Annotated in this window: 52 protein-coding genes (1 of these 52 only partly in view); 26 read left to right on the top strand and 26 right to left on the bottom strand. The window is 51.8% G+C overall.

The genetic code is table 11. The annotated features are described in order from the left end of the window. Positions 1-81 precede the first annotated feature (81 nt). From JNC80_RS07960 to aac(6')-Ian, 4 genes are all read left to right on the top strand, one after another. The gene (locus tag JNC80_RS07960; RefSeq protein ID WP_213597712.1) at positions 82-828 is read left to right on the top strand and encodes a cytochrome c biogenesis CcdA family protein; all 747 of its coding nucleotides are present in this window, start codon (positions 82-84) and stop codon (positions 826-828) included. A 206-nt stretch (positions 829-1,034) separates the two neighbouring features. After that, the gene (gene glmU / locus JNC80_RS07955; protein WP_376710003.1) at positions 1,035-2,396 is read left to right on the top strand and encodes a bifunctional UDP-N-acetylglucosamine diphosphorylase/glucosamine-1-phosphate N-acetyltransferase GlmU; all 1,362 of its coding nucleotides are present in this window, start codon (positions 1,035-1,037) and stop codon (positions 2,394-2,396) included. A gap of 107 nt (positions 2,397-2,503) precedes the next feature. After that, positions 2,504-4,327, top strand: a complete 1,824-nt coding sequence (gene glmS, locus JNC80_RS07950; RefSeq protein WP_376710002.1) for a glutamine--fructose-6-phosphate transaminase (isomerizing) — start codon at positions 2,504-2,506, stop codon at positions 4,325-4,327. Between the two features lie 86 nt (positions 4,328-4,413). Next, a complete protein-coding gene (aac(6')-Ian, locus tag JNC80_RS07945; RefSeq protein WP_376710001.1) occupies positions 4,414-4,986 on the top strand; it encodes an aminoglycoside N-acetyltransferase AAC(6')-Ian in 573 nt (190 codons plus the stop codon). Here the strand turns inward: aac(6')-Ian and recG are convergent. After that, positions 4,938-7,070 (bottom strand): ATP-dependent DNA helicase RecG, encoded by a 2,133-nt coding sequence (gene recG / locus JNC80_RS07940; RefSeq protein WP_376710000.1) that lies wholly within the window; start codon positions 7,068-7,070, stop codon positions 4,938-4,940. The genes aac(6')-Ian and recG overlap by 49 nt on opposite strands. A gap of 110 nt (positions 7,071-7,180) precedes the next feature. Between recG and JNC80_RS07935 the strand changes: the two genes are divergently transcribed. The 3 genes from JNC80_RS07935 to JNC80_RS07925 are packed head-to-tail and all read left to right on the top strand — an operon-like array spanning position 7,181 to position 11,858. Then, a complete protein-coding gene (locus JNC80_RS07935; RefSeq protein ID WP_116088034.1) occupies positions 7,181-7,483 on the top strand; it encodes an FAD assembly factor SdhE in 303 nt (100 codons plus the stop codon). 41 nt (positions 7,484-7,524) lie between these two features. Then, positions 7,525-11,022, top strand: coding sequence for a transcription-repair coupling factor (gene mfd, locus JNC80_RS07930; protein WP_376709999.1), 3,498 nt, complete (start codon positions 7,525-7,527; stop codon positions 11,020-11,022). A 23-nt stretch (positions 11,023-11,045) separates the two neighbouring features. After that, on the top strand, positions 11,046-11,858 hold the full coding sequence (locus tag JNC80_RS07925; RefSeq protein WP_376709998.1) for an alpha/beta fold hydrolase: 813 nt from the start codon (positions 11,046-11,048) through the stop codon (positions 11,856-11,858). Here JNC80_RS07925 and JNC80_RS07920 read toward each other — a convergent pair. The 3 genes from JNC80_RS07920 to JNC80_RS07910 form a co-directional block, all read right to left on the bottom strand. Then, positions 11,855-12,670, bottom strand: a complete 816-nt coding sequence (locus JNC80_RS07920; RefSeq protein ID WP_376709997.1) for a class I SAM-dependent methyltransferase — start codon at positions 12,668-12,670, stop codon at positions 11,855-11,857. The two genes, JNC80_RS07925 and JNC80_RS07920, sit on opposite strands and share 4 nt — an antisense overlap. A gap of 91 nt (positions 12,671-12,761) precedes the next feature. Next, positions 12,762-13,436 (bottom strand): DsbA family oxidoreductase, encoded by a 675-nt coding sequence (locus JNC80_RS07915; RefSeq protein ID WP_022712334.1) that lies wholly within the window; start codon positions 13,434-13,436, stop codon positions 12,762-12,764. A 31-nt stretch (positions 13,437-13,467) separates the two neighbouring features. Next, the gene (locus tag JNC80_RS07910; protein WP_376710132.1) at positions 13,468-15,204 is read right to left on the bottom strand and encodes an extracellular solute-binding protein; all 1,737 of its coding nucleotides are present in this window, start codon (positions 15,202-15,204) and stop codon (positions 13,468-13,470) included. 701 nt (positions 15,205-15,905) lie between these two features. Here JNC80_RS07910 and JNC80_RS07905 point away from each other — a divergent pair. The 5 genes from JNC80_RS07905 to JNC80_RS07885 all read left to right on the top strand — a co-directional run bounded on the left by JNC80_RS07905 (position 15,906) and on the right by JNC80_RS07885 (position 19,361). Beyond that, entirely contained in the window at positions 15,906-16,523 is a 618-nt protein-coding gene (locus JNC80_RS07905; protein WP_075655347.1) for an invasion associated locus B family protein, read from the top strand. A 63-nt stretch (positions 16,524-16,586) separates the two neighbouring features. Next, a complete protein-coding gene (locus JNC80_RS07900; RefSeq protein WP_376709996.1) occupies positions 16,587-17,087 on the top strand; it encodes a GNAT family N-acetyltransferase in 501 nt (166 codons plus the stop codon). A gap of 95 nt (positions 17,088-17,182) precedes the next feature. Next, complete coding sequence (locus JNC80_RS07895; protein ID WP_376709995.1) at positions 17,183-17,680, top strand: GNAT family N-acetyltransferase; 498 nt, start codon at positions 17,183-17,185, stop codon at positions 17,678-17,680. A gap of 112 nt (positions 17,681-17,792) precedes the next feature. Then, positions 17,793-18,347, top strand: a complete 555-nt coding sequence (locus JNC80_RS07890) for an isochorismatase family protein (RefSeq protein ID WP_376709994.1) — start codon at positions 17,793-17,795, stop codon at positions 18,345-18,347. A gap of 12 nt (positions 18,348-18,359) precedes the next feature. Then, positions 18,360-19,361 (top strand): GlxA family transcriptional regulator, encoded by a 1,002-nt coding sequence (locus tag JNC80_RS07885; RefSeq protein WP_376709993.1) that lies wholly within the window; start codon positions 18,360-18,362, stop codon positions 19,359-19,361. On the opposite strand, the gene JNC80_RS07880 is transcribed toward JNC80_RS07885, so the two are convergent. Continuing rightward, positions 19,345-20,544, bottom strand: a complete 1,200-nt coding sequence (locus JNC80_RS07880; protein ID WP_376709992.1) for a YbfB/YjiJ family MFS transporter — start codon at positions 20,542-20,544, stop codon at positions 19,345-19,347. The two genes, JNC80_RS07885 and JNC80_RS07880, sit on opposite strands and share 17 nt — an antisense overlap. 145 nt (positions 20,545-20,689) lie before the next feature. Continuing rightward, positions 20,690-21,904 (bottom strand): NADP-dependent isocitrate dehydrogenase, encoded by a 1,215-nt coding sequence (locus JNC80_RS07875; protein WP_075655334.1) that lies wholly within the window; start codon positions 21,902-21,904, stop codon positions 20,690-20,692. Positions 21,905-22,244: 340 nt separating this feature from the next. Here JNC80_RS07875 and JNC80_RS07870 point away from each other — a divergent pair, with 340 nt between their 5' ends. The 4 genes from JNC80_RS07870 to JNC80_RS07855 all read left to right on the top strand — a co-directional run bounded on the left by JNC80_RS07870 (position 22,245) and on the right by JNC80_RS07855 (position 26,066). After that, positions 22,245-23,102 (top strand): RNA methyltransferase, encoded by an 858-nt coding sequence (locus tag JNC80_RS07870; protein ID WP_121992610.1) that lies wholly within the window; start codon positions 22,245-22,247, stop codon positions 23,100-23,102. A 12-nt stretch (positions 23,103-23,114) separates the two neighbouring features. After that, positions 23,115-23,942: a glutamate racemase gene (gene murI, locus JNC80_RS07865; RefSeq protein WP_075655330.1), complete on the top strand. Its 828-nt coding sequence runs from the start codon at positions 23,115-23,117 to the stop codon at positions 23,940-23,942. A 145-nt stretch (positions 23,943-24,087) separates the two neighbouring features. Next, positions 24,088-24,897: a MerR family transcriptional regulator gene (locus tag JNC80_RS07860; protein ID WP_213597742.1), complete on the top strand. Its 810-nt coding sequence runs from the start codon at positions 24,088-24,090 to the stop codon at positions 24,895-24,897. A 113-nt stretch (positions 24,898-25,010) separates the two neighbouring features. Then, positions 25,011-26,066, top strand: coding sequence for an alpha/beta hydrolase family protein (locus JNC80_RS07855; protein WP_376709991.1), 1,056 nt, complete (start codon positions 25,011-25,013; stop codon positions 26,064-26,066). 201 nt (positions 26,067-26,267) lie between these two features. Here the strand turns inward: JNC80_RS07855 and JNC80_RS07850 are convergent, their stop codons facing one another. From JNC80_RS07850 to JNC80_RS07835, 4 genes are all read right to left on the bottom strand, one after another. Further along, positions 26,268-28,484 (bottom strand): esterase-like activity of phytase family protein, encoded by a 2,217-nt coding sequence (locus tag JNC80_RS07850; RefSeq protein ID WP_376709990.1) that lies wholly within the window; start codon positions 28,482-28,484, stop codon positions 26,268-26,270. Positions 28,485-28,779: 295 nt separating this feature from the next. Next, positions 28,780-29,241 (bottom strand): GNAT family N-acetyltransferase, encoded by a 462-nt coding sequence (locus JNC80_RS07845; RefSeq protein ID WP_376709989.1) that lies wholly within the window; start codon positions 29,239-29,241, stop codon positions 28,780-28,782. A 29-nt stretch (positions 29,242-29,270) separates the two neighbouring features. Then, positions 29,271-30,617, bottom strand: coding sequence for a DNA polymerase IV (locus tag JNC80_RS07840; RefSeq protein ID WP_376710131.1), 1,347 nt, complete (start codon positions 30,615-30,617; stop codon positions 29,271-29,273). 115 nt (positions 30,618-30,732) lie between these two features. Next, positions 30,733-31,032, bottom strand: a complete 300-nt coding sequence (locus tag JNC80_RS07835) for a DUF3572 domain-containing protein (protein ID WP_075655324.1) — start codon at positions 31,030-31,032, stop codon at positions 30,733-30,735. 235 nt (positions 31,033-31,267) lie between these two features. Here JNC80_RS07835 and JNC80_RS07830 point away from each other — a divergent pair, with 235 nt between their 5' ends. Both JNC80_RS07830 and JNC80_RS07825 read left to right on the top strand, forming a co-directional pair. Then, positions 31,268-31,639 carry a response regulator gene (locus JNC80_RS07830; protein WP_022712318.1) on the top strand — a complete coding sequence of 124 codons (372 nt, stop codon included), beginning with the start codon at positions 31,268-31,270 and terminating at the stop codon, positions 31,637-31,639. 27 nt (positions 31,640-31,666) lie between these two features. Further along, positions 31,667-32,062: a VOC family protein gene (locus JNC80_RS07825; protein WP_116088023.1), complete on the top strand. Its 396-nt coding sequence runs from the start codon at positions 31,667-31,669 to the stop codon at positions 32,060-32,062. Between the two features lie 103 nt (positions 32,063-32,165). Here JNC80_RS07825 and rpmG read toward each other — a convergent pair whose 3' ends face one another. The 6 genes from rpmG to topA all read right to left on the bottom strand — a co-directional run bounded on the left by rpmG (position 32,166) and on the right by topA (position 40,162). Next, a complete protein-coding gene (rpmG, locus tag JNC80_RS07820) occupies positions 32,166-32,333 on the bottom strand; it encodes a 50S ribosomal protein L33 (RefSeq protein WP_022712316.1) in 168 nt (55 codons plus the stop codon). Between the two features lie 101 nt (positions 32,334-32,434). Next, a complete protein-coding gene (locus tag JNC80_RS07815) occupies positions 32,435-33,628 on the bottom strand; it encodes an MFS transporter (protein WP_376709988.1) in 1,194 nt (397 codons plus the stop codon). A 5-nt stretch (positions 33,629-33,633) separates the two neighbouring features. After that, positions 33,634-34,407: an NUDIX hydrolase gene (locus tag JNC80_RS07810; RefSeq protein ID WP_376710130.1), complete on the bottom strand. Its 774-nt coding sequence runs from the start codon at positions 34,405-34,407 to the stop codon at positions 33,634-33,636. A 41-nt stretch (positions 34,408-34,448) separates the two neighbouring features. After that, complete coding sequence (locus JNC80_RS07805) at positions 34,449-34,901, bottom strand: DUF983 domain-containing protein (protein ID WP_221719540.1); 453 nt, start codon at positions 34,899-34,901, stop codon at positions 34,449-34,451. A 27-nt stretch (positions 34,902-34,928) separates the two neighbouring features. Next, entirely contained in the window at positions 34,929-37,214 is a 2,286-nt protein-coding gene (gene rnr / locus JNC80_RS07800) for a ribonuclease R (RefSeq protein ID WP_376710129.1), read from the bottom strand. A 260-nt stretch (positions 37,215-37,474) separates the two neighbouring features. Further along, a complete protein-coding gene (gene topA, locus JNC80_RS07795) occupies positions 37,475-40,162 on the bottom strand; it encodes a type I DNA topoisomerase (protein WP_376709986.1) in 2,688 nt (895 codons plus the stop codon). Positions 40,163-40,447: 285 nt separating this feature from the next. Between topA and JNC80_RS07790 the strand changes: the two genes are divergently transcribed. After that, positions 40,448-40,627, top strand: coding sequence for a hypothetical protein (locus JNC80_RS07790; RefSeq protein WP_022712310.1), 180 nt, complete (start codon positions 40,448-40,450; stop codon positions 40,625-40,627). Positions 40,628-40,630: 3 nt separating this feature from the next. On the opposite strand, the gene dprA is transcribed toward JNC80_RS07790, so the two are convergent. From dprA to JNC80_RS07770, 4 genes are all read right to left on the bottom strand, one after another. Continuing rightward, positions 40,631-41,818 carry a DNA-processing protein DprA gene (dprA, locus tag JNC80_RS07785; RefSeq protein WP_376710128.1) on the bottom strand — a complete coding sequence of 396 codons (1,188 nt, stop codon included), beginning with the start codon at positions 41,816-41,818 and terminating at the stop codon, positions 40,631-40,633. A gap of 3 nt (positions 41,819-41,821) precedes the next feature. Then, complete coding sequence (gene plsY / locus JNC80_RS07780) at positions 41,822-42,433, bottom strand: glycerol-3-phosphate 1-O-acyltransferase PlsY (RefSeq protein ID WP_116088018.1); 612 nt, start codon at positions 42,431-42,433, stop codon at positions 41,822-41,824. Between the two features lie 75 nt (positions 42,434-42,508). Beyond that, positions 42,509-43,795: a dihydroorotase gene (locus JNC80_RS07775; protein WP_376709985.1), complete on the bottom strand. Its 1,287-nt coding sequence runs from the start codon at positions 43,793-43,795 to the stop codon at positions 42,509-42,511. Continuing rightward, on the bottom strand, positions 43,795-44,769 hold the full coding sequence (locus tag JNC80_RS07770; protein ID WP_028233959.1) for an aspartate carbamoyltransferase catalytic subunit: 975 nt from the start codon (positions 44,767-44,769) through the stop codon (positions 43,795-43,797). Before JNC80_RS07770 ends, JNC80_RS07775 begins: the two co-directional genes overlap by 1 nt. Positions 44,770-44,987: 218 nt before the next feature. Between JNC80_RS07770 and JNC80_RS07765 the strand changes: the two genes are divergently transcribed. Beyond that, complete coding sequence (locus JNC80_RS07765) at positions 44,988-46,730, top strand: acyl-CoA dehydrogenase family protein (protein ID WP_376709984.1); 1,743 nt, start codon at positions 44,988-44,990, stop codon at positions 46,728-46,730. 30 nt (positions 46,731-46,760) lie between these two features. On the opposite strand, the gene ruvX is transcribed toward JNC80_RS07765, so the two are convergent. After that, a complete protein-coding gene (gene ruvX, locus JNC80_RS07760; protein WP_225687854.1) occupies positions 46,761-47,246 on the bottom strand; it encodes a Holliday junction resolvase RuvX in 486 nt (161 codons plus the stop codon). A 99-nt stretch (positions 47,247-47,345) separates the two neighbouring features. Here ruvX and JNC80_RS07755 point away from each other — a divergent pair, with 99 nt between their 5' ends. After that, positions 47,346-48,059, top strand: a complete 714-nt coding sequence (locus JNC80_RS07755; protein WP_376709982.1) for a metal-dependent hydrolase — start codon at positions 47,346-47,348, stop codon at positions 48,057-48,059. 50 nt (positions 48,060-48,109) lie between these two features. Here the strand turns inward: JNC80_RS07755 and JNC80_RS07750 are convergent, their stop codons facing one another. From JNC80_RS07750 to JNC80_RS07740, 3 genes are all read right to left on the bottom strand, one after another. Next, complete coding sequence (locus JNC80_RS07750; protein ID WP_075655308.1) at positions 48,110-48,589, bottom strand: hypothetical protein; 480 nt, start codon at positions 48,587-48,589, stop codon at positions 48,110-48,112. Positions 48,590-48,664: 75 nt separating this feature from the next. Next, complete coding sequence (locus JNC80_RS07745) at positions 48,665-49,150, bottom strand: hypothetical protein (protein ID WP_376709981.1); 486 nt, start codon at positions 49,148-49,150, stop codon at positions 48,665-48,667. Positions 49,151-49,162: 12 nt separating this feature from the next. Next, a complete protein-coding gene (locus JNC80_RS07740) occupies positions 49,163-49,627 on the bottom strand; it encodes a hypothetical protein (protein ID WP_376709980.1) in 465 nt (154 codons plus the stop codon). Between the two features lie 278 nt (positions 49,628-49,905). Between JNC80_RS07740 and gatC the strand changes: the two genes are divergently transcribed. The 4 genes from gatC to JNC80_RS07720 all read left to right on the top strand — a co-directional run bounded on the left by gatC (position 49,906) and on the right by JNC80_RS07720 (position 53,605). Further along, a complete protein-coding gene (gene gatC / locus JNC80_RS07735; protein ID WP_022712301.1) occupies positions 49,906-50,193 on the top strand; it encodes an Asp-tRNA(Asn)/Glu-tRNA(Gln) amidotransferase subunit GatC in 288 nt (95 codons plus the stop codon). 126 nt (positions 50,194-50,319) lie between these two features. After that, positions 50,320-51,801, top strand: coding sequence for an Asp-tRNA(Asn)/Glu-tRNA(Gln) amidotransferase subunit GatA (gene gatA / locus JNC80_RS07730; protein WP_376709979.1), 1,482 nt, complete (start codon positions 50,320-50,322; stop codon positions 51,799-51,801). 6 nt (positions 51,802-51,807) lie between these two features. After that, positions 51,808-52,281 carry a GNAT family N-acetyltransferase gene (locus JNC80_RS07725; protein WP_376709978.1) on the top strand — a complete coding sequence of 158 codons (474 nt, stop codon included), beginning with the start codon at positions 51,808-51,810 and terminating at the stop codon, positions 52,279-52,281. A 64-nt stretch (positions 52,282-52,345) separates the two neighbouring features. Then, a complete protein-coding gene (locus JNC80_RS07720; protein ID WP_376709977.1) occupies positions 52,346-53,605 on the top strand; it encodes a Y-family DNA polymerase in 1,260 nt (419 codons plus the stop codon). 344 nt (positions 53,606-53,949) lie between these two features. Here JNC80_RS07720 and JNC80_RS07715 read toward each other — a convergent pair whose 3' ends face one another. Further along, positions 53,950-54,246: a hypothetical protein gene (locus JNC80_RS07715; RefSeq protein WP_376709976.1), complete on the bottom strand. Its 297-nt coding sequence runs from the start codon at positions 54,244-54,246 to the stop codon at positions 53,950-53,952. A gap of 309 nt (positions 54,247-54,555) precedes the next feature. After that, entirely contained in the window at positions 54,556-56,787 is a 2,232-nt protein-coding gene (gene parE / locus JNC80_RS07710; RefSeq protein WP_376709975.1) for a DNA topoisomerase IV subunit B, read from the bottom strand. A gap of 445 nt (positions 56,788-57,232) precedes the next feature. On the opposite strand from parE, the gene JNC80_RS07705 reads away from it, so the two are divergent. After that, positions 57,233-57,671, top strand: the 5' end (the start) of a protein-coding gene (locus tag JNC80_RS07705; protein ID WP_075655794.1) for a DMT family transporter. Its footprint extends 494 nt past the window's final position; 439 of the gene's 933 nt are visible here — the first part of the coding sequence; its start codon is at positions 57,233-57,235; the stop codon falls past the right edge of the window.

Here is a 57,671-nt window from a genome sequence, read left to right as displayed (position 1 = left end):
CCGTGAGCTCGCACTGAATCGGCGGAGCAAGGCTGGTGGTTGCTGAAAGTCACGGATTTCGTAATTTGACAGGGAAATAATATGGCAATCGACATTTCTTATCTGACAGCTGTTGGTGCCGGTGCCTTATCTTTCCTCTCTCCCTGTGTTCTGCCGCTCGTGCCGCCTTATCTCTGCTATATGGCCGGTGTGAGTGTGGATGATTTCCGCAATGGCGGAGAGGCCTCGCAGGCCACACGCAACCGCATCCGGTTGCTGGTGACGTCATTTGCATTTGTTCTCGGCTTTACCACCGTATTTGTGGCGCTTGGTGCCGGTGCATCGTCAATCGGTCACTTTCTGCGTCAATGGCAGCAGGAAATGGCGATTGCCGCCGGTCTTGTTATTATTGTGATGGGGTTGAATTTTCTCGGACTGATCCGCATTCCGATGCTGTCACGGGAAGCACGTTTTCAGGCAAATTCCGCACCGGCCACACCTTTGGGTGCCTATATTATGGGGCTGGCCTTCGCATTCGGCTGGACACCATGTATCGGGCCGGTCTTGGGGCCGATCCTGACACTTGCAGGTTCCAAAGCTTCTGTGCTGGATGGTGCATCACTATTGGCTGTTTATTCGCTGGGGCTGGGCATTCCGTTTATGCTGGCGGCGTTGTTTTCCGGACGTTTCATGCGGTTCCTGTCACGTTTCCGCGTGCATATGGGCAAGGTCGAAAAAGTAATGGGTATTTTGCTGGTGCTTGCCGGTATCCTGTTCCTCACCGGCGGTATGGAAGCTTTTGCTTTCTGGCTGCTTGAGACATTCCCTGTATTGGGCAAGCTCGGCTAATCACAATACGTACCGGCTGTTTCTGAAAAGTGACCGGCACAACCATAAATCCTGAACAGGAAACTGTTTAAAAACAGAATAATACCGCGATTCATGCAAAATCATCGGCACCTTGCTTGTTTTGTGTAAATGAATCTATACGTTTTGCCTTTAAAGTGGTTCTGATAATTCAGACCTCTTTGCCAGTTATGAAACACGGAATTAATATGGCTTCCAGATCCTGCCTGACTATCATCCTCGCTGCCGGTGAGGGTACCCGCATGAAGTCTTCCATGTCCAAAGTACTGCATGAGATTGCCGGCCTGCCGCTGGTGGGGCATGTGGTTAAGGCCGTGCAGGGCGTGGATGATGGGGCTGACCTGGCCGTTGTTGTCGGTCGCGGCGCGGCTGATGTGCAGAAGGCTGTTGGCAAAATCAGCGATAAAGCGCGTTTCTACGAGCAGACCGAGCGTCTTGGTACTGCCCATGCGGTTCTGGCTGCGCGTGAAGCTCTGGCGGAATCGCATGATGATGTGTTGGTCGTGTTTGGTGACACACCGCTGATCGAAGAGACCTCTTTGCGCGCTGCCCGTAACAAGCTGGCGGAAGGCGCGGATATTGTGGTGATGGGCTTCCGTCCGGAAAACCCGACCGGCTATGGCCGTCTGGTTGAAGAAAATGGCAAGCTGATTGCCATCGTTGAAGAAAAAGACGCGACGGACGAGCAACGTAAAATCACATTCTGCAACGGCGGATTGATGGCGCTGAATGGCAAGCATGCGTTGCAGTTAATCTCTGCCGTGAAGAACGATAATTCCAAAGGCGAATATTACCTCACCGATGTGGTGAAGCTGGCGCATACACAAGGGCTGAATGTTATTGCCATTGATGTACCGGTTGAGAATGTCATCGGCATTAATAATCGTGCAGAGCTCGCCGAAGCCGAAGCACTGTGGCAGGCACGCAAGCGCCGTGATGTAATGCTATCCGGCGTGACGCTGATTGCACCTGAAACGGTTTTCTTTGCGCATGATACGCTGATTGAGGCCGATGTGCTGATTGAGCCGAATGTGTTCTTTGGTTCAAAGGTAACCGTTGAGAGCGGGGCCGTTATCCATGCATTCTCGCATATTGAAGGCGCACATATTGGTGCCAATACCAGTGTGGGGCCGTTCGCACGCCTGCGTCCGGGTGCAAAACTGGCCGAGAAAGCCAAGGTCGGCAATTTCTGCGAAGTGAAAAATGCGGATATCGGCGCCGGTGCCAAGGTCAATCATCTGTCCTATATCGGCGATGCAACTGTAGGTGCGGAAACCAATATCGGAGCGGGTGTTATTACCTGCAATTATGACGGCTATAACAAGTTCAAAACCACAATCGGCAGCAATGCTTTTGTCGGTTCCAACTCTGCTCTGGTTGCGCCGCTGACAATTGGTAACGGTGTTTATGTGGCTTCCGGCAGCGTGATTACCGATGAAGTGCCTGAAAATGCATTGGCTCTCGGCCGCGCCCGTCAGGTTAATAAAGAAGGCCGTGCAGAGGTTTTGCGCGAAAAATATAAAGCCATTAAGGCAAGAAAAAACAAATAATTATCATAAAATCATCATTTTTAAATTTAAAGTGATGATAGGAATTGTGTGGTCTTAAGGCCTATAGGCCAGACCTTAAAACAAAGACGCAACAGGAACAGACACTCATGTGCGGAATTATTGGTATTGTCGGTAAAAAGCCGGTCGCAATGCGGCTTGTGGATGCGCTGAAGCGTCTTGAATATCGCGGTTATGATTCAGCCGGTATTGCCACTCTGGTGGATAATCAGATTGCCCGCAGCCGTGCGGAAGGTAAGCTGGTTAATCTGGAAAACCGTTTGGCGGCAGAACCGCTGAGCGGCACAATCGGTATCGGTCACACACGCTGGGCAACCCATGGTGCGCCGACAGAACGCAATGCGCACCCGCATGCTACCGAACAGGTTGCGATTGTCCATAACGGTATTATCGAAAATTTTGCTGAACTACGTACAGAGCTGGAAGCTGAAGGCGTTAAGTTCCAGAGCGATACGGATACTGAAACCGTAGCGCAGCTGGTCGCCCGCAATATCCGCTCCGGCGATGCGCCTGTTGATGCGGTGCGCAATGTGCTTGGCCGTTTGCGCGGTGCTTTTGCACTGGCTTTCCTGTTCACCGGCGAAAATGAAATGCTGGTTGCAGCGCGTCGCGGTTCACCACTGGCAATCGGCTATGGTGAAGGGGAAATGTTCCTTGGCTCCGATGCGATCGCGCTGGCACCGTTCACCGATAAAGTGACCTATCTCGAAGATGGTGATTGGGCAGTTCTGACCCGTGACAGCGTGGCCATCTATGATGAAGGCAATAATGCGGTCAGCCGCGTTGTGCAGCAATCGGCCAGTGGCGCTTATGTTGTCAATAAAGGCAATTATAAGCACTTCATGGAAAAGGAAATCTACGAGCAGCCGGAAGTGATTTCCCGCACATTGGCGCATTATCTGGATTTCGCATCCTCGTCGATCCGCACCGATGTCAATGATATCGACTGGTCGAAGATCAACCGTATGGCTGTTTCCGCCTGCGGTACTGCTTATTACGCAGCAACAATCGGCAAATACTGGCTGGAACGCTATGCGCGTCTGCCGGTAGAGATCGATATTGCATCGGAATTCCGCTACCGCGAAATGCCGCTCTCAACCGATACGCTGGCACTGTTTGTGTCGCAGTCCGGTGAAACTGCCGATACGCTGGCCTCGCTGCGTTATTGCCGCTCGCAGGGGCTGCCGATTGCCGCTGTGGTCAATGTGCGTGAATCCACCATTGCCCGCGAGTCCGATATTGTTCTGCCGACACTGGCAGGGCCGGAAATCGGCGTGGCATCGACCAAGGCTTTCACTTGTCAGCTTTCGGTTCTGGCCTCGCTGGCACTATCTGCTGCCAAGGCACGCGGCACGATTACACCGGAAGAAGAGAAGCAGCTGGTCAGCGAGCTTGGCAATCTCTCCGGTGTATTGCATGAAGCGCTGAAACTGGCACCAAAGGTCGAAGCAATCTGCCGCGATCTGATGAATGTCAAAGATGTGCTTTATCTCGGTCGCGGTACTTCCTATCCGCTGGCTCTTGAAGGTGCGCTGAAGCTCAAGGAAATCTCCTATCTTCACGCAGAAGGCTATGCAGCCGGTGAGTTGAAGCACGGCCCGATTGCGCTGATTGATGAAACCATGCCGGTGATTGTGATTGCACCATTTGACCGTCTTTATGAAAAGACCGTGTCGAATATGCAGGAAGTGGCAGCCCGTGGTGGCCGTATCATCCTGATCACGGACAAGGAAGGTGCAAAACACGCTAATGTGGATGCGCATTCCGTGCTGATCATGCCGGATGTGCCGGAATTCATTGCACCTCTGGTTTATGCTCTGCCGATCCAGATGCTGGCTTATTATACTGCTGTGTTTATGGGTACAGACGTCGATCAGCCGCGCAATCTGGCGAAATCCGTGACTGTTGAATAAGCCAAAGCAGTCTGTTTTTTCAAAGCCCGCTTGTCTCAGATAAGCGGGCTTTTTATTTATAGATCATAAGCAGCGGGAGGATGGTTATGCTGGTGCAGCAAGGCGGATTGGCGATACGTGATTTGCAGAAAAGCGATGCGCCGGTGATGCTGCGCTGGCTGCAGGATGAGCGGGTGCTGGAATTTTATGAAGGACGCGACAAGCACTTCGATCTGCAATCTATTATCGAAGTTTTTATCGAAGATCAGGGGGAAACCACACCGTGTCTGGTGTTGCTGGATAATAAGCCGCTGGGCTATGTGCAGTTCTACCCGCTGGATAGCGAAGATAAACAGACACTGGAACTACCGGTTGAGGACGTGATCTACGGGCTGGATCAGTTTATCGGCGAACCGGATTTCTGGGGGCTGGGACTTGGCACACAGCTTGTCTCACTGATGCGCGATTATCTCATAGCAGATAAGGCAGCACAGCGCCTTGTACTTGACCCGCAAAGCCGTAACTTACGTGCTATTGCCTGTTATGAAAAATGCGGCTTTGAAAAACTCCGCCTTTTGCCTGTCCATGAAATGCATGAGGGGCAGATGCAGGATTGCTGGCTCATGCAGTATTATCCCGCGCGCAGCAGCCTGATTGCCTCGTCACGTCCGAAAATATAGAGCAGCAGGCGCAGCGCCTGACCACGCTCAGATTGCAAATCAATATCGCGCTCCAGCATCAGACGGGCATCTTTACGGGCGATTTCCAAAAGATCAGTATGCGCTTCCATCGAGGCGAGCTTAAAGCCCGGCGTGCCGGACTGACGGGTGCCGAGCAATTCGCCTTCACCACGCAGTTTTAGGTCTTCTTCGGCAATACGGAAACCGTCTTCCGTCTCGCGCATCACCTGCAAACGCGCTTTGGCAATCTCACCCAGCGGGCCTTTATAGAGCAGCAGACAAGTGGACGGCTTATCACCACGCCCGACACGGCCACGTAGCTGATGCAATTGCGACAGGCCGAAGCGCTCGGCATGCTCAATCACAATCACTGTGGCATCCGGCACGTCCACACCAACCTCAATCACCGTTGTGGCAATCAGCAGGCTTGTATCACCGCGCTTGAAAGCCAGCATGGCATCATCTTTTTCCTGTCCGGTCATGCGGCCATGAATGAGGCCAAGCTTGTCACCAAACACCGGTAGAAATGACTGAAAGCGTTCTTCGGCAGAGGTCAGCTCAACATGTTCTGATTCTTCCACCAGCGGGCAGATCCAGTAGATTTTCTGCCCCTCGGAAATTGCCTTGCGCATCCGGTCAACAATTTCACTCAACCGCTCACTTGGCACAATCGCTGTGGTGATCGGCTGGCGGCCTGCCGGTTTCTCGGTGAGTTTGGAAACATCCATATCGCCGAAAGCGGTCAGAACCAGCGTGCGCGGTATCGGTGTGGCGGTCATCACCAGCATATCCGGCGCAGTACCCTTGGCGGTGAGCTGCAGACGCTGATGCACGCCAAAACGGTGCTGCTCATCAATAATCACAAATACCAGATCATGATATTCGACCTTATCCTGAAACAGCGCATGAGTGCCGATAATGATATGAATTGTACCATCAGCCAGTTCGTCGAGAATACGCTGGCGTTCTTTGCCTTTTTCGCGGCCTGTCAGCAAAGCAGCTTTCAATCCGGCTTTTTCTGCCAGCGGCGCAATGGTTGCAAAATGCTGACGTGCCAGCACTTCAGTCGGTGCCATCAGAGCCGATTGCCCGCCGGATTCTGCCGCATGTGCCATGGACAATAGACCGACCACGGTTTTACCCGCGCCGACATCACCTTGCAGCAGACGCAACATCCGCTCCGGCTGTTTGAGATCGCCGATAATATCTTTAATCGCCTGTTCCTGACCTTTCGTCAGGCTATAGGGCAGATTGGCCAATATTTGTGCGGTGATTTTGCCCGTACCATTGAGCGGACGACCAGACAGTCGTTTGGTCTTGGCGCGCACCAGTGCCAGTGCCATTTGTCCGGCAAGAAATTCATCATAGGCGAGGCGGCGGCGTGAAGGACTGTCCTGCGCAATATCTTCGGGTTCTTCCGGTAGATGCAGATGATGCAGCGCTTGCGAGAAAGACGGAAAGCCCTCCCGCTGCATCAGCGTTTTATCCTGCCATTCCGGCAGATCAGGAATGCGTGTCAGCGCATCGCGCATCGCGCGTGCCAGTGTTTTGGGTGAAAGACCGGCGGTCAGCGGATAGACCGGCTCGATCAGCGGCAGATCATCGCTGCCGTCCATCGGCGCAATATGATCGGGATGCACCATTGAAGCGCGGCCGTTGAACCATTCCACCTTGCCGGAGACGATGACTTTCTCTCCGAGCGGCAGGCTCTTTTCCAGCCACGGGCGTTGAGCGCGGAAGAAAACCAGTGTTACTTCGCCCGTATCATCATGGGCATAAATGCGATGGGGCACGGAGCCACGCATAAAGGCACCGGATTTGGCCGTAGAGGGTGAGAACTGATATTCATCAACTGTCACTTCCAACGTGACCACGGCCCCTTCCTGCGCAAAAGCCACACCCGGACGGTTGCGCCGGTCGATCACACTGTTTGGTGGTAAGAACAGCAATTGTCCCACACGCGGCTCAAGCATCGTCGCGCTTTCCGCGCCGAGCAGTTTCAGCAGCAGAGCAGAGACTTTAGGTCCGATGCCGGTAAGGGTGCGGACGGATGCAAACAGGGGATCAAGCAGACTTGGACGCATGAAAGCAAACTTACTTAGATCTTATTAACTTGCAAGCTGACATCGCGCTCATCCCGCGTTATATGGCTGGTAACATTATTGAATGCACAGACGTTAATCCGGAGAGTGATATGAGCACAGGCAGTAAATTATCGGGCACCGAGGCAGGCGCACAGCTGGATCCGCGTCGTCGCAAGCTGCTGTTCCGCTCATGGCACCGCGGTATGAAGGAAATGGATCTGATCTTCGGTCAATATGCTGACATGCATATTGCAACCATGGATGAAGATACTTTGAATGAGTTTGAGCGCCTGCTCGAAGTGCTCGATCGCGACCTGTTCAAATGGATTACCGGCGAAGACAAAACACCGGAAGCTTTTGACACGGTTTTGTTCCGTGATCTTATTTTGTTCCGCGATAAAATCGACTATTGATCTTATAAATCAGAAGTTCGTACACATAGCAGAGTCATCCTATGCCCGTATTTTCCAAACTTGGTCTGAAACCGGTACTCGTCAATCATGTGCTGATTGACGGTGTGGCCGATGGTTATGAAGCCTTTGTGCTGACCAAAATTCTGGAAGAGGCGGGTGATAAAGGGCCGATACTGTTCATCGCACGTGACGGGCAGCGCGTGGCGGATATTGAGCAGGTTATCGGCTTTATCATGCCGGAACTGCCAGTATTGCATATTCCTGCATGGGACTGTCTGCCTTATGACCGCGTTTCCCCCGGTGCAACAGTCTCGGCGAGACGTCTGAACGCGCTGAGCCAGTTGAGCGCCTTACGCGAGCAAAAACATCCGGCGCTGATTATTGCCACAGCCAATGCGGTGTTGCAGAAGCTGCCGCCGCGCGCTGTGCTAGCTGAACAGAGTTTCTCTGCGCGCCCGGGCAACCGTGTGAATATGGATGAACTGACCCAGCGCCTTGAACGCAACGGCTTTGAACGCGTGCCGACAGTGCGCGATGTCGGTGAGTTTGCTGTACGCGGTGGTATTCTCGATCTGTTTGTACCGGGTGCGGAAGAGCCGCTGCGTCTGGATTTCTTCGGTGATACGCTGGAGAGCATCCGCGCCTTTGATCCGGCTTCGCAGCGCACTACCGAGACACGCAAGGAGTTCACTCTCCAGCCGATGAGCGAGATTACGCTCTCGCCGGATATGATCAGCCGTTTTCGTAAGAATTATATTGCTGCCTTTGGTGCGCCGTCGCGTGATGACGCACTTTATGCCGCGATTTCGGAAGGCCGCCGCTTTGCCGGTATGGAGCACTGGCTGCCATTGTTCTATGACGAAATGGAAACCCTGTTCGATCACACAGGCGCAATGCCTGTTGTATTCGATCATCTGGTGCCGGAAGCTATTGCCGAGCGTCACAAGCTGGTGCTTGACCATTATGATGCCCGTCAGAAACAGGCAGAGGGCAAAGAAGCCGCTGATGCTATTCCCTATAAGCCGGTAGCACCAAGCCAGCTCTATATGTCGCTGCGTAAGGTGGAAGAGGCGGCAGAGGCCAATGGCAAGCGCTATGATCTCACGCCTTTTGAAGCGCCGGAAGCCAGTGGCCGGCATATTATCCATGCGGATGCCCATAAAGGCCGCAGCTTTGCCGAGGAACGCGCCGCTAAAGACGTCAATCTGTTCGAGGCCGTAACCAAATATATCGCTGAACTGCGCGCAAGCGGCAAAAAGATCATGATCGCCGCATGGACGGAAGGCTCACTTGATCGTCTGCTACAGGTACTGGATGAACATGGTCTGGAAAAGATCGAGACAGTCAAAGACCTGCGCACTGTCAAAGCCCTGTCGCGCGATAAGATCACCGCAACTGTGCTGGCCGTGGAAAGCGGCTTTGATGCCGGTGATCTGGTTGTGGTGGCCGAGCAGGATATTCTCGGTGATCGCCTGATCCGCCGCACCAAGAAACGCAAACGCGATGCAGATTTTATCTCTGAGGCCGGTAGCCTGACCGCAGGCGATATCGTTGTGCATGTCGATCACGGTATCGGTAAGTTTGTCGGCTTGCGCACAATCACTGCTGCCGGTGCGCCGCATGATTGCCTTGAGCTACATTATGCCGGTGACGACCGTCTGTTCCTGCCGGTTGAAAATATCGAACTGTTGTCGCGCTATGGCTCGGAAGGCTCAAGCGCTGTGCTCGATAAGCTCGGCGGCGGTGCATGGCAGGCGCGTAAAGCCAAGCTCAAGAAGCAGCTGCTGGAAATGGCCGGACAATTGATCCGTATTGCTGCGGAACGCGCAATGCGTGGTGCGCCGGTGCTAAATCCGCCCGATGGTCTCTATGGCGAATTTGCTGCCCGTTTCCCTTATGATGAGACAGAAGACCAGCAGCGCGCCATTGATGCGATCTTTGATGACTTAAGCGATGGCAAACCAATGGATCGTCTGGTTTGCGGTGATGTTGGCTTCGGTAAAACCGAAGTTGCGCTGCGTGCGGCCTTTGTAGCGGCTTTGAACGGCTATCAGGTGGCTGTTGTTGTGCCGACCACGCTGCTGTCTCGCCAGCATTTCAAAACCTTCTCCACACGCTTTAATGGTCTGCCGATCAATGTTGCCCATGCCTCGCGTCTTGTCGGCAGCAAAGAACTGGCACTGACCAAGAAGGGCGTTGAAGAAGGCACGGTGGATATTGTTGTCGGCACCCATGCGCTGCTTGGCAATTCGATCAAGTTCAAAAATCTCGGCCTGCTGATTATCGACGAAGAACAGCATTTCGGCGTGAAACATAAAGAACGCCTGAAAGACCTGAAATCCGATATTCACGTGCTGACACTCACAGCAACGCCGATCCCGCGCACCTTGCAGCTGGCGCTCACCGGTGTGCGTGAATTGTCGCTGATTACCACGCCGCCGGTTGACCGTATGGCCGTGCGTACCTTCATTTCACCTTTTGATGCGCTGGTCATCCGCGAAACCCTGATGCGCGAACGTTATCGCGGCGGTCAGAGCTTCTATGTCTGCCCGCGTATTTCCGATCTTGCCGAGATCAAAGAATTCCTCGACCAGCATGTACCGGAGCTGAAAGTTGCCGTGGCTTATGGGCAGATGGCGGCCGGTGAGCTGGAAGACATTATGAATGCCTTCTATGACGGGCAATATGATGTGCTGCTTTCCACCACTATCGTGGAATCCGGCCTGGATATCCCGACAGCCAATACCATGATCGTGCATCGCGCGGATATGTTCGGTCTTGCGCAGCTTTATCAGTTGCGTGGTCGTGTTGGCCGTTCCAAGCAGCGTGCATTTGCGCTGTTTACACTGCCTGCGGGCAAAACGCTGACGCAGACCGCTGAGCGCCGTCTCAAAGTGCTGCAATCGCTGGATACTTTGGGCGCTGGTTTCCAGCTTGCGAGCCACGATATGGATATTCGCGGCGCGGGGAACTTGCTGGGTGATGAGCAGTCCGGTCATATCAAGGAAGTCGGTTTCGAGCTGTATCAGCAGATGCTGGAAGAGGCGGTTGCCGAGTTGAAATCCGAAGGTCCTGTGATTGACAGCCATTGGTCGCCACAAATTGCGGTTGGCACAGCGGTGATGATACCGGAAACTTATGTGCCGGATCTGCAATTGCGTCTTGGTCTCTATCGCCGTTTGGCCGATCTGGAAACAACGCAGGAAATCGACGGTTTTGGTGCCGAGCTGATCGACCGTTTTGGCCCGCTGCCGGAAGAAGTACAGCACCTGCTCAAGATCGTGTTTATCAAGGCGCTGTGCCGTAAGGCTAATGTTGAGAAACTGGATGCAGGGCCGAAGGGCATTGTTATTCAGTTCCGTGAGAAGACCTTCCCGAATCCGGCAGGTCTGGTGCAGATGATTGCAGCACAGGGCTCGCTGGCGAAGATCCGGCCGGATCAGAGCATTGTGTTTATCCGCGATTATCCGACCGCTGAAAAACGCCTGACCGGTTCAGCCGTAATCATGACTCAACTGGCAAAAATCGCCGGAGAATAAGCAAAAAACAGGGGGGGAATAGAATGCAAAAACAGCTGGTTGAAACCAGACATGGCCGTCTTGAGGTCATGACAAGCGCAGGCAAGGGCGCTCCGGTTTTGTTTATTCACGGCAATTCTGCGTGCAAAGAAGTGTTTCACAAGCAGTTTGAATCCTCTCTGGCGCATGATTTCCGGCTGATCGCTTTTGATTTGCCGGGACATGGCGCTTCGAATGATGCTGCTGATCCGCAAAAGTCCTATACATTGCATGGCTATGCGCAGGCCGCAGCCGATGTGCTGAAGGCACTGGATGTATCATCGGCAGCCGTGTTCGGCTGGTCGCTCGGCGGGCATATCGGTCTGGAAATGATTGCGCAGCAGGCTCCGGTCAACCGGTTGATGATTACCGGCACGCCGCCTTTTACTAAAGATGCGGATGCGGTCGGTCAGGCTTTTGTACCGAGTGAAGCGTTGAAATATGGTGGCCAGCGTGATTTGGACGATGGAGAGGCACAATCCTATGCGCGCCATGTGGTGCATCCGGATAAACCGACACCGGCTTTTATGGTGGATGCCGTGCGCAGAACTGACGGGCTCACACGCCAGACAATGTTCGAAAATATTCTGGCGGAGAATATCGCCGACCAGCAGCATATGGCTGAGAATTGCCCCGTGCCGCTGGCTATCCTCAATGGTGCTGAGGATCATTTCATCAATAATGCGCATATCGCATCGCTGAATTATAAAAACCTCTGGGAAGAGACGATTTTCCTGCTGCCACAGGTCGGCCATGCGGCTTTTCTGGAAAAGCCGCAGCTGTTTAACCGCATATTGGAACGCTTCCTGCGCGGCTAATTTTGTGGTTTGCGCAGGCGCACAATCCATGCAATCGGCGTAACGCGCGTATCGGCTACAACGTCTTCTCTTGCGGCCAGTTCTTCCGAGGCCATTGGTTCAACACTGGCCTCGAGAACAAAACCCGCAGCGTTGATCATGCCGATCCATTCGCTTAAAGTGCGGTGGAAGCGCGGAATATTGAACGGTTTATGCTGCTCGCGCTCAGTTTGCGGAACGCTTGAAAACAGCCATGTCTCAAGACTGCCGTCAATATTCTCAAAATAATCTGCAACCAAAACCGCGGTTACTTTACCATTCTCATCACGAATATTCTTACGAAACGGCGGCACAAAACACGGATGCAGAATGGTGAACTGGAAGAAACCCTGCGGTTTAAGAATGCGGAATACTTCTTTCAGCACATCGCCTTGTTGCGGCATATCCATCATCGACATGAAGGCGCTGGCGAAGTCAAATTGTGCATCATCGAATGACAGGTGCAGGGCATCCGCCGTCAGATAACGGATACCAAGCGGCTCTTTTTCTTCATATTCGGAAGCATGGTGCACAAAGGTCGGCGCAATATCAATGCCGGTCATTTTCGCACCGGCGCGTGCCAGAGCGCGCGTATTGGCACCTTCACCGCAGCCGACATCTAATCCGTTCAAGCCTTTGATATCCGGCAGCATTTCCAGAAAAGCCGGTGTGTGCAGCGCATCGCGGTAAATATCATAACCGGCGCGGACAAGCTTCGTCCATGTCGCAGCATTGGCCTCCCAATTTTCTGATACTGAGCGTTTCAATGCATTATTTGTGGGCTGATCTGCCATAGAGCACCTTTATAATGGAAGGAAAAACGAAAAAGGCTCCTTGGCGAGCACCAAAGAGCCTTAGAATAATATTGTTGCAGTGGTTTAAAGATCAGCGATCTTCGCTCAGACCCGGCTCATAACCTTCCGCAATCTGACGGATAGCATCAGCCATGGCTTCGGCGCTCTGTGCACCCATGACCGCATATTTCTGATCGAGAATGAAGCATGGCACACCGGTCACGCCCATCTGTCCGGCAACGGCGATTTCCGCACGAACATTGTCGCTGTCCGTGTCACCTTCAAGCAGGGTTTCGATAATGGTATATTCCATACCGGCATCTTCTGCGGCTTCGATCAGGATTTCATGGCTGCCGATATTTTCGCCCTGTTCAAAATAGAGTGAGAACAATTCGCCGACAACGCGATCCTGTACTTCCGCGCTGACTTCACCCGCCCAGCGGATCAGGCGATGGGCATCCAGCGTATTTGGTGCCACTTCAATCGCATCAAAGTCGAACTCGATGCCTTCTTCTTTGCCGATGGCGATCAGCTGGTCATGCACTTCATTTACGCGGCTCTGGGAGCCGAGCTTTTCAACCAGATAGCGTTTGCGCTCTTTGCCTTCAGCAGGAAGTGTCGGGTCGAGCTGAAACGGACGCCAGCGCACTTCAACATTCAGTTCCGGCAACATTTCAAGGGCGGCTTTCAGACGCTGACGGCCGAGAAAGCACCACGGACAGACGACATCGGAAATAACATCGATTGTGATTTGTTTATTAGTCATGAAATTACCTGTCATCATTTGCCAGTTATTATTAGTTCACAGAGGTGGTTTCAGTCCACCATGTAGGGAATTGATAGCCGTAAAGCGAGGTTTTTTGTGGAATTTTTATCCGTTCCCACCGTGCAACCTGCTGTTTCGGCAAATAATAGAGTGGCAGATAATAGCTGCCGGAAATCAGTAACCGGTCAAAGGCGCGCACTGCATCGGTAAAAGCAGGGCGGTCTTTTGCGGCAAGCATAGCTTCAATCATCGCATCAATAGCCGGATCCTGCGCACCCGGATAGTTGAAACTGCCGGATGCATCACGGGAGCCGGAACCCCAGCGCATCCATTGTTCATTGCCGGGTGAGAGCGAGGCTGTCAGCGCACCGATAATCATATCATAATCGAAATTCTGCAAGCGCTGCTGATATTGTGCATCATCAGCACTGCGGATTTCCGCAACAATACCAAGCCGTGCCAGATTGCGCTTATAGGCCAATGCCAGCTTTTCCTCATCGACCGAGCGGGTCATGATTTCGAAACTCAGACGCGTGCCTTCCGGTGTGTGCGCTACGCCGTTTTCAAAGGTAAAGCCTGCCTGCTCCAGAAGGTCATAGGCTTTTTTGGCAGGCGCACGGTCATGGCCGCTGCCATTGGTTGTGGTCGGGCGCCATGTGCCGTCCATTGTTTCCGGCAGAATTTTATCCTGATAGGGCGCGAGTAACTGCTTTTCACCTTCACTCGCCGGACGACCGACGGATGACAATTCCGAACCCTGCCAGAAACTCGCCATACGGTCATATTGACCGGAGAACAGCGAGCGGTTTGCCCATTCAAAATCAAAGAGCTCGGAGAGCGCACGTCGGACTTTGACGTCGGCAAATTTCTCGCGCCGCGTATTGAAGACAAAGCCGAGCATATTGGCCGGTGTGCCTTTGACAAACGTGTCCTTAATGACTTTCCCTTGTTTTACCGCAGGGAAATCATAGGCTTTGCTCCAGTGGTTAGGTGAACCGTCAACATAAACATCAACGATTCCCTTCTTGAAAGCCTCGAAATAGGAGGTTTCATTGCGGAAATATTCGATGGTGATGGTGTCGAAATTGCTGAAACCGCTGCGGCTCGGCAGGTCTTTTGCCCAGTAATCAGGATTGCGCTGATAGGTGATGCGCTCACCAGGTTTAACTGTCTTAACAATATAAGGGCCGCTGGCGATCGGTGGCTTCAGAGAAGCCTTGCCGAAAGTTTCCGGATCAACCGCATGTTTCGGCAGCACTGGCATAGTGCTGGCCAGCAGTAACGGGAATTCCCTGTCAGCCTTGTCATTAAAGGTAAAACGGATGCCGCGTTCACCGGTTTTCTCGATTTTGGCAATGCGGTTCATACGAGCATTATAGGGCGGGCGGCCTTTTTCCGTCAGAATTTCATAGGTGAATATCACATCTTCCGGTGTCACCGGCTTGCCGTCCGACCATTTTGCCTGTTCGTTCAGTGTGAATTCAATAAAACTGCGCGCATCATCCGTTTCAACACGTTCTGCCAGCAGGCCGTAAAGCGTGAAAGGCTCATTGGCAGAACGCTGCATCAGTGTTTCAAACATCAGATTGCCGAAATCCGCATCATTGAACATGCCGCGCGCTGTGGTGCGCATGCTTTGCAGAACAAACGGATTGAGGCTGTCAAAGGTACCGACCACACCATAGGTGATATTTCCGCCTTTAGGTGCTGCCGGATTGGTATAAGGGAAATGTTTGAAATCGACTGGCAGCGCAATGTCGCCATGCATGGACAATGCGTAGGATGGCACGCTGTCTTGTGCGGTAGCTACAGTCTGCGCCTGTGCTGTATCATGAGTAAAGGGCAGGCCGGTTGTGCCAAATGCAGTTGCCAGAACGGAGGTTCCCAGCATGGCAAGCAGATGACGCCTGTTGATGATGCGCGGGAAGGGCTGGAACGGCTGTGTCATTGGTCAATCACTATCCGGTAAAATTATAAGAATGCTCTGATTTGTCAGAATTTTGCGTGTTTTTGATTAATTTTGAGAATGTTTGAGGATTATACCGTTCCGGTACCATATTTGATTCGTATCGGATGCACTGTATAAACCGCTTTTTTAGCGGGAATATGCAGCAAGCCACAGAATTATAATATGAAATATTGACCGGCCGGTTTTCGTTTTCTGATAAGTCAGGCGGGAAATGCGTTGTTTTTATAGCGCAAATCGACGTTAAAAAACTATGGTTAATAAAACGGCACTGGATAATGCGTTACAGTCAGTGTAACACCGCAAATAACGCAGGGTCACGCTGTTGCCGTATTTTATCCGCAGTCATGGTTGCGAAAATTCGGTTCACTTGCTGATCCGCAAGGGGAAAATGTTGTCTTGCCAGTCTCGATGATAATTCCCGTAAAAAATACAGGCTGTTTATTTCTCTGAAACAGCATAGCCAGAATTCAGATCAGAGTGTTGAAAGGAACCTGTTGATCATGACCAGCACGAAGACATTCGCTGCCGCATCCGCAATTGCCGGCGCCGTTGCCCTGCTTGCAACCGCGACCCTTCCGGCCACAGCTCAACAGCTGCCGCCGCAGGGATGGTTCAAGGTCTGCTCGAAGCAGGAAGATAATGATATTTGCAATACACAGAATATCGTGACTGCAGATTCTGGTCAGCTGCTGACCGCGATCAACCTGATCGAAATCAAAGGCAAGATTAATCGTAAGATTTTTCAGGTTTCCGTTCCGACCGGTCGTCTGATCCCTGCCGGTATCGGCATGCAGATTGATGCGAACAAAACCACCAAGGTTGAATACGGTATCTGCTTCCCGGATCGCTGCATTGCAGAAGCTCCGCTGACAGATGAAATGGTCAATGCGCTGAAAAAAGGCGGCAAACTGACCCTTACATCCGTAAACTTCCAGAATAAGCCAAATCCGATCACTGTTCAGCTCACCGGTTTCTCCGATGCTCTGAATGGCAAAGGTCTGCAGCAGAACGAACTTGAACAGCGCCAGAAAGAACTTCAGGACGCAGTTCAGAAGCGCCAGAAAGAATTTGAAGCCAAGATGAAAGCAGAACAGGAAAAGGCGAAAGCCGGTAACTGATCTGGAACATCCGGAAACAGATTTTAAAGGGCGCCTCAGGCGCCCTTTTTTATTGGAGGAAAAATGATGAGACCTGAACTGACAACGCAGCGTCTGAAACTGCGGATATATACACCGCAGGATGCTGCGGAAATGTACAGCCACATTACCCCAACGCTGACCCGTTTTATGGCGTGGGAGCCGCCTGCATCCTATGAAGAGTTTCTGGAGAACAAACCTCTGTGGGAGGAGCGTTTTCTGAAGGGGACAGATTACCACTTTGTTGCCAGAGATATCCGAAGCGGTCGCTATATCGGTATTGTCGGTGTGCATCGGGCAACAACGACCACACCCGAGTTTGGCGTTTGGATGTGTGAGGACGTACACGGGCAGGGCTTCGGAAAAGAGGCGGTCACTGCTGTGTTCGACTGGGCAAAGGAAGCGTTACAGGTAGACTATTTCGTCTATCCGGTAGCCGAAGAAAATCGGGCTAGCCGCAAGATTGCCGAAACTCTGGGCGGCAAGCTTGTCTCCTCTGAGCAAAAGCCGAAATATATGGCTGTGACTTATCACATTCCGGCTTAAAACATACGCGGAGTATAGGCGTTAACGTGTAATTTCTTGTAATTGCCACGTAATGCTGAAGTCATATCATCGGGTTTTCTTTATAAGGAAACTCAATGATACCAGAAATTGAAACAACGCGTATGATCTTGCGTCCATTCAGGGTAGAAGATGCGGATGAAATCTGGCCGTGTATGACAGCGAATTTAGCACGTTATATGCGCTGGGAGCCGCCTGAGCGGGCTGAAGATTTTGAAAAAATTTGGCGTAAATGGCCGATGCAATTTGCTGAAGAAAGCAATTGCATTTTCATCGCGCGGAAAAAAGTGGATCATTCTTTTATTGGTCTATTCGGTATGCATAGTTTTAAAACACCAACGCCACGTTTAGGTCTTTGGGTGCGTGAGGAACTGCACAGGCAAGGGTTCGGGCCTGAAGGCATAGTTTCTGTCATGAATTGGGCGCGGGGGGATTATTCACCAGACTATTTTATTTATCCGGTAGCAGAAGAAAATATACCGAGCCGCAAGCTTGTAGAAAGCCTTGGCGGGAAAGCTGTGACAACGGAACAAGATCCCAAGTTCACGTTGATTATTTATCATATTCCGGCTTAAAATTTCATGATAATAATGGCCGGATATGTCCGGTCATTGTCCTGATACTGACTTTTTCATTATGTTTTGGCGCGGTAATTTCTGTTATACCACTTTACAGGAGTTACCTAAAATGTCCGCCAATGATACTGCTCTGATCGTTATTGATGTTCAGGAATCTTTTCGCCAGCGCCCCGTATGGCAGGATGATATCGCCCGTCCTTTTATCCGGAATGTGCAGGCGCTGATTGATGGTGCCACAAAGCGCAAGATTCCGGTTGTGCAGATTTTGCACACGGATAATGATGATGTGTTTCAGCTGGAAAGCGGTTTTGTGCGCACATTGGAAGGTCTGGAGATTGAGCCAACCGTGCAGTTTTACAAGCAACGTCACTCTGCTTTGGTAGAAAGCGGGCTGAATATTTGGCTGACGGAGCGCGGTACTCGCAAGCTGATTATCTGCGGCATCAGAACCGAACAATGTTGTGAAACGACAACGCGCCATGCATCCGATCTGGGCTATCAGGTTGATTATATAACGGAAGCCACGCTGACTTTTCCGATGCAGCATCCTTCAGGGCAGGTCTTCTCCGTTGAGGATATCAAAATGCGCACGGAGCTGGTTCTGGCAGGACGTTTTGCGCGCATTGCTACGGTTGAAGAAGCACTTCAGGCTGTCTCACTATAAGGAAACAGGATTGTGAATAAGCCAAGCGGCACGACGATCCCAAAGATTATACCAGTCTATGTTGTTGTGCCGCCGCATATCCTGCTGCTGGATGTGGCGGGGCCGGTGGAAGTGCTGCGCCGTGCCAATGCGGAGCAGCAGGACATTTTGTTTGATTATCATTTTGTCTCAACGCAAACGGAGCAGGTGAGTTCAATCGGGCTGGCTGTTGCAGGGCTTGAGCCATTGCCAGCACAGCTGCCGGATGATGCCTATATTCTTGTCTGCGGCACCATAACAGCACCGGCAGAGGCAAATGATCCTGAGCCGGAATACCGGCAATTGGCAGCATGGCTGAAAACAATCTTCCGGCCAACAATGCATCTGGTAACGATCTGCTCCGGTGCCCTGATTGCTGCACGTGCCGGTTTGTTCGATGGTTATGCCTGCACTACCCATGCGCTGTCCGTCGATGAATTGCGTGAAATTGCTCCGGCTGCGCGTGTGCTGGATAACCGGCTCTATGTGGAAGACGGTACGCGCTTTTCGAGTGCAGGTATCTCCACCGGAACTGACCTTATGCTACATCTGGTGGCAAAGCTGACATCGCCGGTCGTGGCTCTGAACATTGCGCGTTATATGGTTGTCTATATCCGGCGTACTGGTGGCGAGCCGCAATTTTCACCGTGGCTCAGCGGACGTAATCATATTCATCCGGTAATTCATCGTATTCAGGATGCGATTATTGCTGATCCGGCGCGGTACTGGTCTCTGGCAGAACTGGCCGATACCGGTTTTATGAGTGTTCGCAATCTGTCGCGTCTGTTTCAGGAGCATACGGGACTGACGGTGACGGAATATGTCAATCTGATCCGCGTAACACTGGCCAAAGATATTCTGACCAATTCGCCGCTGGATATGGAAAATATCGCGGAGAAAACCGGCTTTACTTCAGCCCGCCATCTGCGCCGTGTCTGGTCGAAATATAATACAGTGCCGCCGAGCCATTATCGCCGGATTACCGGACAGGTGTAAGATCACGTTGTGCAATACCGCAAATCACTGCCAGCAATAACAATCCGGCTGAAGCCCACAGACCACTTGAGAGGCTATGTGTCAGGTCATTGATAAAGCCGATCAGCACAGGGCCGACAATTTGTCCGATTGAGAACATAACAGTCATCATGCCGATTGCTCCTGCCCAGCCTTCAGGCGGCAGATTGCGGCGTACATAGACTGTGGTTGAGGCAACAACCGCGAAAAAGGCACAACCGAAACCGGCAGCAGAAATCATCAGCAGAGGCGTACCGGATGAGAAAATCGGCAGCAGTGATGCAATCAGCGTAATCAGCGAGAGCAGGGCAAAACCATAGCCATGCAGCACTTTTTTCTGAATACCTGCGCAAACCCATGGTGAGGAAATTGCGCCAAGCCCGATCACAAACCAGAAAGCCGATTGCAACATGGCTCCGCCACCGGAATTCTGCACCCATGCGATCATAAAGGTCATATAGGCAATATAACCGGCACCGACAAAGAGATATCCCGCTAGAATGCCGCTCATGGCTTTGTAATTAACGCGGTAAGGTTTGCTTTTCTGACCCGGCTTGTAAAGCGTCACATTTTGTCCGCGCGCGCCGATCAGCAACAGAGCCAAAGGGGCGGCGATCAGCGCCAGCAAAGCCCATGCATAAGGCCATGAGCCTGCACCCAAATAAGCTATCAGATAAGGAATGACGAGGCCGGACAGGAAAATACCGATGCCCGGTCCTGCATAGAAAATACCGAGAATAACCGAACTGCGCTCAGGATGACGCTGTGCAAGACCGGTTGTCAGCAGGCCACCGGCCACAAAAGCCAAACCTGCACTGAGACCGGCAATAAATCGCAGCAGGTTGAGAATAAGCACATCGCGGAAGACCGCGCAGAGTGCCAGTGAGACGACAACCAACCAGATATTGATGATCATCATTTTATAGGCACTGATATAGCGCAGCAAGCGCGATGCCAGTAAAGCGCCGAACAAATAGCCGATACCGTTACTGGTATTCATCCAGCCTGCATCTGCATAGGACCAGTGCAGATCGGCACGCATATCTGGCAGCACAAGCGCATAGGCAAAACGCGCAAACCCCAATCCCAGTGCCGGAACCATTGCTAAGGCCAGCACAACGGCTAAGGCATTTTCACTTTTTCCGAACGGGTCTTGGGTGGTCATTACAGGCATTCCGGTATTGTTTTACAGTATAACCTATAGCGGATTCACATCGTGGCGGTGATGATTAATCCGCATGAGAGGCGTGTTCAAATAGAAAAAGCCCCGCCTGATTATTCAGGCGGGGCTTTTTACAAATCATGACTGATTAAGCAGCCATAGCTTTCTGCAGGTTTTCGTCGATCTTGTCGAGGAAGCCTGTTGTCGACAGCCAAGGCTGATCCGGACCGATCAGCAGAGCCAGATCCTTGGTCATGTAGCCGGATTCAACGGTGTCTACGCAGACTTTTTCCAGTGTATCGGCAAAGCGCTTCAGCTCGGCATTGTCGTCGAGCTTGGCGCGGTGCGCGAGACCACGGGTCCATGCGAAGATCGAAGCGATCGAGTTGGTTGAGGTTTCCTCACCCTTCTGATGCTGGCGATAGTGACGGGTTACAGTACCGTGAGCAGCTTCTGCTTCAACGGTCTTGCCATCCGGTGTCATCAGAACCGAGGTCATCAGGCCGAGCGAGCCGAAGCCCTGTGCCACGATGTCGGACTGCACGTCGCCGTCATAGTTTTTACAAGCCCAGACATAACCGCCGGACCATTTCAGAGCGGAAGCAACCATGTCGTCGATCAGGCGGTGTTCGTACCAGATCTTGGCTTCTTTGAACTTCTCAGCAAATTCAGCCTGATACACTTCTTCAAAGATATCTTTGAAGCGGCCGTCATAGGCTTTGAGAATGGTGTTCTTGGTCGACAGATAAACCGGATAGCCGCGCTGCAGGCCGTAGTTCAGCGATGCGCGTGCGAATTCACGGATGGATTCGTCGATATTGTACATAGCCATGGCTACACCGGAGGATGGTGCATCATAGACTTCGTGTTCAATGGTTTCGCCGTCTTCACCAACGAATTTGATCGACAGCTTGCCTTTGCCCGGGAATTTGAAATCAGTCGCGCGGTACTGGTCACCGAAAGCATGACGGCCAACGATGATCGGCTGAGTCCAGCCCGGCACCAGACGTGGTACGTTTTTGCAGATGATTGGTTCGCGGAAAATTACGCCGCCGAGAATGTTGCGGATGGTGCCGTTTGGCGATTTCCACATTTTCTTGAGTTTGAATTCTTCAACGCGGGCTTCATCAGGGGTGATGGTGGCGCATTTCACACCAACGCCGTGCTCTTTGATAGCATTTGCTGCGTCGATGGTAACCTGATCATTGGTTGCATCGCGGTGTTCTACCGACAGATCATAATATTTCAGATCGATGTCGAGATATGGATGGATGAGTTTGTCTTTGATAAACTGCCAGATGATGCGGGTCATCTCATCGCCGTCAAGCTCAACAACGGGATTTGCAACTTTGATCTTTGCCATTAAAACCTCTCCTTCATGAAGTTGCGCCTCTCATAGCACTGCTTAGGCAAGAGGCAAAGTGCTAACGACGCCTTGAGAACAGGAATAATAAAAAACGCCGGAGATAACGGGTTTTTATACTGTCAGAGGGCAATTTATTTGTTCACGATGGTGTGAGATTTGCTTGGCAACGGTGCATGACAGAGCCGGTACAGGTTGCGGGCGATTCAGTTTTTTAAGCTGATACCTGTTTAATTATCATGCATGATTTGAATTTCACCACTCTTCCGTTTAAGAAAAGCGCGAAAAGCGCATGCGGAATGTCTCGTTTTGCGCGTGAAGTTCGAGTTTTGAGAAGATAATGGCCGGTACAGACAAACAGCGCCCGATGATTTCAGAAGGCCCAGCAATCATTCTCGTGGAGCCGCAATTGCCGGAAAATATCGGCATGGTGGCACGCGCTATGGCGAATTTCGGCCTCGGCGAATTGCGTCTGGTCAATCCGCGTGAAGCCTTTCCGAATGATAAAGCCCGCTCTGCCGCCAGCAAGGCCGATCATATTATTGACAGTGCGGTGCTTTACGATGATTTGCCGTCAGCACTGGCTGATCTGAATTTTGTCTATGCCACAACCGCCCGCGAGCGTGACGGTTTCAAACAGGTGCGTGGTCCCGTGGAAGCAGGTAAAATCCTGCGCCAGAAATTCCGTACCGGTGAGAAAACCGGCATCATGTTCGGCCGTGAACGCGTCGGCCTGAAAAATGATGAAGTCGGTCTGGCCGATGAGCTGGTGACATTTCCGGTTAATCCGGCCTTTGCCTCGCTCAATATCGCGCAGGCTGTGCTGCTGATGTCCTATGAATGGATGAAATCCGGTCTGGAAAATGAAACCGACACAGTTTTCCGCGGGCCTGAACTGCAACCAGCGAATAAAGAATATCTACACGGTTTCTTTAATCATTTGGAGGAAGCTCTGGATACGCGCGGTTATTTCCGCCCTGAAGCGCGTAAGGAGATCATGGTGAATAATTTGCGGGCAGTGCTGACCCGTCCGGCATTTGCGGAAGCTGAAATCCGCTTGCTGCGCGGGGTGCTGACCTCACTGGATTATTTCTCGCCGAAGAGCCCGCGTGGTTCTGGTGCACCTGAAGGACGTGCCAGAGTTTATAAAGACGAGACACAGAATACCGAGCAGGATAAACCGGACGAGAAGTCCTGAGGCAGGTTTGCGATGCACCATCTCGCGCAATATACAGCAACCAATATTTCCAGCAGGCAGGATGCGCCAGTTATCGTTTTTGACAGCGGTATCGGCGGCCTGACCGTGTTGCGCGAGGCGCGGGTGCTGATGCCCGACCGCCATTTTATCTATGTGGCTGATGATGCAGGTTTTCCTTATGGTTCATGGGAAGAACCGGCCTTGCGCGAGCGCATTGTCAGCCTGTTTGCTGATCTGATCCGCCGGTTTCATCCTCAGCTCTGCGTGATTGCCTGTAATACGGCGTCCACTTTGGTGCTTGATGATCTGCGGCAGGCTTTTCCGGATACGCCTTTTGTCGGTACAGTTCCGGCGATTAAGCCTGCAGCTGAGCGCACACATTCCGGTCTTGTCTCGGTTCTGGCAACGCCGGGCACGGTTAAACGTGCCTATACGCGTGATCTGATCCAGTCTTTCGCCACACAGTGCCATGTGCGTCTTGTCGGCGCTGACCGGCTTGCCACATTGGCCGAAGCGCATATTCGCGGCGAAAAGATTGACGATGAACTGGTGCTTGAGCAAATAACGCCATGCTTCATTGAGAAAGACGGTAAGCGTACGGATATTGTTGTGCTTGCCTGCACGCATTATCCGTTTCTCGCCAATGTATTCCGCCGTTTGGCACCTTGGCCGGTTGACTGGCTTGATCCGGCTGAAGCAATCGCCCGGCGCATGTTGTCGCTGCTGCCTGAGAATAAAGACAAGATTCTGCATCATCATGATGATCTGGCTGTGTTTACATCCGGAAAACCGGATTATGCGATCCGTCGGCTTCTGCAGGGCTTTGGCCTGCGGAATTAGAGCAAAGCAGCAAATTGCTATTTCTGCTTCCGGCGGGCAATCTTCGCTATTCCTGCGGATAAAATCTTTTTTAAAAGAAAGCACTTGACCTTAACCTAAGGGCAAGCCTGCATAACTTGTGCGATGATAGTCACAAGGAGAAAGCATGCTCACAATAGGACAAATGGCGCGCTCCCAAGGGGTAACGACAAAAACACTGCGCCATTATGACAGTATCGGTCTGTTCAGCCCCTGCCTGAGCGGGCAGGATAATGGCTACCGCTATTACCGGCCGGAACAGATTGTAACACTGGGGCGCATTGTCTGGCTGAGACAACTTGGTATGGCGCTGGATGAGATCAAAACACTGGCTGCCAGCGGCGGTCTGGACAGTGTGGAGAAGATGCATGCAAGCCTGCAAAATCACGCAGCGCAGCTTGAGGCTGACATTAACCGCCGTCAGAAAACCCTCGATCATCTTTATCGCTATCTCGCACAACCGGAGCGTAAAATGCCTGAATTACAAAAGCCTGAACGTGTTTTCTTCGCTGCTCAACGGATTATCGGCATGTGCTGGTATCCTGAGGATGAGGGCAGCATCGCGCAAATGTGGGATCGTTTTGAAGCGCGGGAGCATGAGATTGAACGCCTGAATGAGCCTGTCGGCACTTTCGGCATTTGCCAGCCGCTGGAAGACGGCCAGTGGCGTTATATTGCGGGTCTGCCGGTTGGCGCAGATGCAACCATTCCTGAAGGACTGGTCGCCATGGAAATTCCGGGGCGCTATTACGCAAAGGTTGAGCATCAGGGTGAAGTGACGACCTTGCCGGAAACATTCCGCGCGGCCTATTCGGAATGGCTGCCGAGTGCAGGTATGCAGCCTGATGAAGGGCCGGAATTTGAATATAGCGGCGCGCGTTTTCTCGGGCCGATGAATCCTGAAAGCGTGACCGAGATTTATATTCCGCTGAAATAATCCGTATTCAAAAATGAAGTGATAAATGAGCGACCTTGATCATGATTCAGGTCGCTCTTTTTATGATTGCGTTGTACTGCCGGTAACGAAAAAGAATATCAGCGGAGATTGGAATGATGAAACAGACAGTTGCTGTATTGGCGGCAGGGCTTGGCATTTTGACGCTGACAGGCAGTTTGGCCTCTGCAAATGAGCAGGTTGGTTTCCGGCAAACCGAACTGGCAGATAAGAGCGGCAAGCGTGACTTGAAAGTCGCGCTTTGGTATCCGGCATCGAACACAAAAGCAGCCGAGACTGTTGGTGAAAATCCGGTTTTTAAAGGCATTCAGGCAATGCCGGATGCTGCGCCTGACGGCAAAATGCATCCGCTTGTAGTCTTGTCGCATGGCTATGGCGGTAGCTGGCGTAACCTGAACTGGCTGGCAGGTGAGCTGGTCGGGCAGGGCTATATCGTTGCCGCGCCGGATCATCCGGGCACAACGACATTTAATCGTGACAAAGAGCAGGCTGCGCAGCTCTGGGAACGACCGTATGACCTTAGTCGTGTGATTGATGCTGTGACCACTGACAGTGCCTTAGCGGTCAAGGTTGAGCCAAGCCGCATTGCCGCGATTGGTCATTCACTCGGAGGCTGGTCTGTTGTGGCTCTGGCTGGTGCACAATTTGACCCTGCGCGCTTTGACAGGGATTGCACAGAACAGCCTAATCCGCGCACTTGTGGTCTGGCGAGTGAGCTGATTACGCCGCGAGGCGAAGTGGCAGCTGAAAAGCTGAAAACAATGAAGGCCGATCCGCGTGTTGGTGCGATTGTCTCGCTCGATCTGGGCTTGGCGCGTGGTTTTACACCGGAGAGCCTGAACAGCATTACTATACCGGCGCTGATTTTTGGGGCAGGCGTTGATATTGGTGATCTGCCTGCAAAACTGGAATCCGGCTATGTCGCTTCCAATATGCCAGCAAAAACCGCGCAATATGTTGAGATTGCTGATGCCATGCATTTCAGCTTCATGCAGATATGCAAGGCCGGTGCGTCAGAACTTATCGAGGCAGAGACACCGGGAGACGGTATTGTCTGTAAAGACGGCGGAGAGCGCGGCCGCGAGGCAATCCATCGTGAAGTCGCTGATATGATTATTGCATTTCTGGCGAAATCATTACCTGCAAAATGATAAGAAAAAGGCCGCGCTGTTATGCAGCGCGGCCTTTTCGTCAAAGTCTTGGGAGGCTTAGAGCATTTCCTGTGTAATTGAAAAATGGAAATGCTCTAACTTTTTCTTTGACGCACATCATATTCCGATCGAAGCAGGATAAGAAATCAGTCCGGCGAATTGATTTCCCTGCGCAGGCGGTTCCCACTTTTCGGGATGTGCTTACTTAGCTTTTAGTTCACTGACTTTACCAACAGTGAAGAACTGGGTTTCACCATTGGAGTCATCCACACCGTCATTATCAGTCACAACATAGCCGATGCCGTTTTTGTCGATGGCGAAGCCTTCAAGTTTATCCGGAACAAAACCGTTGAGCTTCTTGAGGTCAGGAATGAAATCATAGACCAGTGTTTTGCTGACAAGCGGCAGTTTCTCGCCGATCTTCGCTGGCTTCAGATCAGCCATTGCCACTTTGTAGAGGCGCTTGTTGACAGCTTCATTGCCGATCAGATTGTCGCGCTCAACGATATAGAGCTGACCGTCATGGGCAGTGATTTCCGACAGGCCGACCCAACCTTTTTCTTTCTTATCCAGCGGATAGGAAACGGCAGCCCATTCTTCGCTCTTCAGATTGTAGCTGAGAATTTTGACAGTGCCTTTGTCATCATCAGCCCATTCGCGCTGTACAACCATCCAAAGCGTTTCATTGTCGCCTTCACCGGTGCGGGTGATGCCTTCAAGGCCGAAGCGGGTCTGATGCTTGAGCAGGTCTTCAGGCAAAGCGATTTCTTTTTTGATTTCACCTTTGTCATTCACATTGAGAATGGCATGCGGCACCAGTTTCTTCTGGTCGCCTTCATTGGCCAGCCAGAAGCCGCCTTTGCCATCGGTCGTAATGCCTTCAAGATCAATCTTTTGCGCCGCATCTTTACCGCGTTTGACGAGCAGCGCAGAGGTGATTTTCGCAGGCTTCTGATTGGCGTCAATCGTGTAGATTGTCGGTGCAGCAAAATAAGCAGAGTCAGAAACTGCATAGAGAATGCCGTCTTTGCCTTCATCAGCAACCAGACCAGAGAGCGCGCCCCAGGCGATTGGTGTGCCTTCTTCCGTCAGTTCCGAAACCAGCTGCGGATAATCAGCGGCTTTGTCCTGCAACTCATAAATCATCACATGGGAGCGGGCGGCGCCGTCTTCACCCAGATCAGTTTCATTGGCTGTGACCAGCAGGTTGCGTGACGGGATCGCCAGCACGCCCTCAGGGCCGATGCCTGATGGGAGCAGCTGAACGAATTCAGGATCTTTACCGGTATCTTTATAAACACCGACCATCGAGCCACGCTCGCTGGCAACGAAGAGATAGTTGGTCTCGCCAAAACGACCGACCTCGGCACCTTCCAGCTCAACGCCTTTCTTGTTGCGCTTTTCCGGATAATGGCCGTGCGCAGCAATCTTGTGCTCCAGCGTATTGCCGGATTCGTAAGTTACCTTGCCGGTCTTGTCGAAGATCGTGAAGCCGCGGGAGCCGCCTTTATAATCGCCTTCATTGGCGGTCAGCAGGCGATCATCGCCAACCCATTTGATGGTGTCCGGCTCGCGGGAGACATTTTTCATCTCGCCGTTGAATTTGATCTGCCCGTCTTTCTTGGTATCGATCTTGTCGAGATCAACAGTACCGGCGGAGAAATGTGCAGTGATCTTGCCGGAAGCAGCATCGACGATCGCAATATGGTTGTTTTCCTGAAGGGTAACAGCAATTTCATTCTTGCTGTTGATGGAAACAAATTCCGGTTCCGGATCTTCCGGTGCAACTTCTGCAATACCGGTCAGATCAACCACTTTCATGGTTTTGCAATCCGGTGTGCCGTCTTTGAGATTGAGAATAACCAGATTACCGGCTGGCAGCTGTGGCAGCTCACCGTCATTCAGGTCTTCATCGCGCTCATTTTCAATGGCAACGGCGAGAAATGTCTTGTCCGGCGAAACGGCTACCGAGTCCGGCTGACCGCCGAGATCGCAGCTCATTTCAACCTTGCGCGATGCAATATCAATCACATCCAGACGGCCTGATGGCTTCACATAGCTTTCAGATGTGTTGACACCGGCGAAAACGCGCTTGCCTGCAACGGCAACTGATGTCGGTTCGCCTTCAACTTTAAGAACGCCGCCGGCTTTAGGGTTTTTAGGGTCGGTAATATCAACAAAACCGATGCCGCCATACGGGCTGTCGGAATAAATCAGCGTGTTGCCATCTTCGGAAACCGTAATGATTTCGGAGGAGGTTGCCGCTTTTGCATCTGCATCTTTCGGCAGGTTATCGGCGACTGCAAAGCTGGCGATGCGATTGAAAACCGGCTCAGCCGAAGCGGAAAAAGCAACGGAACTTGCCAGAGTGGCAGTAAGAGCGGTGATGAGAGAAAGTCTCATAGAACGGCGCGACATGAATATCCCCGAATGTTGGATAAAATTCTGGATCTCTGATCCAAAAGCCGCCATGCCTTGCTGCAAATGGCAATTTCTACGCTTCGGGTACTCACGTACTTATATATACGCTGCGTTCCGGTGCTCGAAATCACCATTTTCGCTATGGCCTGCCACTTTTTGATTCAGACATTGAGGGGAGATTTCGCCGTTCTCTGTTTCAGACAAATGTCACTTCCATGAAGAAATGATGACATGGCTTTTATTAGCATTTTATTCGCTGATAAAGCGGTGGGAAAACGGGATGCGGCCGGTTTCAGGAAACGCTGAAACGCTTGCAGATTGTATTGTCGCCGGTGCGATAGCTTTGGAAACCGATTGCGTCATAATAAGCAAGCCCATTGGTATTATCCGCGCCGATAGTCGCGTCAATATTTTGCAGGCCTGCATTTTCAGCTGCAAGTTTTGTTGCGGAAAACAGAGCCTTGCCCACACCGCGTCTGGCAGCACGCGGGCTGACATGTGTGCCGATAATGCCCCAGCCTGCGCTAACACCGTATTTATTGCCCTCAGCTGCGCGGATCAGTGACTGGAAGCCCAAAAGCTCGCCATTTGCATCTTCTGCCACGCTGCACAGAATGCCATGCAGGTTATTGATATAAGTATCGCGCACGAAATCCTGATCATGCGGGCGCTGCCGTTGTGTAACTGCAATGATATCCGTCAAAATGCGGCTCATGGCTTCAGCATCACTCAATCGGGCAGGCCTGATAATCATTGTTTTATCTTCCAAATAGCTGAGTGCATTTATTTGTCTGACGGTGTCTGCGGTCGTGCGAGGTTGCCTTTGCCGAATGTATAGCCGGTTTCCACTGTCTTCGAGCCGAATTTTGAGCGCAGCTTATCAATGGCTGTTTCAGCCGCCGCACGCTTACCGGCTTTGATATCCACCAGATCCGGCGGATCGGCTTTCACCGGATCGGTGAGGTCGGTCACGCCGATGCCGAGCAGGCGATATTTTGTGCCGTCAATTTCCTTTTGCAGCATATAAAGACCGGTGCGGAAAATCCTGTCTGCAAGCTGCGTGGGATCGCTCAGACGATGATTGCGGGTACGGCTTTGGAAATCCTTGGTTTTGAGTTTCAGCACCACTGTATGACCGGCAATCTCGCCATGTTTCAGCCGTCCGGCAACTTTTTCCGATAGTGCACGCAGAACCGGCACCAGCTCTTCAGCCTTGGCGATATCAATATCAAACGTGGTTTCATTGGAGATGCTCTTCATCTCGCTTTCCGGCTGCACTGTGCGCGTATCCATGCCGCGAGAGAGGCGGTAGAGACGCTGCCCCATCACGCCATAGGACTTCATCAGCGCAGATTCTTCCATTTGCTGGAGCTGTCCTATGGTCTGAATACCGTCAGCATTGAGTTTGGCATTGAGCGCCTTGCCGACACCCCAGATCATACCGACCGGCTTAGGCTTCAGAAAATCCAGCGTTTCCTTTTCCCCGATCACCGAGAAACCACGCGGCTTCTCCATGTCTGAGGCAAGTTTCGCCAGAAATTTGCAATAGGATAAGCCGACAGAAACGGTGATGCCGATTTCCTGTTCAATCCGGCGGGCGAATTCTGCCAGCACAAGGGCAGGCGGCGCACGGTGCAGTTTGGCCGTACCGCGCAAATCCAGAAACGCCTCATCAATCGAAAGCGGTTCAACCAATGGCGTGAGATCGAACATCATTTGGCGAATCTGATGCCCGACCTTGCGGTATTTCTCCATATTCGGTTTAACGAATACGGCCTGCGGGCAGAGCTCAATGGCTTTGAAAGTCGGCATGGCAGAACGCACGCCGTGAATACGCGCAATATAGCAGCAGGTGGAAACCACACCACGCTTGCCGCCGCCGACAATCACCGGCTTGTCACGCAGTTCAGGATTGTCGCGTTTTTCAATGGAAGCGTAAAAAGCATCGCAATCAATATGTGCAAAGCTTAAATCATATAGCTCTTCATGACGTACCAGACGCGGACTGCCGCAAGCGCTGCATCGTGGTCTCGGTTCACTACGGCGTTTTTTCTGCACAGTCAGGCAATCGCGGCAGAAACCTGCCTGCGGATCGGCCTCAGCAAAATAACCGGAAACACCGTTGACCATCGTAAAAACCTGTATCATGATCCGAACATAAGCGGAACATTTGCACAATACAGGCAGATGATTTCAAGCGCCAGCGAATTTTATACACAATCTGCAGCGATGCAGGAGGTCACACTTACATGGATTGGTCGTAAGCACTGTCGCCGTTCGGCAGAAAGCGCAGCGCCTGATTCATGCTCTCCGGCTTATGGCCGGTGGCTTCACAAAACTGCATGAGCGTTGGCTCATGCGCCAGATAGAACTGCAAAACACCGGTCAGAAAAGCCGGTTCACCTGCGGCTTCGCGGATAGATGAGACTTCAATACCGGTGAGGGACAAAAAGCGATTCATCAGATCTGGTTGCTGCGCCAGAAAGACCAGAGCTTCAATGGCCAGATTTTCAGCATCGCTTTGATTCAAGATGGTTTTTGACATTTTATATCCGGCTGGCTTTTACGTTTTGGCAACTGTAATTGCATCTTTAGCTGTATGAAAGCTGTTTAGGAGCATTTTGGTCATTGTTCAATGCTATGCTGATGGGGTTGGAATAATCATGGTCTCTGTGTGCTGTACCCGTGCGTGGTAATTGACGTGAGCCGAAAACTACGAAATGCTGCGGCCAGCACGCGGATATATTCAGACAATGTTCTGAGTAATAAGGTATTTTTTCATGACCAAAAAAGTAATGATCGTCGAAGACAATGAGCTGAATATGAAGCTTTTCCGCGATCTGATTGAAGCCAGCGGTTATGAAACCATCCGTACGCGCAATGGTCTTGAAGCTATGGATCTGGCGCGAATCCACCATCCCGACCTGATTTTGATGGATATTCAGCTGCCGGAAGTCTCCGGCCTTGAAGTCACAAAATGGCTGAAAGAAGATGACGACCTGAAAGCCATTCCGGTTATTGCCGTCACAGCCTTTGCTATGAAGGGCGATGAAGAGCGTATTCGTCAGGGCGGTTGCGAAGCCTATATTTCCAAGCCGATCTCCGTGCCGCGCTTTATTGAGACGATCAAGTCCTATCTCGGCGACCTGTAGTTACAGGATTTCGCCTTACTAAGGTGAATGATGAAAATTCCTACGTTCCGCATTGTAAGGCCGACAGATAATCCGGATGCACTGCTTCCCTTTTATCGGGATGGTTTAGGATTGACAGTTCTTGATAGTTTTCAGGATCATGACGGTTTTGACGCAATCATTATGGGGCGTGAAAATGTGCCCTATCATTTTGCATTTACACGCACTGATAAGCATCAGGCCGGTAAAGCACCTACCAAAGAGAATCTGCTGGTTTTTTATTTGCCGGATCATGCTGAGTGGGAAAATGCTGTTGAGCGTATGAAAGCGACCGGCTTTGTGCCTGTGAGCGCATTCAATCCCTATTGGGACAAGAAGGGGGTAACTTTCGAAGATCCGGACGGTTACCGTATTGTTTTGCAGCAGACAGATTGGGCGCCTTAATTACGGTTCCGACACAAATTACCAATCAGAAATGCTCTGTATTCAGACAACAAAAAACCCGGGCTGATAACAGCCCGGGTTTTTTTAATAACCGAAACCAGAATTATTTGATTTTGGTTTCTTTGAATTCGACGTGTGCCTTAGCAACTGGGTCGTATTTACGCTTTGTCATTTTTTCAGTCATTGTACGGCTGTTCTTCTTGGTTACGTAGAAGAAGCCTGTGTCTGCGGTCGACAACAGCTTGATTTTAATTGTTGTAGCCTTAGCCATAACGATATCCTGCTCTTTTAAATAATAAAACCGCCTGCTTGTCCGGCGATTTCATCCGGGTGCGGGAATTTGGCGCGACACTACGGATACACGCCGAAAAGTCAAGCCCGCTGTTTACGAACTACCAGTCTGATAAGCAGAATTATGATAAATGCTGCAAAAAAGAGTGATAAAGTGACCGGGAAACCTGTCGCTCCCAGCAAATCCATACCGACACCGGCTGCCTGAGGGCCTGCCAGCATACCGATACCATAGCAGAAAATGAACGCGGCATTGGCCGAAGCAAGCTCACGTCCCTGCAATTGCGAACCAAGATGGGCGAGGCCGACAGTGTAAAGACCGGCAACCACACCGCCCCAGATCAGCAGCAGAACTGCCATCAGATACCAGTTTGTGACAACATAAGGCAGCAGCACCATACCGGCGAAACCGATAATAGCACAAATCAGCAGCAGAATACGGCGGTCGCCGATGCGGTCGGAGACGAGGCCGAGCGGAATCTGCATCAGCACATTGCCGAGACCGACCATGGTCAGCAACAGCGCGGCATCGCCTTCATTGAGGCCGACACGCGTGCCAAAGACCGGAAACAGGGCAAAACCTCCGGTTTCCACTGCACCATAGACAAAGACCGCCATTGTCGCTGCCGGAACCGCGAAAATATAAGGCATGAAGGGAACGTGTTCCCCTTCCTCAAATTCAGGGCTGTCTTTACTGGCAATCATGACAGGGAAGGCTGCCAGCGCAATGATGACGATACCGATACCAAATGGCATGAAACCGCCGCTGCCGATGATTGAGAACAACCACGGGCCGACCGCGAAGCCGAGCGAAAGACATGTCGCGTATATACCAAGCACCAGTCCGCGTTTGGCCGGCGGGGCAGAGGTATTGACCCAATATTCAGACAGCACAAACAGCACTGTGAGCGCGAAATGCAAGGAAACGCGCAGTGCAAACCATGCAATAATATTCGGAAACAGATAGAAGCCGAGAAAAGACAGACCGCTGATGAACAGCATCAGCAGCATAGAACGGGCAACGCCGAGGTAAGAACCGATACGCGCGGATAACGCTGCGCCAAACAGCGATGCAAGACCGGCAACAGCCGTATTTGCACCGATGGTGCTGGCTGAATAGCCACGGCTTTCCAGAAGCACACTCAGCAGCGGAATACCAAGGCCGATCGCTGCACCAACGGCACTGATCGTGGCAATGGCTGCGCCAAGAGAGCGCCATTGCGTTGGTTGAAGTACCTCTGATGCGGGTTCAGTTGAAAGATGGTCTTGCTGCATGAAACTTAAATCACCTCACGGACATGACGGCCATGCCGTTTACGATAGAACGGAACCGGATATATAGAGGACAAATCCCTGTCTTCGAGCAGGAGTTTTTCGATATCCCGCAAAATAATGCGCGTAATCGCTGCAATATTGAGATTAAAGGCCTCGGAAAAGCTCACAAATTTCAAATCAGACAATTCCGGCTCATTATAAGCAGATGATTCTATAGCGCTTATGTCAGCCGGATTGTGGTTTCGGGCAGGGAGCTCCGGGCTGATTTCATCCAGGAAACTGGCAAAGAAACGCGCATCATAGCGGCGCACATGACCGGGCGGGGTGATCGCGCGCGCCACATAACGCAGCTGCGATAAATCGGGCAGGCGATTGCTGCGGGCAAAACCTGTCCACGGATGTGTTTGCGCATCATCATGCGGCGTACCGAGCAACAGGCCGGTTTCCTCATAGGTTTCGCGTATTGCAGTCATGGCAAGCGCACGCGCGCGTTGTGTGCTGGCACGTTTGCCAAGTCCTGCCAGCAATTTTATTTCATCCTGCGGCCTGAGGCTGTTGGCAGCATTAATTCTGCCGTCCTGCGCTTCTGTACCGCCGCCGGGGAAGACAAACATATCCGGCATGAAATGCATCGCACGGGCGCGGCGCCCCATGAGAATACGCGGCTCATTGCCGTTGCGGTCGATGAGGATGAGTGAGGCAGCATCACGCGGCCGGATAATGCGGGATGCTGCGGTGCCCTGATTACTCAAAGCTGCCGCATCATCCGGCCGGTGCATATCCTGCAAAGCGTGGTCTGTTTTATGTCCTGACATTTGCGTCAGATATATTCCTGCTGACTTTCTTTATCAAAGCCATGCATATAAAGCGCCCATTGCAGGCCGATGGTTGCACCTTTAATCGGTTGCAGCAGCACCAGTGACATCAGAATGGTCACCGGCCCCCAGATGGCCAGATGCCCCCAGAGTGACAGGCCGCCCATATTTTCCACCATCATGAACAGCGCGACGACGACGTGGCCGACAATCAGTACGGTCAGATAGGCAGGCAGATCATCGGCACGCTGCGGTGTGTAATCTTCATTACAGACAGAGCAATTAGCAACCGGACGCAGGAAGGAGCGGAACAATTTGCCGTCACCGCAATGCGGGCAGCGGGAGAGAAAACCGCGCTGCATGGCTTGTCCCAACGGGCGCGGTGTGCGGACGGGCTTTGTCTTCTCGCCGCCGAAAACCTGCGTTTCCGTCTGTGTCAGGGTCTGATCGCTGCTCATCATCGTCTCCCAATACCTGTGTCGGGGTTATCTTTTGCTCTTACGCGAAATATGGGCTGGTTTGCCTCTGGCCGGACCGCCGGTGCGGGATTTTCCCGCCTTGCGGCTGAATTTGGTAGCTTTATGGTGCGATTGCAAGGATGCAGGCAGCAAACGCGGTTCTGTCAGCATTTCAAAACGCAGTGCTCCGGCAACCGGCTGCGCTTCAACCAGCCGTACTTCCACACTGTCGCCAAGACGATAGCCTTTGCCTGACCGTTCACCGGCGACAGAATGACCGGCTTCATCATAGTGATAATATTCCCGGCCCAAAGTGGAAATGGGAATAAAGCCGTCGGCACCATATGTCGCAAGGGTCACAAACAGACCGGCTTTGGTCACACCCTGCACACGCGCCTGAAACTCATTGCCAACCTGTTCGGCCAGATGATGGGCGATCAGACGATCTGTCGTTTCACGCTCGGCCAGCATGGCGCGGCGCTCTGTCTGGGAAATGCTGAGCGCAATGGCCGGCAATTCGCCAATCTCGTCATTGCTCAGACCATCGGGTCCCAGATTGAGCGCGCGGATCAGCGCACGATGCACGATCAGGTCAGCATAACGGCGGATCGGCGAGGTGAAATGCGCGTAATGGCGCAGATTTAAGCCGAAATGGCCGATATTATCGGTATTATATTCAGCCTGACTTTGCGAGCGCAGCACCACCTGATTGACCAGCTCTTCGTGATCTGTACCCCGAACACGGGACAAAATGCCGTTGAACTGGCTCGGGCGCAGTTCCGCACCGCGGGCAAGGCTGATTTCCAGTGTTTTGAGGAAGTCACGCAGGGATTCCTGCTTGGTCAGCGACGGCAGATCATGAATACGATAGATCAGCGGCTGGTTTTTTGCTTCCAGTGTTTCAGCGGCGGCGACATTGGCCTGAATCATAAATTCTTCGATGAGCTTATGCGCATCGAGCCGGTCAGGCACGATAACTTTCAGCACTTGCCCCTGATCGTCGAGGATCAGTTTTTTCTCCGGCAGATCAAGCTCCAGCGGCTCGCGCTTGTCGCGGGCTTTTTTCAGCGCGGCATAGGCCTTCCACAGCGGCTTCAGGCTGATATCAATAACGCGTTCGGTCTTCTCATCCAGTGCGCCGTCAATGGCCGCCTGAGCCTGTTGATAGGCGAGGCGGGCAACCGAGCGCATCATGATACGGTGAAAGCTGTGCGAGCGTTTGCGGCCATCTGCGCCGATGATAATGCGCACCGCCATGGCCGGACGGTCAACACCTTCACGCAGTGAGCACAGATCATTGGAGATGCGTTCCGGCAGCATCGGCACCACGCGGTCAGGGAAATAGACCGAATTACCGCGCTTCAGTGCTTCATGGTCAAGCGAGGAACCGTGCTGCACATAATGGCTGACATCGGCAATCGCCACGACAATGACAAAGCCGCCTTCATTGGCCGGATCAGTATCCGGTTCGGCAAAAACCGCATCGTCATAATCTTTAGCGTCAGCCGGATCAATGGTGACCAGCGGCAGCGAGCGCCAGTCTTCCCGATGCGCCATTGTTGCCGGTTTGGCATTTTCCGCCTGCTCAATCGCTCTTTCAGGGAAAATATGCGGAATTTCATATTCGTGAATCGCAATCATCGACAGCGCTTTTTCACTGCCGATCGAGCCGATCACCTGTTCAATCTTACCCTGCGGCAGACCAAAGCGGCTTTTCTGATGCGGGATCGCCTCAACCAGATCACCCGGTTCAGCACCGTTCAGATGTTGCGCATCAATGCTGATTTCACTCTGTTTGCGGTTGACCGGCTCAAGACGGTATTCGCCGCTCTGCAACTGGCGCAAAACACCAAGCACGGCATTATCGCGTTTTTCCAGCTTTTTGATAACGCGGCCGGTATAAGGCGCGGCGCTTTTATCGGAACTGGCAAAGATTTTCGCCAGAACCTGATCGCCAACACCAACTGTCGGGCCTTTATCCTTGTGTGTCCGGCGCAGCAGTACCAGTGGCGCTGCTGTTTCACCATTCCACTCAATCGGACGTGCAATCAGGCCGCCATCGCTGTCGCGACCGGTAATGGTCAGCGCTGCAATCGGAGGCAGGGTATTCGGGCGTGACAGTTTCTTGGCACGCTTCTCCACCTGTCCGTCATCGGCCAGTTCACGCAGAATATCTTTGAGATAAATGCGGGCATCACCCTTGAGATTGAACGCCTTGGCAATATCACGCTTGGCAGCGCGATCCGGATTTTCAGTGATGAAAGTGAGGATATCTTCTTTGCTCGGAAGATAGGCTTCCGAGAGCGGCTTCACTTTGGATTTACCGGAAAAGCTCTTGTTGTTTTTTGCGCCCTTCTGGTTTTTTTGTTTGCCTGAGCCGCTGTTACGGTCAGATGAAGGGTCTATTCTGCGAGCCAATCCGGTCATCCTTAATATTTACTTTTCATAAAGTCCTGAAAACTCTTTAAAGCATTTCAGCACAGAATGGAAACATTTGCTGTGCCTGCGCTGATGCAAATAAAAAGGGCACCATAGTAACTATGGTGCCCTCTGTTTTACGTGCTTTGTGCTGCTTATTCAGCCGCATCCGCTTTTTTAGGTTTAGCGGCTGCTTTAGTCGCAGTCTTTTTAGCTGCCGGCTTTTTGGCTGCTGCCTTTTTCACCGGTTTGGCTTCATCATCCGCAGCCTTGGCTTTGGTTGTCTTCTTCGGAGCTGCCGCTTTTTTCGGTGCGGCTTTCTTCGTGGTCTTCTTGGCAGAGCCGGCTTTCGCTGTAATCAGCTCCAGCGCTTCTTCCATTGTCACCGTTGCCGGATCTTTGCCCTTTGGCAGTGTGGCATTGACCTTACCCCAATTAACATAAGGGCCGTAGCGACCGTCACGCACAGTAATGGAGCCGCCATCCGGATGATCGCCGAGTGTGGCAAGCGCAGCCGGTGTTGCGCGGGTGCGACCGCCTTTAGCCGCTTTCTCCGCCAGCACAGTCACAGCGCGGTTGATGCCGATCTCAAACACATCCTCAATGCTGTCGACATTGGCGAAAGCGCCGTCATGGGCAATATAAGGGCCGTAACGGCCGAGGCTTGCGGTGATCATCTTGCCGCTTTCCGGATGCGGACCCACATCGCGCGGCAGATTGATAAGCTGCAAAGCTTTTTCCAGATCAAGTTCAGCCAGTGACCAGCCTTTTGGCAGGCTGGAACGCTTGGCTTCCTTGCCTTCACCGCGCTGGATATACGGGCCGAAACGGCCGGTACGCGCAGTGATATCTTCACCGGTTGCCGGATCCTGACCAAGTACTTTTGGTTCATCAGATGCAGCTGCTGCATCACCTTCGCCTTCACCACCAAGCTGACGGGTGAATTTGCACTCCGGATAGTTGGAACAGCCGACGAAAGCACCGTATTTGCCGAGCTTCAGCGAGAGATTGCCGGTGCCGCAGGTCGGGCAGATACGTGGATCCATGCCATCGCCGCGATCAGGGAAGGCAAGGGCGGAAAGCTGCTCATTGAGCGCATCCAGCACATTGGTAACGCGCAGTTCTTTGGTGCTGTCGACATTGCCGGAGAAATCCTGCCAGAAGTCGCGCAGCACGTCTTTCCATGCCAGTTTGCCATCGGAAATCAGATCGAGCTTTTCTTCCAGCGCAGCGGTGAAATCATATTCCACATAGCGCTCAAAGAAGCTTTCAAGGAATGCGGTGACCAGACGGCCTTTGGCCTGCGGGATCAGCTTGCGCTTATCCATCGTGACATAATCGCGGTCACCCAGAGTTTTCAGCGTTGCCGCATAAGTCGACGGGCGGCCGATGCCGAGCTCTTCCATGCGCTTGATGAGCGATGCTTCGGAGTAGCGCGGAGGCGGTTCAGTCGAATGCTGGGTTGCGTCGATTTTCTCGCGCTTCAGCACCTCACCGGCATTGATCTGTGGCAGACGCGCACTGTCCTCGTCTTCATCTTCTTCTTCGCGGTGATCAGTATAGGCCGCGAGAAAGCCGTTGAAGCGGACAACCGAACCATTGGCACGCAATACAGCCGAACGGGCGCCGTTTTTAGCTTCAATATCAACGACTGTGCGCTCAATATCAGCAGGCTGCATCTGACTGGCGATAGCGCGTTTCCAGATCAGCTCATAAAGGCGAGCCTGATCTTCATCGAGATATTTGCGTACTTCTTTCGGATGACGGCTGAAATCGGTCGGACGCACCGCTTCGTGCGCTTCCTGAGCGTTTTTCGCTTTTGTGGAATAGTAACGCGGCTTTTCCGGCACATAATTATCGCCGAATGTCTGGCCGATTGCTTTACGCGCTGCGGAAATCGCTTCCGGCGCCATCTGCACACCGTCAGTACGCATATAGGTAATCAGACCGGTGGTTTCACCGCCAAGCTCAATACCTTCATAGAGGCGCTGTGCAACCTGCATGGTGCGCGATGCGGAGAAGCCGAGCTGACCGCTGGCGGCCTGCTGCAAGGTGGAAGTGGTGAATGGCGGGCCCGGATTACGTTTGGTCGGCTTGGCATCAACGCTCATGACATTGAAGGCCGCGCCTTCCAGCATGGTGCGGATGGCACTTGCCTGCTCTTCATTTTTAATATCGAGCTTGCCGAGTTTCTTGCCGTCAACAACAGTCAGGCGGGCAGTGAAATTATCGCTGCGCGGTGTCTGGAGCAGGGCGGCAATATTCCAGTATTCTTCACGGATGAAGCGTTCAATCTCGGTTTCACGGTCGCAAACGAGGCGCAGTGCCACCGACTGCACGCGGCCAGCCGAGCGCGAACCCGGCAATTTGCGCCACAGAACCGGCGACAGTGTGAAGCCTACCAGATAGTCGAGCGCACGGCGTGCCAGATAGGCATCCACCAGCGGCACGTCGATTTCACGCGGATTGGCCATGGCTTCGAGCACGGCATTTTTTGTAATGGCGTTGAACACCACGCGCTTGACCGGCTTGGAGCCGAGCACTTTTTTAGCGCGCAGCACATCCAGAACGTGCCATGAAATAGCTTCCCCTTCGCGATCAGGGTCAGTTGCCAGAATCAGTTCGTCGCTTTCCTTGACCGCTTTGGCGATCTCGGAAAGGCGCTTGGAAGAGGCCGCATCGACCTCCCAGCTCATGGCAAAATCTTCATCAGGACGAACAGAGCCGTCTTTTGCAGGCAAATCGCGGACATGACCGAAAGAGGCCAGAACCTTATAGCCTGAGCCTAGATATTTATTGATTGTTTTGGCCTTGGCGGGCGATTCAACGACAACGACATTCATATTGCGGGTCCAGATTAACGTACACAGCCGGATATGCCCGGATTGCGCCAGTGTTGATAATCATCAGGCTGGCAGGATATTTGTCATTCAAATGAACAGCGAAATCAGATTGGTCAAGAGCAAGCCACTGTTTTTTACGCAAAACAACGACAGGTTGACATTGTTTATTTTGTAATCATAGGTTGATTTCAGGCATTGTACATATCAAATTTGTCTGTTCCGGTTGCAATAGAATGACATTTTATTTGGTACTTTAATTTATATATTTAGGCTTAAGGCGGGCTCATGAAGGCAGATAAAGAGAAGTCCTATCATGAAATCATTTATGTTCATGATAAGCTACTGGAATTACGTCATATTGCTCAGTCCAACCACTATCCGATGCTGGCTTATTTCATCGAAATGGCATGGGTTGAGGCATCAGATGTTTTGCGCAGCCAGTCAGGCCGGATGACGAAAAACTGATTATTATGAGGGCAAAAGCGCAACCAGACCATTGTCGCTGCGTTGCAACTGCCCCGCGAGATCAAGCTCCAGCAATGCCAGATGCACGGCAGAGGCGCTGAGACCTGTGTGGCGGATAATCACATCCGCTGAAACGGGGGTGTTGCTGAGAGCGTTGCGGATACGCTCATAATCATTTTGTGCCGGAACAGGGTTTTTACCGGTATCGAAACCGATACTTGCCGGTTGTTTCATCAAAATCTGTGCTGTGTCTTGATTGAACAATGCTCCGGCCTGCATCGGCGCTGTATCTTTTGTGCGCAGCATCGGCTCCAGAGCATCCCAAATATCCTGTGCTTCGGTGAGCATGATAGCGCCGTTCTTGAGCAGAGAATTGGCACCATTCGCACGCGGATCAAGCGGTGAACCCGGTACAGCAAAAACCAGCCTGCCTATTTCTGCAGCCAGTCGTGCGCTGATGAGCGAACCGGAACGCTGTGCCGCTTCAATCACCGCAAGCCCGAGCGACAGACCGGCGATGATGCGGTTGCGGCGCGGAAAATCCTGCGCGCGCGGAACCCAGCCCATCGGCATTTCAGTAATAATGACCCCGCCATTATCAATGATCTGGTCGAGCAGCGGAATATTTTCCGGCGGATAGGGACGGTCAAGCCCGCCTGCCAGAACGGCAATCGTACCTGTCTCAAGGCTGGCTTTGTGCGCCGCCGTATCAATGCCTCGCGCAAAGCCGGAAACGATGGCGCAGCCGGATTGCCCGAGATCACGAACCAGCTGGCTTGTGAAGGCACAGGCCGTGGCAGAAGCATTTCGTGCGCCGACAATCGCCACCGGCGGTTTGCTGAACAGCGTTGTATCTCCAAGCACAGTTACCAGTGGCGGAGGATTGAGGATTTGTCTGAGATAGGACGGATATTCGGGCTCGCCCATGCCGATAAGTTTGGCACCGGAGCGTTCTATCGCTTCCAGTTCCTGTTCGGCTTCATCAATTGTATGAATACGCAGCGGGCGTTTGGCTGTGGAGCGCACCAGTTGCGGCAGGTGCTCAAGTGCGGCAGCAGCGCTGCCGCAATAGGCGATCAGATCGCGAAAACTGGCAGGCCCGACATTATCGCTGCGGATCAGCCGCAACCAGTTGAGTCTCTGCTGATCTGAGAGACGAATTCCTTTTGACTGCGAACCCGTCTCTGCGATCATTTATTTTGATCCTATTTTGGTTTCTGTGCCGCTCAGTAACCGTTCAATATTTGCACGGTGCTTGATAAAAATTATCAGCGTCAGAACTGCAAAGAGCAGCGCTGTTTTCGTTAGTCCGAGATAGAGAATGGAAAGCGGAACAATGATACAGGCGATCAGCGCTGAGAGCGAAGAATAGCGTGTGAGAAGCGCGATAACGATCCATACAGCTGCAAAAACCAGTGCACCCGGCCATGCCAGCCCCAGCAGAATACCGAGATAAGTGGCAACGCCTTTGCCGCCTTTAAATCCAAGCCAGACCGGAAAGAGGTGGCCGAGAAATGCGCCAAGCCCTGCGGCCAAGGCATAGTCGCGGCCGAAATAGGCCGCAACCAGTACGGCGATCGTGCCTTTGAGCATATCGCAGAGCAGGGTAGCAGCGGCAATTTTCTTATTGCCGGTGCGCAACACATTGGTTGCGCCGATATTGCCGGAACCGATGGAGCGCACATCGCCCAGACCTGCCATGCGGGTGAGCAGCAAACCAAAGGGGATTGAACCGAGCAGATAGCCAAAGACCAGCGCTGCAAAAATGCCAGCCGCGCTGCCGGTGATAATCAGTGGTTCAAGCATGAAGTCCCCTCAGAGTGATTTGTCCGCGCAACCGGACAGCAGAAATTAGGCATAAAATCCGCACCAAAACAATATTTATAATGCGAAGACTGTTTTGCCGCTGACCACGGTACGGATCGCGCGACCCTGAAATTTAGCATCTTCAAAAGAGCTGTTTTTCGAGAGTGAGTGCAATTCTTCAGCCTTTACGACCCATGGTTCATAAAGATCAACCACGGCGAAATCAGCTTTTGCACCAACTTTCAGAGTGCCTGCATCCAGACCATAGAGTTTGGCCGGAGCGGTGGAAAGCACTTCGATCAGACGCAAGAGGCTCAATGAGTCATTGTGATAGAGACGCAGCGCTGCACCCAGCAGGGTTTCCAGTCCGATTGCACCGGCTTCCGCATCGGCAAATGGCAGACGTTTGGTATCAACATCCTGCGGATTATGCGCGGAGACGATCACATCAATCGTGCCGTTGCGCACGGCTTCAATCATCGCCTGACGGTCATCTTCATTGCGCAGCGGCGGCGAAAGACGGAAGAATGTACGATATTCGCCGATATCATTTTCATTCAGCGATAAATGATTGATCGAAACAGCAGCGCTGACTTTTGCATTGGTTTCTTTAGCGCGGCGCAGCACCTGAGCCGACATATCGCAGGAAATTTGCGCAGCGTGATAATTGCCGCCGGTCATGCTTGCTAAGCGCAGGTCACGTTCCAGCGGAATGACTTCTGCTTCGCGCGGCGCACCGGAAAGGCCGAGCCAGCTGGCATAAAGCCCGCTATTCATCGCACCGCCACCGAGATAAGGGTCGATTGTCTCATGGGCAATCACCGCACCGAAATCCTTGGCATAGGTCAGCGCACGGCGCAGCAGCAGCGTATTGGCCAGTGATTTGCGGCCTTCGGTAAAGGCAACCGCACCGGCTTCACGCAGCAGGCCCATTTCGGTCATTTCCTCACCCAGCAAACCTCGGGTGATGGCCGCAGCCGGATGCACATTGACAATGGCGGTGTCGCGGGCAGTCCGCTTGACGAATTCGACCAGTGCCACATTGTCAATCACCGGATCAGTATCCGGCATCATAATCATAGAGGTTACGCCACCGGCAGCAGCAGCCTGACTGGCCGAGGCAATAGTTTCGCGGTGTTCTGTGCCTGGCTCACCGATGAAAACGCGGCTGTCGACCAGACCCGGGATCAGCACATTGCCGTTGAGGTCGATAATTTCCGCGCCTTCCGGCGTGCCCTGATTATTGGCATCGGCACCGCTGGCGACGATAATGCCGTCCTGAACGATCAGCGTGCCGGTTTCATCGAGATTGCGCGAAGGATCAATGATGCGGGCATTGGTGTAAACTGTAGTGCTCATCATCAGGCTCCAACACCGTTAAAATTTTCAGGATTTCGTCGCGGGTCAAGCAAAGCTTCCATCACGGCCATGCGTACGGCAACACCCATTTCCACCTGTTGCTGGATCACGCTTTGCGGGCCGTCAGCAATATCCGAGGCAATCTCTACACCACGGTTCATCGGGCCCGGATGCATTACCAAAGCGTCCGGCTTGGCATATTTGAGCTTTTCTTTATCCAGCCCGTAGAAGTGGAAATATTCACGCACGGATGGCACAAAAGAGCCGCTCATGCGCTCGCGCTGCAGGCGCAGCATCATCACCACATCAGCGTCTTTCAGACCCTCTTTCATGGAGTTGAACACTTCAACGCCCATTTGTTCAATGCCGGATGGCAGCAGGGTGGATGGTGCAATCACCCGTACCCGCGCGCCCAGCGCATTGAGCAGCAGAATATTGGAGCGGGCAACGCGTGAATGCAGGACATCACCGCAGATTGCCACGATCAGACGACCGACTTTGCCTTTAGCGCGGCGGATGGTCAGCGCATCGAGCAGGGCCTGTGTCGGATGTTCATGGGCACCGTCACCGGCATTGACCACCGAGCAGCCGACTTTCTGCGCCAGAAGTGCCGCAGCACCGGCAGAAGCGTGACGGATAACCAGAATATCCGGTTGCATGGCATTGAGCGTCATCGCCGTATCAATCAGCGTTTCACCCTTTTTAACCGACGAGCTGCCGACCGACATGTTCATCACATCGGCACCGAGGCGCTTACCGGCCAGTTCAAAGGAAGATTGGGTACGGGTGGAGTTTTCAAAGAAAAGATTAATCTGCGTACGACCGCTTAGGATTGTTTTCTTTTTTTCCGGCTGACGGGAGACAGCAACTTCACTGTCGGCCAGATCCAGCAATGTGGTAATATCGAGAGGAGAAAGACCTTTAATCCCGAGCAAATGGCGGTGGGGAAAAAGAGGCGCGGGAGATTGTTCTGTCATCACAGCTATTCCCATATAATGTTTGCAGAGAAACTTGTTTGCGGCCTTATATATGCTTTTGCGGCTTTGTCGAATAAACAGTGTGGAGAAAAACGGATTATTGAGGGGATATTTATAATTTTGCCGCAAACAATACCGCAAGGCGGATATTAGAGATTCGTGTATAGATTTTAAATACTAAAACCGGCGGCTGAAATCTCCGGCTAAATGGATGGAATATGTCGGTTAACACTCCTGCAGACGTTTCTGAAGTAACTAATCAGGCGCCGCAGCGCACCAATTATGCGCCGGATACGTCTCCATATTCCGTGACCAGAAATCTCAACGGACAGGCTGCTCCGCAATATAATGCCTATCTGAGTGATCCGCTGCTGCTGCAATGTGCAGCGCGTTTTCCGGAAAACCTGCAAAAAGAGCTCGAACAGACCGGCCGTTTTGTTTTATCTGCCGATGCGCAGGAAATGGCGCGCCTTGCCAATTCCGAAGTGCCGCGCCTGCAAACCCATGACCGTCAGGGTAACCGCATTGATCAGGTGGAATATCATCCGGCCTATCATGCTTTGATGCGCCGTTCCGTTGCGCATGGCCTGCACTCATCCATCTGGGAAAACAGCCCGCAACAATCTCCGGAAGCAGGGCGCCGCCATCAGGCGCGTGCAACACGTTTTTATCTGACTGCACAGCTTGAATGCGGCCATCTTTGCCCGCTGACTATGACAAGCGCATCACTTGCAGTGCTGATGACCTCTCCGGCGCTTTATGATGAATGGTCGCCGCGCATTCTCACCCGCAAATATGACTCGTCCAACAAGCCGCCGGTTAAGAAAGCCAGTCTGACGCTTGGTATGGGCATGACAGAAAAGCAGGGCGGCACTGATGTGCGTGCCAATACCACCCGTGCCGATCATGCGGGTAATGGCGTCTATCGTCTCAACGGCCATAAATGGTTTATGTCCGCGCCGATGTCCGATGCTTTCATGGTGCTGGCGCAGGCCAATGGACAGGCTGCCGGTGACAATAAGTCCGGCCTGTCCTGTTTCCTTGTGCCACGTTTATTGTCGGATGGCAGCGGCAACGGCTTCCGATTCCAACGTTTGAAAGACAAACTCGGCAACCGCTCCAATGCATCTTCCGAAGTGCAGTTTGAAAATGCACTCGGCCAGATGGTTGGAGAACAGGGGCAGGGTGTGAGGACTATTATTGATATGGTGACACTGACCCGTCTGGATTGTGCAGTGGCCTCCGCCGGTCTGATGCGCGCCGGTATGAGTGAAGCTGTTCATCATGCCCGTCACAGAAGTGTCGGCGGTGTGCCGCTGATCAATCAGCCGCTGATGCAGCGTGTTCTGGCGGATATGTCACTGGATGTGGCGGCTGCAACTGCTCTGTCACTGCGCCTTGCCCGTGCTTTTGACATGGCGGCCAATGACCGTATGGAGGCTGCTTTTGCCCGTGTTATGACACCGGTCGTCAAATATTGGGTGGCGAAAATCGCACCGGCGCTGCTTTATGAAGCAATGGAATGTCTCGGCGGCAATGGTTATGTCGAAGAAAATCCGCTGGCGCGGCTTTATCGTGAAGCTCCGGTCAATGCGATTTGGGAAGGTTCCGGCAATGTAATGGCGCTGGATATTGTGCGTGTTCTCCACCGCGCACCGCGTTTGTTTGACGATGTGCTGGAATGGATTGGCACGCAGCTTGGCCGTCGCGGTCAGGGGACTGTTGCCGTATTGCGGGCTGCGATGCAGGTGACCATGACCGATGAAGGTGCTGCGCGGATGCTCACCGAGCAAATGGCGCTGGCCGCCAGTGCCGCCTGCCTGAAAGAACTCGGTGCGGATGATATCGGCGATGCCTTTATCGAAACCCGTCTTGGTGGTCAGTGGCGCACAACCTATGGCATGATTGATGCCCGCCATGACGCATTAGGCATTATCAACGCACTCTATCCGCAGGAATAAGCTGCAACCGGCTTATTGACGGAGGGCTGACTAATCCTGCTCACTGTCACGGCGCAGCATATGTAGCCGGTCAAGTGCACCCTGCAAAATGAACGAGGCAGCAGCGGAATCAATCCGCTCTGCGCGTTTGGCGCGGGAAACATCCATACCGATCAAAGCGCGCTCTGCCGCAACCGTTGAAAGCCGCTCATCCCAATAGATAAACGGAATATCGGTGAGCTTTTCCATATTGCGCACAAATGCGCGGGTGGCCTGCACGCGCGGGCCTTCTGTGCCGTCCATATTGACCGGCAGGCCGATAACCACGGCTGAAATCTTTTCTTTTTGCAGCAGTTCCAGCAGTTCCTGCGCATCCAGTGTGAATTTGCGTCGTTTAAGAACAGGGCGCGGATGGGAGAAGGAAAGTCCGAGATCAGAGACAGCGATGCCGATGGTTTTGGTACCCAGATCAAGACCGGCAACCAGCTGACCATAGCTCAGGCTTGCCGCAAGCTCTTCAATTGTTGATACAGCCATATCTCGTTTCCTGATCCGGTAATGTCATACTATATTGCAAAGACAGCGCAGTGCATTCTAACTGTGCCTATAACAATATGCATCGGCAAAGGGAATATCATGAAAATCACCTGGCTCGGCCATTCTGCTTTCCGCGTTGAAACTTCGCAGGCGGTCATTCTGATCGACCCTTTCATCAGTCAGAGCCCGACCGGCTCAGGCTTGGATTTTGCTGAAGTGACCAAAGGCGTGACGCATATTGCCCTGACCCATGGCCATGGCGATCATGTTGGCGACACCATCCGCATTGCAAAGGAGACGGGTGCAACGGTTATCGCCAATGCTGATCTTTGTGACTGGCTGGAGCATCGTGGTGTCGCGAAAGTCGATCCGACGAATACCGGCGGTACAGTCTTTCACAACGGATTTTCTGTAACATTCGTCAATGCGCTGCATTCTTCCGCAAGTTTGACGGAAGACGGTATTTCCCATTCGCTTGGTAATGCCAATGGCTTGGTGTTCCATTTTGATGATGAGGGCGCACCGGTGCTTTATCATATGGGGGATACGGATATTTTCTCCGATATGGCGCTGATTAATGAGCTGCATCAGCCGGAGATTGCTCTGGTGCCGGTCGGTGACCGCTTTACAATGGGCGGTGCAGTGGCCGCATTGGCCTGTCAGCGTTATTTCCCCGCGCTCAAAACAGCCATCCCTTGTCATTTCGGCACATTCGGTCTGCTGGATGCAACCGCAGATGATTTTGTACACGGTATGGAAAAGATCTCAACGGAAGTTAAGGTTCTGGAAGTCGGCGGCAGTTTGACAGTTTGATAGCAAATACTCCCCATTTATCAAGTTAATGGGGAGCTTGATCATTGATGTTAAGATGGATTTTCAATATAAAAACTAACAGCCCAGACAGATTCAACGTCATAATCTATGTCGTTGCTAAGAAATACACCAAGATCAGATGTGTAGCATAAATTAAATTTGTTATTATTTATTGTAGTTGAAATTTTAAAAATTGTTGCGCTTTTTCTCTTAATGATAAATTTCGTTGCGAGTGCCGGCGTAACATTCGTAACCAATCCAACATCAATACTGCCGCCTGGGGTTGCTGTTGCAGCGAGTGCTTGTATAAAGCCTTCATACTTCGGACTGTAAAATACTGATGTAAACTCGTTTGTAGCTGTTATGTCTGTAATATTATTTGAATTTGTGTAGTCAATTGTGCTGTAATCCAGTGTTGGATTTGTGGTTAATTTGTATCCGCTGTATACTGGATCCGTAATTGGATTTGTTGTATCTGTAACTATATTTGGATTGTTGTATGAAAATGGTTTGAAGCTAAATAAAAACATCTTACATCCTTTCAAATGTTGCGTTTTTATTTTGGCATATTTAAAAAATATTATTAGCTGTTATTTTTTTCAGTGCTAGTCATGTTGCGGGTATATATCTATGAGCCAGATTTTTTCATTTGGATAAAGAGGGCTTTTAGAAAAATAAACTTTATCCTCTGCTGCATGATAGGATAAGACGTATGTGTTTGGGTAATCAATTGCTGGGTCACTGTTTGCTGTGTGTACGTAAATATAGCATGTACTTATATTAATCATATTGATGTAAAGTTTTGAAAGTATAGATGGTTCGACTGTATTTTCTGCAACGGCAATTATTGCTCCGTATGCATCTAAGGCAGGTTTAAAATATAAAAATGAATTTTCTCCAGGATTGTAGTGCAAGGATGGAGTTCCTGTAATTTCATTGTTTATAATTGACTGAGTTGATGTGAAGGATATCGATTTTTGATCTTTTGTTTTTGCTACAGTTAAATAATATCCGCCAAAAAATGGTCTATCTGTATTTACAGAAAGGTATTTATTTGGATATGACATTGGACGTATACTAAATATTAACATAAGTTGCCTCTCCTAATAATGATTTATAATCCATAAATATTTATCATCATTGATGTAATTTAAAAAATTTATCTCATTGTTTAAGTTGTTGAAATATAAATAATATTTTATATTTTCTTTTGTTGTGTGTATCGTGTAGTAATTGTCTGTTGTTTTTGTGATGTGAAATTTCGGTGCTGTTTGTGGGGTGAGGGCGCGGTTGATTGCAGCTGGAGCATGGTTATTGTTATTTCCTAAGGCGAGAAAACCGTTGCTATCTGCATGATAAAATAAGGAGGCATCAAAGCTCTCCGGAGCTGGATGGTCGTTTCGCGGACGACGTGCAGAGTGAGTAAATAAAGTGTGGCTGCTAAGTATTTCGGAAGAATTTGGTATTGGAGCTAATATAAGTGAGAATACATTATCATTCTCAATGAGTGCTTGTGCCTTTAAGTGAAAATCTTTTGCATTTTTAGGGCTTAGAGTGAACAAGAACATACCGCTTCCTCGGGAAGAATTTATTTTCAATGATATTAAATTACATTTTCAGATGTATCGCCTGATTTATTTGACAGGTTTCACTCCTCTTTTCTGAGGTGAGCTAAGCTGGCGCAGGGGGATGAATTTGCATCATGGTGTGTGCTTTAATGCATCACCAATATTGCACTTGAGCGGGTGCAGGGTTATAGCCGGAATAAGAGAAATTCCTTGCGGGCTGCATTCATGCCGGACGACCGGCAGCGATCACCGCATTTTCGCATTTATCGGAGAACGACATGTCCGTCGATTTAACTACAGTCAAGCGCGTTGCGCATCTTGCCCGTATTGCGGTCAATGAAGAACAAGCCGAGAAAATGACCGGTGAACTCAATGTTATTCTGGGCTTTGTGCAATCGCTCGACAGTGTGAATGTCGATGGCGTGGAGCCGATGACCTCAGTTATTCCGACTGCAATGCGCCTGCGTGAAGACAAGGTGTCTGACGGCAATATCGCTTCGGAAATCGTATCTAATGCACCAATCACGGAAGAAAACTTCTTTATGGTGCCAAAAGTTATCGAATAATCCCCGCCCTGATCCATCCGACTGCTGTTTCCTGTTTCAATATGAGCTGTAACTGCTCCCGACGCGAAGTCCGGTTTTTGAAACGGTGCGGACAGCACATGAAAAGCCCTGAACAGGATTGATAGAATGACTGATTTAACCGCACTCACCATTGCCGAGGCGCGTGACAAGCTGAAGGCCAAAGCCTTTACCGCAACTGAACTGGCCGATGCCTATCTCAAGGCGATTGATGAAGCGAATGGCGCGATCAACGCCTATGTCAGCGTTACCCATGATAAAGCCCGTTCGATGGCCAAGGCTTCGGATGAATGTCTGGCAAAAGGCGAGGCCGGTGCGCTGGAAGGTATTCCGCTGGGCGTAAAAGACCTGTTCGCGACCAAAGGCGATCATACGCAGGCCTGTTCGCATATTCTCGATGGCTTCAAACCGGATTATGAATCGACTGTTACTGCCAATCTCTGGGCAGACGGTGCGGTTATGCTCGGCAAGCTGAATATGGACGAGTTCGCAATGGGCTCATCCAATGAAACATCTTATTACGGTCCTGTGGTCAGCCCTTGGCGCGCAGAAGGCTCGGAAGAGAAGCTGGTTCCGGGCGGTTCTTCCGGTGGTTCTGCTGCGGCTGTGGCTGCACGTCTTTGCGCCGGTGCAACCGCAACCGACACCGGTGGTTCGATCCGTCAGCCTGCGGCTTTCACCGGTACTGTTGGTATCAAGCCGACTTATGGTCGTGTTTCCCGCTGGGGCACAATTGCTTTCGCATCTTCGCTCGATCAGGCAGGCCCGATTGCCCGTGATGTGCGTGACAGCGCAATTCTGCTGAAATCAATGGCGTCTGTTGATCTGAAAGACACGACTTCTGTCGATCTGCCGGTTCCTGATTATGAAGCAGCGCTTGGCAAATCCGTAAAAGGCATGAAAATCGGTATTCCGCGCGAATATCGCATTGATGGTATGCCTGCGGAGATCGAAAAGCTCTGGGCGCAGGGCGTTCAGTGGCTGAAAGATGCCGGTGCGGAAGTTGTTGACATTTCTCTGCCGCATACCGAGCAGGCACTGGCTGTTTATTACATTGTGGCACCGGCTGAAGCATCGTCGAACCTCGCACGTTATGACGGCGTTCGTTACGGCCTGCGTGTACCGGGTAAAGACATTGTTGAAATGTACGAAAACACCCGTGCAGAAGGTTTCGGCAAGGAAGTCAAACGCCGCATCATGATTGGCACTTATGTGCTGTCAGCCGGTTATTATGACGCCTATTACGTCAAGGCGCAGAAAATCCGCACGCTGATTAAGAAAGATTTTGAAGATGTGTTTGCTGCCGGTGTGGATGCAATCCTGACACCCGCAACGCCATCTGCTGCCTTCAAGCTGGGCGACAAGGAACTGGCCGCTGATCCGGTGAAAATGTATCTCAATGATATCTTCACCGTTACTGTGAACATGGCTGGCCTGCCGGGTATTTCCGTGCCTGCCGGTCTGTCCGAAAATGGTCTGCCGCTCGGTCTCCAGCTGATTGGTCGTCCGTTTGAGGAAGAAGCACTGTTTCAGGCAGCTCATGTGATTGAGCAGGCTGCAGGCCAGTTCGCGCCTAAACGCTGGTGGTAACACCGCATGCAGCTCCGGCAGGCAACAAACGCTGATCTGGCGATGATTGCCCGTATCGGAGCTGATGCATGGGCGTCCCACATATTCAGTCATGAAACAGAAGAGCCGGATCAGCGCAGACGCGCTGAACTGGCTTTTTTGCATTCAGCACAGGATTATCTGGATTATATTCTCGTCGCTGAACAGGATGGCGTGATTTGCGGCTGGGGCGCACGCGATACCAATCAGAATTATATATCTGATATCTGGGTGGATCCGGCGCATCACGGGCAGGGCATCGGCACATTGCTGGTTGATGCGCTGCTGGCACAAATTGTTATGCTCGGATTTCAGACTGCGGAAATCGGCACCCATGCACGCAATTTACCTGCAATAAAGCTTTATGAGAAATGCGGCTTTCGAATTATCCGCCGCTATGAAGAATGGTCAGCCAGTCTGGCGCGGGTTGTGGAAAAGGTGAAAATGCAGGCTGATCTGTAATTCAGGCTTGCCAAAATCATTTAATGTTCCTATTTTGTTCTGTAATAGTTGCGGAACAAAACCCATGCGTAAACCTGATCTGCCGGAGCGGCTTTATCTCGATTTTGACAGTTTTTTTGCCAGTGCCGAGCAGCAGATGAATCCTGCTTTGCAGGGCAGGCCGGTGGGCGTTGTGCCTCATGCCAGCGAATTTACCGGCCTGATTGCGGCCAGCAAAGAGGCCAAGAAACTTGGTCTGAAAACCGGCACATCGGTGCGTGAGGCGCGGGCAATCTGCCCTGAGATTGCGATTGTGGAAGCGCGGCCGGATGAATATGTCAAACTTCATCACAAAATACTGGATATTATTGATACGGTGCTGCCGATAGGCAGCGTGCGCTCAATTGACGAATTGGTTTGCCGCTTGCTGCCGTCGGAGTCCCGACAGGCAGAAGCTCTGGGACTGGCGATTAAAGCGGCGCTGCGTGAGAAACTAGGCTCGGCACTGACTTGTTCTATTGGCGTTGCCCCCAATGAGCTACTGGCCAAAATTGCTGCGGAAATCGACAAGCCGGATGGGTTGGTGATTGTGCGGCCGGAAGATATTCCTCATCGTTTTTTAGGGCTGAAATTGCGTGACCTTCCGGGCATTGCCGCCGGTGTGGAAGCGCGCCTGCTGCGCTCCGGTATTACGACGGTTGAAGAGATCTGGAAGATCAGCCCGAAACAAGGACGGGCGATCTGGAATAGCGTTGAGGGGGAGCGGTTCATCGCCGGATTACATGGCTATGCGGTGGAGAAACAGGAAACGCATCGCCGTATGTTCGGCCATGGCCGTGTGCTGCCACGGGACTGGCGTCAGCCGGATAAGATACTGCAATGCGCGCGGCTGCTCTGTATGAGTGCCTCGCGCCGTTTGCGTAAAGAACATTATCGCGCCGGTGCTCTGGTCTATGGCTGGCGGATCAAGGGGCAGGAATCCGTCTCGGTTGAAGGTGTGTTCCCGCCGTCACGGGACGATCATTGTTTTCTCACCTGTCTCTCGCAGTTGCACCGGCGATTGCTCATGCACCCGTCGTTTCGCAAGGCGGATTTCCGGCAGGTCAAGAATGTGCATATTTATCTGCATCATCTGTCCGGTGAGGTGGTCGACTGTCACGACTTGTTTGATGAGCCGCAAGACAAGCAGCGTCAGCAGCGCTGGGAACAGGTTTCAGATACGCTTGACCGCGTGCGCAAGCAATTCGGCTCGGATGTTCTGAGCCTCGGGCCATCTATTGCCCCCGGCTCTTATATTGGCGGTAAGATCGCTTTTGGCCGTATTCCTGATCTGGATGATTATTGATCTGCTTTGATGCAGACTGCTTAAACGCAGTCAGATGGGGCAGGTTCCGGTTGAAAAAGAATGTCGGCGTGACCTGAGAGTGCCTCAAAATACGGCATAGTATATGTCTGCCTGAGGCGTTCCATAGACATAAAATGACCGGTATTGCCGTTGGATCGTTTGTGTCCGCGCTGCACCGTAACTTCAACCGGAGCATCAACCAGAATGATGATGTCTAATGCAGTGCTTATCGGTTCATGAAGAAGATAAATACCATCGCATAACACAATGGACGGAGCGTTTTCAGGCAGAGCAATATTGTAATGCCCGTCCAGATCGCCAGTTTTCCCGTTCCATGCGCGATTTTAGCTGTAATGTCCGTGCGCTCTTAATGCGTGGATGGCAGCTATTATATCATCATAGGCATACCAGTTCTGGGGATTTTCAGTAAAAGCGATATGCTCTGTTATGCCCGAAGTATAGGCCCTATCAATACTAGCCTGACGGTCAGCATGGCTGTGTGAAGAGAAGCGGTCACAGCTCAGATGTACAATATTGAAACCTGATAGTGCTGTGAGCTGCCGGCATAAGGTGGTTTTTCCGGCTCCTGCTAATCCGCATATTCCGGCAATTACAATATTTTTATTGGCCGCTTCAGACACAAGTTGCTGCCGGATTTCATCAATTGTCCGGATTGTGACTTTCGCGTCGCACATCAGCGGCTCCGGTTGAACGGTCTTGGCAATTCTGATCAGAATATATTGCCAGAGTTGGAGCGCATCCCCAAAAATGTGAAGCGCCTATGCAGGGAAATCAGTTCGCCGGACTGACTTCTTGTCCTGTTTCGGCCGGAACAAGATGCGCGTAAAAGCACAACAATAGAGCGGTTCTGACGATTCAATATTAACGGGAACCGCCCCGGATGTCTGATATCATCGCTAATGTACAAGGCGAAGCCTTGGGTCAAAGCCTTAAATATCCAGCTCCTGAACGAATTCAGCATTTTCCTGAATGAAGCGGAAGCGGGCTTCCGGCTTGGTGCCCATCAGGTCATCTACTGTAGATTTGGTCGAGCCGTTTTCATCTTCCACCAGATCCACACGTAGCAAAGTACGTTTCTTCGGATCCATGGTCGTTTCTTTAAGCTGGTCGGCACGCATTTCGCCAAGACCCTTAAAGCGGCCGATTTCGATCTTGCCTTTGCCGGTAAACACGGTGCGCATCAACTCATCTTTATGCGCATCATCGCGGGCATAAGCAACTTTACCACCTTGGCTGAGGCGGTAAAGCGGTGGCACTGCAAGATAGAGATGCCCGCCGGTAATCAGCTGCGGCATTTCCTGATAGAAGAAAGTGATGAGCAGCGATGCAATATGCGCACCATCGACGTCAGCATCGGTCATGATGATGATGCGGTCATAACGCAGATCATCTTCACGATAATTCTTGCGCGTGCCACAGCCGAGTGCCTGCACCAGATCGCCGATCTGCTGGTTGGCTGTCAGCTTGTCACGTCCGGCACTGGCCACGTTGAGGATTTTACCGCGCAGCGGCAAGATCGCCTGATTGGTACGGTTACGCGCCTGTTTTGCAGAACCGCCCGCCGAGTCACCCTCAACGATAAACAATTCCGCACCGGCAGCCGAATTCTGCGAGCAGTCAGCCAGTTTGCCCGGCAGACGCAGTTTTCGTGTTGCAGTCTTGCGGGTTGTTTCTTTTTCCTGACGGCGGCGCAGACGCTCTTCCGCACGCTCAACCACCCAGTCGAGGAGTTTTGAGGCTTCCTGCGGGGAGGCTGCCAGCCAGTGGTCGAACGGATCGCGGATCGCATTTTCCACGATACGCTGCGCTTCAACTGTTGCCAGCTTGTCTTTAGTCTGACCGACAAATTCCGGTTCGCGGATGAAGACCGACATCATACCGGCGGCAGAAATCATCACGTCATCAGTGGTAATCACCGAAGCGCGTTTATTATTGGTCAGTTCCGCATAGGCTTTCAGACCGCGTGTCAGCGCCAGACGCAGACCCGCTTCATGCGTACCGCCTTCGCCGGTCGGAATGGTGTTACAATAGGAGTGGACGAAACTGTCGCCGCCATACCATGCAATCGCCCATTCAACGGCACCGTGACCGCCTTGTTTTTCGGTCTTGCCGGAGAAAATCTCTCTGGTGACCATAAATTCTTTGCCGAGCGAGGCGGCGAGGAAGTCCTTCAGACCACCTGGAAAATGGAAAACAGCTTTTTCCGGAATGCCTTTTTTCGGATCGAGCAAAGACGGGTCGCAGGACCAGCGAATTTCAACACCACCAAACAGATAGGCTTTGGAGCGCGCCATACGATAAAGGCGCTCAGGATCAAACTTCGCGTTTTTACCGAAAATATCCGGATCGGGGTGGAAACGCACACGCGTACCGCGGCGGTTATGCACTTCTCCCAGTTCTTCCAGATCGCCCAGCGGCAAGCCACGCGAAAAACGCAAACGATAGAGACGGCGGGCACGCGCCACTTCCACTTCCAGCAAGTCGGACAGTGCATTGACCACGGAAACACCAACGCCGTGCAGACCGCCGGAGGTTTCATAGGCCTTGCCGTCAAATTTACCGCCCGCATGAAGCTTGGTCATAATCACTTCAAGTGTGGATTTGCCCGGCACCTGCGGGTGAATCTCAACCGGAATACCGCGGCCATTATCACTAACGGTCAGGAAGCCTTCTGCATCGAGATTAACATCAATGAAATTGGCATGACCGGCAACAGCTTCGTCCATCGCATTGTCGATGACTTCAGCAAACAAGTGGTGCAGTGCTTTTTCGTCGGTACCGCCGATATACATGCCCGGACGCAAACGTACCGGTTCCAGCCCTTCAAGAACACGAATGGCGGAGGCGTTATAATCGCTGCCATCGGAACTTGCCGGAGCAGAACGGAGTTCCGCGACAGGTGCAGAAGTCGGAGCGGGGCGAAGCTCTGCGACAGGTTTTGAATCAGCGGGACGAAGCTGTGCGACTGGTTTTGGAGCAGGCTCAGTGACAGCAGGTTTGGCAGGAGCAGGGCGCAACTCTGCTGCCGGCTTTGCGACAGGTGCAGGCTCAAGAGGGGACGAAACAGTTTCGGCAACACTGACCGGAGATTCAGACTGTATCGCCTGACGTCCGCGTGCATTGCTGAGAATATTCGAAAAAAGATCGTCGCTATTATCCATGTGAAATGGCTGGCCTGTTCGTTCAAATAGATACGGAGCATTTTGCTGCTGAAAGAATGCTTCAGCTTCGCATAAATGCGGGAAAACAAAGTTACGAAACGGATTTTCTGTTTCAGGAAAACCAGAACCGCTTCGGAATTACGGAAAATCGAATCACAGATAGTTTGGCATGTTTATATCGCTAAAGCGATAAAGGTTCTCTTTACGTTCCTGTTTAAATGCCGGTAATCCTGACTTTTCCGCAGATTTATTTTGTTTGAACAATTATATCGGAATTGTCAAATCATGCCGCAACCAATCCGCGACAGCATAGCGGGCTCTGTGTCCTTATGGTGACGGTTTGGCACAATCAGACAAGGGGCGGGAGAGAGTGGTTGCTTAAACATATAAGCCGTGATGAGAACAGAGAATGAAATGAAGGCGGCTCTGCCGCAGGGGAATGAAAATGCAAGACCGGTTACAGCCGCATGTGCGCGGAATGATTACGATGATCTGTGCCATGCTTATTGTGCCGCTTATGGATGCAACCGGCAAATGGCTGGCAATGGAAGAGAATATTCCGCCTGCCACCATCAGTTTCATGCGTTTCTTTGTGCAGGGGCTGATTAGTTTAGGTGCAATTGTCCTGTTCAGTCGCGGACTTGGCCTTAAAACAGAGCATCTCTGGGGTAATCTGTTTCGTGGCTGCCTGCTTGCACTCGGCAGCCTGTGCTTTTTTACGGCGGTAAAATATATGCCGCTGGCCGATGCGCTGGCCGTGTTCTTTGTTGAACCGCTCATTCTCACAGTTCTTTCGATGATTTTTCTTAATGAGAAGGTGGGCTGGCGTCGTCTCAGTGCGGTGCTGGTTGGCCTGCTCGGAACCGTGATCGTGATTCAGCCAA

Origin of the sequence: Pseudochrobactrum lubricantis (genome assembly GCF_041929865.1) — a bacterium.
In the GTDB taxonomy this organism is placed as follows: domain Bacteria; phylum Pseudomonadota; class Alphaproteobacteria; order Rhizobiales; family Rhizobiaceae; genus Pseudochrobactrum; species Pseudochrobactrum saccharolyticum.
The sequence above is the reverse complement of the archived record's forward strand: the minus strand, read 5'-3'. Positions and strand labels throughout refer to the sequence as shown.

What these genes read in the sequence shown, in the direction of transcription:
- JNC80_RS07915 (WP_022712334.1), bottom strand. Translation starts at nt 13,436, where the DNA reads ATGACTAATAAACAAATCACAATCGATGTTATTTCCGATGTCGTCTGT.
- glmS (WP_376710002.1), top strand. Translation starts at nt 2,504, where the DNA reads ATGTGCGGAATTATTGGTATTGTCGGTAAAAAGCCGGTCGCAATGCGG.
- JNC80_RS07900 (WP_376709996.1), top strand. Translation starts at nt 16,587, where the DNA reads ATGATGAGACCTGAACTGACAACGCAGCGTCTGAAACTGCGGATATAT.
- JNC80_RS07840 (WP_376710131.1), bottom strand. Translation starts at nt 30,617, where the DNA reads ATGGTCAACGGTGTTTCCGGTTATTTTGCTGAGGCCGATCCGCAGGCA.
- JNC80_RS07825 (WP_116088023.1), top strand. Translation starts at nt 31,667, where the DNA reads ATGATGAAAATTCCTACGTTCCGCATTGTAAGGCCGACAGATAATCCG.
- gatA (WP_376709979.1), top strand. Translation starts at nt 50,320, where the DNA reads ATGACTGATTTAACCGCACTCACCATTGCCGAGGCGCGTGACAAGCTG.
- JNC80_RS07805 (WP_221719540.1), bottom strand. Translation starts at nt 34,901, where the DNA reads ATGAGCAGCGATCAGACCCTGACACAGACGGAAACGCAGGTTTTCGGC.
- JNC80_RS07860 (WP_213597742.1), top strand. Translation starts at nt 24,088, where the DNA reads ATGCTCACAATAGGACAAATGGCGCGCTCCCAAGGGGTAACGACAAAA.
- JNC80_RS07850 (WP_376709990.1), bottom strand. Translation starts at nt 28,484, where the DNA reads ATGTCGCGCCGTTCTATGAGACTTTCTCTCATCACCGCTCTTACTGCC.
- JNC80_RS07875 (WP_075655334.1), bottom strand. Translation starts at nt 21,904, where the DNA reads ATGGCAAAGATCAAAGTTGCAAATCCCGTTGTTGAGCTTGACGGCGAT.
- JNC80_RS07890 (WP_376709994.1), top strand. Translation starts at nt 17,793, where the DNA reads ATGTCCGCCAATGATACTGCTCTGATCGTTATTGATGTTCAGGAATCT.
- JNC80_RS07895 (WP_376709995.1), top strand. Translation starts at nt 17,183, where the DNA reads ATGATACCAGAAATTGAAACAACGCGTATGATCTTGCGTCCATTCAGG.
- gatC (WP_022712301.1), top strand. Translation starts at nt 49,906, where the DNA reads ATGTCCGTCGATTTAACTACAGTCAAGCGCGTTGCGCATCTTGCCCGT.
- JNC80_RS07905 (WP_075655347.1), top strand. Translation starts at nt 15,906, where the DNA reads ATGACCAGCACGAAGACATTCGCTGCCGCATCCGCAATTGCCGGCGCC.
- JNC80_RS07920 (WP_376709997.1), bottom strand. Translation starts at nt 12,670, where the DNA reads ATGGCAGATCAGCCCACAAATAATGCATTGAAACGCTCAGTATCAGAA.
- JNC80_RS07960 (WP_213597712.1), top strand. Translation starts at nt 82, where the DNA reads ATGGCAATCGACATTTCTTATCTGACAGCTGTTGGTGCCGGTGCCTTA.
- JNC80_RS07775 (WP_376709985.1), bottom strand. Translation starts at nt 43,795, where the DNA reads ATGATGAGCACTACAGTTTACACCAATGCCCGCATCATTGATCCTTCG.
- topA (WP_376709986.1), bottom strand. Translation starts at nt 40,162, where the DNA reads ATGAATGTCGTTGTCGTTGAATCGCCCGCCAAGGCCAAAACAATCAAT.
- ruvX (WP_225687854.1), bottom strand. Translation starts at nt 47,246, where the DNA reads ATGGCTGTATCAACAATTGAAGAGCTTGCGGCAAGCCTGAGCTATGGT.
- JNC80_RS07790 (WP_022712310.1), top strand. Translation starts at nt 40,448, where the DNA reads ATGAAGGCAGATAAAGAGAAGTCCTATCATGAAATCATTTATGTTCAT.
- rpmG (WP_022712316.1), bottom strand. Translation starts at nt 32,333, where the DNA reads ATGGCTAAGGCTACAACAATTAAAATCAAGCTGTTGTCGACCGCAGAC.
- JNC80_RS07880 (WP_376709992.1), bottom strand. Translation starts at nt 20,544, where the DNA reads ATGACCACCCAAGACCCGTTCGGAAAAAGTGAAAATGCCTTAGCCGTT.
- JNC80_RS07830 (WP_022712318.1), top strand. Translation starts at nt 31,268, where the DNA reads ATGACCAAAAAAGTAATGATCGTCGAAGACAATGAGCTGAATATGAAG.
- JNC80_RS07720 (WP_376709977.1), top strand. Translation starts at nt 52,346, where the DNA reads ATGCGTAAACCTGATCTGCCGGAGCGGCTTTATCTCGATTTTGACAGT.
- JNC80_RS07910 (WP_376710132.1), bottom strand. Translation starts at nt 15,204, where the DNA reads ATGCATGGCGACATTGCGCTGCCAGTCGATTTCAAACATTTCCCTTAT.
- JNC80_RS07835 (WP_075655324.1), bottom strand. Translation starts at nt 31,032, where the DNA reads ATGTCAAAAACCATCTTGAATCAAAGCGATGCTGAAAATCTGGCCATT.
- JNC80_RS07855 (WP_376709991.1), top strand. Translation starts at nt 25,011, where the DNA reads ATGATGAAACAGACAGTTGCTGTATTGGCGGCAGGGCTTGGCATTTTG.
- JNC80_RS07845 (WP_376709989.1), bottom strand. Translation starts at nt 29,241, where the DNA reads ATGATTATCAGGCCTGCCCGATTGAGTGATGCTGAAGCCATGAGCCGC.
- JNC80_RS07815 (WP_376709988.1), bottom strand. Translation starts at nt 33,628, where the DNA reads ATGCAGCAAGACCATCTTTCAACTGAACCCGCATCAGAGGTACTTCAA.
- JNC80_RS07935 (WP_116088034.1), top strand. Translation starts at nt 7,181, where the DNA reads ATGAGCACAGGCAGTAAATTATCGGGCACCGAGGCAGGCGCACAGCTG.
- recG (WP_376710000.1), bottom strand. Translation starts at nt 7,070, where the DNA reads ATGCGTCCAAGTCTGCTTGATCCCCTGTTTGCATCCGTCCGCACCCTT.
- mfd (WP_376709999.1), top strand. Translation starts at nt 7,525, where the DNA reads ATGCCCGTATTTTCCAAACTTGGTCTGAAACCGGTACTCGTCAATCAT.
- murI (WP_075655330.1), top strand. Translation starts at nt 23,115, where the DNA reads ATGCACCATCTCGCGCAATATACAGCAACCAATATTTCCAGCAGGCAG.
- JNC80_RS07755 (WP_376709982.1), top strand. Translation starts at nt 47,346, where the DNA reads ATGAAAATCACCTGGCTCGGCCATTCTGCTTTCCGCGTTGAAACTTCG.
- JNC80_RS07770 (WP_028233959.1), bottom strand. Translation starts at nt 44,769, where the DNA reads ATGACAGAACAATCTCCCGCGCCTCTTTTTCCCCACCGCCATTTGCTC.
- JNC80_RS07810 (WP_376710130.1), bottom strand. Translation starts at nt 34,407, where the DNA reads ATGCACCGGCCGGATGATGCGGCAGCTTTGAGTAATCAGGGCACCGCA.
- JNC80_RS07725 (WP_376709978.1), top strand. Translation starts at nt 51,808, where the DNA reads ATGCAGCTCCGGCAGGCAACAAACGCTGATCTGGCGATGATTGCCCGT.
- parE (WP_376709975.1), bottom strand. Translation starts at nt 56,787, where the DNA reads ATGGATAATAGCGACGATCTTTTTTCGAATATTCTCAGCAATGCACGC.
- JNC80_RS07750 (WP_075655308.1), bottom strand. Translation starts at nt 48,589, where the DNA reads ATGTTTTTATTTAGCTTCAAACCATTTTCATACAACAATCCAAATATA.
- glmU (WP_376710003.1), top strand. Translation starts at nt 1,035, where the DNA reads ATGGCTTCCAGATCCTGCCTGACTATCATCCTCGCTGCCGGTGAGGGT.
- JNC80_RS07765 (WP_376709984.1), top strand. Translation starts at nt 44,988, where the DNA reads ATGTCGGTTAACACTCCTGCAGACGTTTCTGAAGTAACTAATCAGGCG.
- JNC80_RS07740 (WP_376709980.1), bottom strand. Translation starts at nt 49,627, where the DNA reads ATGTTCTTGTTCACTCTAAGCCCTAAAAATGCAAAAGATTTTCACTTA.
- JNC80_RS07925 (WP_376709998.1), top strand. Translation starts at nt 11,046, where the DNA reads ATGCAAAAACAGCTGGTTGAAACCAGACATGGCCGTCTTGAGGTCATG.
- plsY (WP_116088018.1), bottom strand. Translation starts at nt 42,433, where the DNA reads ATGCTTGAACCACTGATTATCACCGGCAGCGCGGCTGGCATTTTTGCA.
- JNC80_RS07870 (WP_121992610.1), top strand. Translation starts at nt 22,245, where the DNA reads ATGGCCGGTACAGACAAACAGCGCCCGATGATTTCAGAAGGCCCAGCA.
- JNC80_RS07745 (WP_376709981.1), bottom strand. Translation starts at nt 49,150, where the DNA reads ATGTTAATATTTAGTATACGTCCAATGTCATATCCAAATAAATACCTT.